This window comes from Streptomyces sp. NPDC035033 (assembly GCF_040636735.1).
GTDB lineage: Bacteria > Actinomycetota > Actinomycetes > Streptomycetales > Streptomycetaceae > Streptomyces.
Map to the genome: position 1 here is coordinate 1 of NZ_JBEZUZ010000073.1, position 41,689 is coordinate 41,689.

The 41,689-nt window shown below is 74.7% G+C and carries 41 protein-coding genes and 1 pseudogene; 14 read left to right on the top strand and 28 right to left on the bottom strand.

What is annotated here, in order from left to right; all coding sequences use genetic code 11:
• Positions 1-250: 250 nt before the first annotated feature.
• On the top strand, positions 251-985 hold the full coding sequence (locus AB0E83_RS25575) for a hypothetical protein (RefSeq protein WP_362116310.1): 735 nt from the start codon (positions 251-253) through the stop codon (positions 983-985).
• Here AB0E83_RS25575 and AB0E83_RS25580 read toward each other — a convergent pair.
• Complete coding sequence (locus AB0E83_RS25580) at positions 933-2,189, bottom strand: cytochrome P450 (RefSeq protein ID WP_362116313.1); 1,257 nt, start codon at positions 2,187-2,189, stop codon at positions 933-935. The genes AB0E83_RS25575 and AB0E83_RS25580 overlap by 53 nt on opposite strands.
• Before the next feature lie 125 nt (positions 2,190-2,314).
• Here AB0E83_RS25580 and AB0E83_RS25585 point away from each other — a divergent pair, with 125 nt between their 5' ends.
• Together AB0E83_RS25585 and AB0E83_RS25590 are read left to right on the top strand one after the other, a co-directional pair.
• On the top strand, positions 2,315-2,908 hold the full coding sequence (locus tag AB0E83_RS25585) for a hypothetical protein (RefSeq protein ID WP_362116316.1): 594 nt from the start codon (positions 2,315-2,317) through the stop codon (positions 2,906-2,908).
• A 91-nt stretch (positions 2,909-2,999) separates the two neighbouring features.
• Positions 3,000-4,553, top strand: coding sequence for a CocE/NonD family hydrolase (locus AB0E83_RS25590; RefSeq protein ID WP_362116319.1), 1,554 nt, complete (start codon positions 3,000-3,002; stop codon positions 4,551-4,553).
• Positions 4,554-4,605: 52 nt separating this feature from the next.
• Here the strand turns inward: AB0E83_RS25590 and AB0E83_RS25595 are convergent, their stop codons facing one another.
• The 9 genes from AB0E83_RS25595 to AB0E83_RS25635 all read right to left on the bottom strand — a co-directional run bounded on the left by AB0E83_RS25595 (position 4,606) and on the right by AB0E83_RS25635 (position 12,790).
• On the bottom strand, positions 4,606-5,472 hold the full coding sequence (locus tag AB0E83_RS25595) for an amino acid ABC transporter permease (protein ID WP_362116322.1): 867 nt from the start codon (positions 5,470-5,472) through the stop codon (positions 4,606-4,608).
• Positions 5,469-6,113, bottom strand: a complete 645-nt coding sequence (locus tag AB0E83_RS25600; RefSeq protein ID WP_362116325.1) for an amino acid ABC transporter permease — start codon at positions 6,111-6,113, stop codon at positions 5,469-5,471. Before AB0E83_RS25600 ends, AB0E83_RS25595 begins: the two co-directional genes overlap by 4 nt.
• Positions 6,114-6,130: 17 nt before the next feature.
• The gene (locus AB0E83_RS25605; protein ID WP_362116328.1) at positions 6,131-7,051 is read right to left on the bottom strand and encodes a glutamate ABC transporter substrate-binding protein; all 921 of its coding nucleotides are present in this window, start codon (positions 7,049-7,051) and stop codon (positions 6,131-6,133) included.
• Between the two features lie 14 nt (positions 7,052-7,065).
• Positions 7,066-7,809, bottom strand: coding sequence for an amino acid ABC transporter ATP-binding protein (locus AB0E83_RS25610; protein ID WP_362116331.1), 744 nt, complete (start codon positions 7,807-7,809; stop codon positions 7,066-7,068).
• A 165-nt stretch (positions 7,810-7,974) separates the two neighbouring features.
• Complete coding sequence (locus AB0E83_RS25615; protein WP_362116334.1) at positions 7,975-8,412, bottom strand: DUF6278 family protein; 438 nt, start codon at positions 8,410-8,412, stop codon at positions 7,975-7,977.
• 83 nt (positions 8,413-8,495) lie between these two features.
• Entirely contained in the window at positions 8,496-9,275 is a 780-nt protein-coding gene (locus tag AB0E83_RS25620) for an exodeoxyribonuclease III (RefSeq protein WP_362116337.1), read from the bottom strand.
• 45 nt (positions 9,276-9,320) lie between these two features.
• Positions 9,321-9,953: an MBL fold metallo-hydrolase gene (locus AB0E83_RS25625; RefSeq protein WP_362116340.1), complete on the bottom strand. Its 633-nt coding sequence runs from the start codon at positions 9,951-9,953 to the stop codon at positions 9,321-9,323.
• 44 nt (positions 9,954-9,997) lie between these two features.
• The gene (locus AB0E83_RS25630; RefSeq protein ID WP_362116343.1) at positions 9,998-11,269 is read right to left on the bottom strand and encodes an alpha/beta fold hydrolase; all 1,272 of its coding nucleotides are present in this window, start codon (positions 11,267-11,269) and stop codon (positions 9,998-10,000) included.
• Between the two features lie 87 nt (positions 11,270-11,356).
• Positions 11,357-12,790, bottom strand: coding sequence for a DEAD/DEAH box helicase (locus tag AB0E83_RS25635; RefSeq protein WP_362116346.1), 1,434 nt, complete (start codon positions 12,788-12,790; stop codon positions 11,357-11,359).
• A 143-nt stretch (positions 12,791-12,933) separates the two neighbouring features.
• On the opposite strand from AB0E83_RS25635, the gene AB0E83_RS25640 reads away from it, so the two are divergent.
• Positions 12,934-14,841, top strand: coding sequence for an SMI1/KNR4 family protein (locus AB0E83_RS25640; RefSeq protein WP_362116349.1), 1,908 nt, complete (start codon positions 12,934-12,936; stop codon positions 14,839-14,841).
• A gap of 9 nt (positions 14,842-14,850) precedes the next feature.
• On the opposite strand, the gene AB0E83_RS25645 is transcribed toward AB0E83_RS25640, so the two are convergent.
• The 5 genes from AB0E83_RS25645 to AB0E83_RS25665 all read right to left on the bottom strand — a co-directional run bounded on the left by AB0E83_RS25645 (position 14,851) and on the right by AB0E83_RS25665 (position 19,549).
• Positions 14,851-15,381 carry a hypothetical protein gene (locus AB0E83_RS25645; RefSeq protein WP_362116424.1) on the bottom strand — a complete coding sequence of 177 codons (531 nt, stop codon included), beginning with the start codon at positions 15,379-15,381 and terminating at the stop codon, positions 14,851-14,853.
• Positions 15,382-15,449: 68 nt separating this feature from the next.
• The gene (locus tag AB0E83_RS25650) at positions 15,450-16,613 is read right to left on the bottom strand and encodes an ROK family glucokinase (RefSeq protein WP_362116352.1); all 1,164 of its coding nucleotides are present in this window, start codon (positions 16,611-16,613) and stop codon (positions 15,450-15,452) included.
• Positions 16,614-16,668: 55 nt separating this feature from the next.
• A complete protein-coding gene (locus AB0E83_RS25655) occupies positions 16,669-17,463 on the bottom strand; it encodes an ATP-binding cassette domain-containing protein (protein ID WP_362116355.1) in 795 nt (264 codons plus the stop codon).
• Positions 17,460-18,521: an ABC transporter permease gene (locus tag AB0E83_RS25660; RefSeq protein ID WP_362116358.1), complete on the bottom strand. Its 1,062-nt coding sequence runs from the start codon at positions 18,519-18,521 to the stop codon at positions 17,460-17,462. The genes AB0E83_RS25655 and AB0E83_RS25660 overlap by 4 nt, the downstream gene beginning before the upstream one ends.
• Positions 18,518-19,549, bottom strand: a complete 1,032-nt coding sequence (locus AB0E83_RS25665) for a sugar ABC transporter substrate-binding protein (RefSeq protein WP_362116361.1) — start codon at positions 19,547-19,549, stop codon at positions 18,518-18,520. The genes AB0E83_RS25660 and AB0E83_RS25665 overlap by 4 nt, the downstream gene beginning before the upstream one ends.
• Before the next feature lie 182 nt (positions 19,550-19,731).
• Between AB0E83_RS25665 and AB0E83_RS25670 the strand changes: the two genes are divergently transcribed.
• Positions 19,732-20,724, top strand: a complete 993-nt coding sequence (locus AB0E83_RS25670) for a Gfo/Idh/MocA family oxidoreductase (protein ID WP_362116364.1) — start codon at positions 19,732-19,734, stop codon at positions 20,722-20,724.
• A 7-nt stretch (positions 20,725-20,731) separates the two neighbouring features.
• Here the strand turns inward: AB0E83_RS25670 and AB0E83_RS25675 are convergent, their stop codons facing one another.
• Genes AB0E83_RS25675 through AB0E83_RS25685 form a run of 3 tightly spaced genes read right to left on the bottom strand, consistent with a single transcriptional unit; the run spans position 20,732 to position 23,056 of the window.
• The gene (locus AB0E83_RS25675; protein ID WP_362116427.1) at positions 20,732-21,124 is read right to left on the bottom strand and encodes a PaaI family thioesterase; all 393 of its coding nucleotides are present in this window, start codon (positions 21,122-21,124) and stop codon (positions 20,732-20,734) included.
• Positions 21,125-21,158: 34 nt separating this feature from the next.
• The gene (locus AB0E83_RS25680) at positions 21,159-21,845 is read right to left on the bottom strand and encodes a response regulator transcription factor (protein WP_362116367.1); all 687 of its coding nucleotides are present in this window, start codon (positions 21,843-21,845) and stop codon (positions 21,159-21,161) included.
• The gene (locus tag AB0E83_RS25685; protein ID WP_362116370.1) at positions 21,842-23,056 is read right to left on the bottom strand and encodes a histidine kinase; all 1,215 of its coding nucleotides are present in this window, start codon (positions 23,054-23,056) and stop codon (positions 21,842-21,844) included. Before AB0E83_RS25685 ends, AB0E83_RS25680 begins: the two co-directional genes overlap by 4 nt.
• 144 nt (positions 23,057-23,200) lie before the next feature.
• On the opposite strand from AB0E83_RS25685, the gene AB0E83_RS25690 reads away from it, so the two are divergent.
• The gene (locus AB0E83_RS25690; protein WP_362116373.1) at positions 23,201-23,422 is read left to right on the top strand and encodes a hypothetical protein; all 222 of its coding nucleotides are present in this window, start codon (positions 23,201-23,203) and stop codon (positions 23,420-23,422) included.
• A 3-nt stretch (positions 23,423-23,425) separates the two neighbouring features.
• Here AB0E83_RS25690 and AB0E83_RS25695 read toward each other — a convergent pair whose 3' ends face one another.
• From AB0E83_RS25695 to AB0E83_RS25705, 3 genes are all read right to left on the bottom strand, one after another.
• The gene (locus AB0E83_RS25695) at positions 23,426-23,644 is read right to left on the bottom strand and encodes a hypothetical protein (RefSeq protein ID WP_362116376.1); all 219 of its coding nucleotides are present in this window, start codon (positions 23,642-23,644) and stop codon (positions 23,426-23,428) included.
• Between the two features lie 9 nt (positions 23,645-23,653).
• A complete protein-coding gene (locus tag AB0E83_RS25700; protein WP_362116430.1) occupies positions 23,654-24,592 on the bottom strand; it encodes a DMT family transporter in 939 nt (312 codons plus the stop codon).
• 104 nt (positions 24,593-24,696) lie between these two features.
• A complete protein-coding gene (locus AB0E83_RS25705; RefSeq protein WP_362116379.1) occupies positions 24,697-25,308 on the bottom strand; it encodes a dihydrofolate reductase family protein in 612 nt (203 codons plus the stop codon).
• A gap of 174 nt (positions 25,309-25,482) precedes the next feature.
• Between AB0E83_RS25705 and AB0E83_RS25710 the strand changes: the two genes are divergently transcribed.
• On the top strand, positions 25,483-26,223 hold the full coding sequence (locus AB0E83_RS25710) for an SDR family oxidoreductase (protein ID WP_362116382.1): 741 nt from the start codon (positions 25,483-25,485) through the stop codon (positions 26,221-26,223).
• Between the two features lie 160 nt (positions 26,224-26,383).
• On the opposite strand, the gene alc is transcribed toward AB0E83_RS25710, so the two are convergent.
• Together alc and allB are read right to left on the bottom strand one after the other, a co-directional pair.
• Positions 26,384-27,499: an allantoicase gene (gene alc / locus AB0E83_RS25715; RefSeq protein ID WP_362116385.1), complete on the bottom strand. Its 1,116-nt coding sequence runs from the start codon at positions 27,497-27,499 to the stop codon at positions 26,384-26,386.
• A gap of 3 nt (positions 27,500-27,502) precedes the next feature.
• Positions 27,503-28,840, bottom strand: a complete 1,338-nt coding sequence (allB, locus tag AB0E83_RS25720) for an allantoinase AllB (RefSeq protein ID WP_362116388.1) — start codon at positions 28,838-28,840, stop codon at positions 27,503-27,505.
• 326 nt (positions 28,841-29,166) lie between these two features.
• Here allB and AB0E83_RS25725 point away from each other — a divergent pair, with 326 nt between their 5' ends.
• A complete protein-coding gene (locus tag AB0E83_RS25725) occupies positions 29,167-29,973 on the top strand; it encodes an IclR family transcriptional regulator (RefSeq protein ID WP_362116391.1) in 807 nt (268 codons plus the stop codon).
• A gap of 407 nt (positions 29,974-30,380) precedes the next feature.
• Here the strand turns inward: AB0E83_RS25725 and AB0E83_RS25730 are convergent, their stop codons facing one another.
• A complete protein-coding gene (locus AB0E83_RS25730; protein ID WP_362116394.1) occupies positions 30,381-31,061 on the bottom strand; it encodes an ABC transporter ATP-binding protein in 681 nt (226 codons plus the stop codon).
• A complete protein-coding gene (locus AB0E83_RS25735) occupies positions 31,058-32,134 on the bottom strand; it encodes an ABC transporter permease (RefSeq protein ID WP_362116397.1) in 1,077 nt (358 codons plus the stop codon). The genes AB0E83_RS25730 and AB0E83_RS25735 overlap by 4 nt, the downstream gene beginning before the upstream one ends.
• A 112-nt stretch (positions 32,135-32,246) precedes the next feature.
• Here AB0E83_RS25735 and AB0E83_RS25740 point away from each other — a divergent pair, with 112 nt between their 5' ends.
• Together AB0E83_RS25740 and AB0E83_RS25745 are read left to right on the top strand one after the other, a co-directional pair.
• Positions 32,247-33,434, top strand: a complete 1,188-nt coding sequence (locus AB0E83_RS25740; protein WP_362116400.1) for a sensor histidine kinase — start codon at positions 32,247-32,249, stop codon at positions 33,432-33,434.
• Complete coding sequence (locus AB0E83_RS25745) at positions 33,431-34,066, top strand: response regulator transcription factor (protein ID WP_362116403.1); 636 nt, start codon at positions 33,431-33,433, stop codon at positions 34,064-34,066. Before AB0E83_RS25740 ends, AB0E83_RS25745 begins: the two co-directional genes overlap by 4 nt.
• Before the next feature lie 18 nt (positions 34,067-34,084).
• On the opposite strand, the gene AB0E83_RS25750 is transcribed toward AB0E83_RS25745, so the two are convergent.
• Positions 34,085-34,408, bottom strand: coding sequence for a DUF5955 family protein (locus AB0E83_RS25750; protein ID WP_362116406.1), 324 nt, complete (start codon positions 34,406-34,408; stop codon positions 34,085-34,087).
• Between the two features lie 157 nt (positions 34,409-34,565).
• On the opposite strand from AB0E83_RS25750, the gene AB0E83_RS25755 reads away from it, so the two are divergent.
• The 3 genes from AB0E83_RS25755 (at position 34,566) to AB0E83_RS25765 (ending at position 38,431) form a co-directional block, all read left to right on the top strand.
• On the top strand, positions 34,566-35,195 hold the full coding sequence (locus AB0E83_RS25755) for a nucleotidyltransferase family protein (protein WP_362116409.1): 630 nt from the start codon (positions 34,566-34,568) through the stop codon (positions 35,193-35,195).
• 255 nt (positions 35,196-35,450) lie between these two features.
• Positions 35,451-37,082 carry a malate synthase A gene (aceB, locus tag AB0E83_RS25760; RefSeq protein ID WP_362116412.1) on the top strand — a complete coding sequence of 544 codons (1,632 nt, stop codon included), beginning with the start codon at positions 35,451-35,453 and terminating at the stop codon, positions 37,080-37,082.
• 203 nt (positions 37,083-37,285) lie between these two features.
• On the top strand, positions 37,286-38,431 hold the full coding sequence (locus AB0E83_RS25765; protein ID WP_362116415.1) for a GDSL-type esterase/lipase family protein: 1,146 nt from the start codon (positions 37,286-37,288) through the stop codon (positions 38,429-38,431).
• On the opposite strand, the gene AB0E83_RS25770 is transcribed toward AB0E83_RS25765, so the two are convergent.
• The gene (locus AB0E83_RS25770) at positions 38,418-40,238 is read right to left on the bottom strand and encodes a hypothetical protein (RefSeq protein WP_362116418.1); all 1,821 of its coding nucleotides are present in this window, start codon (positions 40,236-40,238) and stop codon (positions 38,418-38,420) included. The genes AB0E83_RS25765 and AB0E83_RS25770 overlap by 14 nt on opposite strands.
• A 56-nt stretch (positions 40,239-40,294) precedes the next feature.
• Positions 40,295-41,257 carry a fibronectin type III domain-containing protein gene (locus AB0E83_RS25775; RefSeq protein ID WP_362116421.1) on the bottom strand — a complete coding sequence of 321 codons (963 nt, stop codon included), beginning with the start codon at positions 41,255-41,257 and terminating at the stop codon, positions 40,295-40,297.
• A 166-nt stretch (positions 41,258-41,423) separates the two neighbouring features.
• Between AB0E83_RS25775 and AB0E83_RS25780 the strand changes: the two are divergent.
• Positions 41,424-41,689: pseudogene (locus tag AB0E83_RS25780) on the top strand (hypothetical protein); the annotation flags it as partial.

Here is a 41,689-nt window from a genome sequence, read left to right on the forward strand (position 1 = left end):
CCTCCCTTCTCCCGTTGTCGGGGGGGCCGGGGGGGGGGGGGGGGTCGGGGGGGGGGGGGGGGGGCCCCCCCCCCCCGCGGGGGGGGGGGGGGCCCCCCCCCCCACCACCCCGTACCGCACGGCGGATCGACGCATCCCTGACCTCCCGTCAATGAGCGTCCACGCAGCGTAACTTCCCTCCGGGCCGGTCGTCAGGACCGCCTCCCCGCCCTCTCGAACGGTCACCCGGCCGCCGCTAGCATGCGCCCCTATGGACGAGGACCTGCGCAACATCGTGCTCGGCGTGCTGGCGACCGGCGTCAGCGCGTTCCTGGGATGGGCCGCCCGGACGTACGCGTGGCGCCGGCGGCTCCGCCGCAAGCAGGTGTTCTTCGGCCTGCCCCGCCACGCGGAGTGCCTGCTCGTGGTCAACCGGGAGGCGGGCGGGGACGGGGCGGTGCACCGGCACGACGTCTTCGCCCTCCTGGAGCTGTCGGCGCTGGTCAAGGACTGCGGGGCGCAGGCGCGGATCGTCCAGCACGACCAGGCGCAGCTCGGCTTCGGCGACCGGACCGAGTTCTGCCTCGGCGGCCCGTACTCGAACAGGCGCACGGCGGCCCACCTCGGGAGTCTGCTGCCGGGCCTGACCATGAACACGGAGCTGGACCCCGTCGAGGAGCGCGGCGCCATCGAGGTCGGCGGGGAGCGCTACCTGATGGAGCCGGGGGCGGTCGAGTACGTGGTGCTGGCCCGGGTGGTGGCGGGCGAGGGGGGCCGGCCGGTCTTCCTCTTCTGCGGGCAGCGGGCGATCACCAACCAGGCCGCGGCCCGCTATCTGGCCCGGCACCACGAGGAGCTGGCCCGCAAGCACCGGGGCGGCTCCTTCGTCCTCCTCCTCAAGGTGGTCAACTCGCAGGCGTACGGCCCCGACGTGGTCGAGCCGGTCGCCGACGTCACCCGCGCGGCGTTGCGGGCCCCGGCAGCAGCCGCACCGGCAGCGACTTGATCCCGTTGATGAAGTTGGAGACGAGCCTGCGGGGCGGGCCGGCGGGTTCGACGCCCCCGCAGGCACCGCGCAACTCCTCATAGAAGACGCGGAGTTGCAGCCGGGCGAAGTGGGCGCCGAGGCAGACGTGGGGGCCGTCGCCGAAGGAGACGTGCGGGTTCGGGCGGCGGCCGAGGTCGAGCCGGTGCGGGTCGGGGAAGACGCGTTCGTCGTGGTTGGCGGAGGCGTGGAAGACGACGACCTTGTCGCCGCGGGCGATCGGCACGCCGGCGAGTTCGGTGTCCCGGGCGGCGGTGCGGCGGAAGGAGATCACCGGCGGGTGGACGCGCAGGAGTTCGTCCACGGCGCCGTCCACGGACACCTCGCCCCGCCACAGCCTGCGCTGCTCGCCGGGGTGCGCGCCGAGCGCGAGCACCCCGCCCGGGGCCGCCGACCGCACGGTGTCGTTCCCGGCGACGGTGAGCAGGAAGAAGAACATCTCCAGCTCGGCTTCGGCGAGTTCGGTGGTGGCGAGCGCGGTCATGAGGTCGTCGGCGGGGTGCCGGCGCTTGTGGGCGGCCAGTTCCCGCGCGTACGCGAACATCTCGGCGAGCATGGCGGGCGACCGGGGGTTGACGGGCTTCCCGTCGGCGTCGAGGACGGGCGGCTCGTCGGGGTCCTGGTAGGCGATGACCCGCTCGGTCCAGGCGTGCAGCAGCCCCCGGTCGCCGGCGGGCACGCCGAGCAGGTCGGTGAGGTTGAGGAGCGCGTAGTCGTCGGTCACGGCCCGGACGAGATCGGCCTCGCCGCCCCCGGCCACCGCCGCCGCCAGCAGTTCCCGGGCCCGTGAGCGCGCCGTCGCCTCGAACCGCGCGATCCGCCCCGGCGTGAAGGCCCGGCCGGCGAGCCGCCGCAGCCCGCCGTGTTCCGGGGGGTCCTGATTGAGCATCATGCGGCGGATGAAGGGCAGGTCGGCGGGGTCGGGGTCGCGGATCTGGGTGGCCCCCAGCCACGAGGAGTACGTCCTCGCGTCCTTGAGCACCCGGACGACGTCGGCGTGCCGCGTCACCGCCCAGAACCCCGGGCCGGCGGGCCAGCCGAGCACCGCCCGCTCCTCCTGCCGGGCGACCGGCGCCCGGTCGCGCAGCTCCCGGAAGGCGTCGTGCGGCGGCCCGGCGGCGTGGATCCGGGGGTCGAAGACGTCGGGAAGGTTCGTCCGCTCCACGGGTCCAGCCTGGAGCAGGAGTGAAGACGTGTCCATCATGACAGGTCAGAGCCGTTTTTCGTAGGACGGAAAGCACAGTTCGCGCGCCTTGTCCGGGGTGTCGGCGAACGCCCAGAATCGCCGCCATGACACATCGGGGTGAGACGGGGAAGGCGGGGGCCGTGAACGGGGACGCCGTACTGCGGGCGCGCGTGGCACTGCTGGGGTCGGGGGGACTGAGCCTCCTTCAGGAAGTGGAGGCGTACCGGGTGTTGGCCCCGGTGAGTCCGGACGCGTACGCGCCGAAGCTGGCGCGGTGGCTGGGGGCGGCGCTCCAGCAGATGGGGGCGACGCCGGAGCGGTGGGAGGAGCTGACCGCGGAGGCGGTCGCGGCGGCGCGGCTGGTGCGGCCGGACCACGCGAGGCGGGAGGAGACCCTGTACCGGGCGCTCGACGGGTACCGGTACGCGCTGGAGACGCGGGGGCGGCGGGCCGAGGCCCTGGCCGTGCGGGAGGAGCTGGCGGCGCTGGGCACCCCGGTCGGGGCACCGGACCCCTTCCCCGGCGGGGACGGGCGGCCCTCGCCCCTCGACGCGGACGGATGGCGCCCGCCCCTCGACGGGGGCGCGGGGCACCCGCCCCTCGGCACAGGCGGGGAGCACCCGCCGATCGCCGGAGCCGGGGAGCGCCCGCCCCTCGTCGGGGCCGGGAAGCGCCCGCCAATCGTTACCCGCACGTAACTTACCGACCGGTTACCACGGGTAGCACCGCGCGGTTACCGTCGGGCCACCTCACTGCCCCCAGCAGTGACCCCCCATCGAGGAGTGGCCCGTGCGTACTTCCCTGGCCCTCGCCGTCTCGGCCGCGCTCGTGGCCGGGACGGCGCTGTCCGTCGCCCCCGCCGCCCAGGCCGCCGAGTCCGGCACGACGATCCGGTTCGTGGACATCGCCGGTGACGGCGGCACCGTCCTCAAGGCCAACGTCGTCACCCCGGCCGGCGCCGGCGGCCCGTCCCGCTTCCCGGTCGTCGTGCTGCCCACCAGCTGGGCCATGCCCCAGGTCGAGTACCTGGCGCAGGCCCAGAAGCTCGCCGACTCCGGTTACGTCGTGGTGAGTTACAACTCGCGCGGCTTCTGGCAGTCCGGCGGCGAGATCGAGACCGCCGGTCCCAAGGACGTCGCCGACGCCTCCCGGGTGATCGACTGGGCGCTCGCGAACACCCCGGCCGACCCGGACAAGGTCGGGATGGCCGGGGTGAGTTACGGCGCCGGGATCTCCCTGCTCGCCGCCGCCCACGACCCCCGGGTGAAGGCCGTCGCCGCGCTCAGCGGCTGGGCCGACCTCATCGACTCCATCTACAGCGGCCGGACCCAGCACCTCCAGGCCGCCGCCCTGCTCGGCGGCGCCGGCTACCTCACCGGACGTCCGGGCCCCGAACTGGAGAAGGTCCTCAAGGACTTCCTCTCGTCGAACCTGGACCAGGAGGACGAGATGATCGCCTGGGGGCGGCAGCGCTCGGCCGCCACCCACCTCGACCGGATCAACGCCAACGGCACCGCGGTCATGCTCGGCAACGCCTGGGGCGACACCATCTTCCCGCCCAACCAGTACGCGAGCTTCTACGAGAAGCTGAAGGGGCCGAAGCGGCTGGAGTTCCGTCCCGGCGACCACGCCACCGCCGAGGCCACCGGCCTCCTCGGCCTGCCCAACGACACCTGGACCAGCGCCCACCGCTGGTTCGACCACCACCTGAAGGGCGTCGACAACGGCGTCGACCGCGAGCCGCCGGTCCGGCTCAAGCCCCGCTCCGACGGCGGCTACGAGGGCTACGCCGACTGGGCGTCGGTCGAAGCCCACCGCGAGCGCATCGGCCTGGGCGACTCCGAGCACGTCTGGACCGGCGCGGACTCCGGCGCCAACGGCGGCGTCGTGCTCCTCACCAACCTGCTCGACCAGCTGACGCAGACCCCGCCGGCCGTCTCCGTCCCCCTCCTCCCCCGCTCCTTCGCCGCCGTCTGGCAGTCCGGGCGGTACGACTCCGGGGCGGCGGTGCGCGGCACGCCGGTCCTGCACACCACGGTCACCCCGACCGCGGAGAGCGGCACCTTCGTCGCGTACCTCTACGACGTGGGCCCGCTCGGGGTCGGCAAGCTGGTCTCGCACGCCCCGTACACCTTCCACGACAAGACGCCGGGCCGGCCGTTCGCCGTGGACCTGGAGCTGTTCTCCACCGCCTACGACGTCCCGGCCGGCCACCGCCTCGCGCTCGTGGTCGACACCGTCGACGCGCTGTACATCGAGCACAACCCGGCCGGCGCGCAGCTGACCTTCTCCTCCCCCGCGGCCGACCCCTCGTACCTGTCGGTGCCGTTGCGGGAGGAGTGATCCCGACTGCTGCCGGGCCGGTTTCCAGGCCCTCGCGGGGCCCGTCCAGGGGTCACTCCCGGCCCGGCAGCGTGACCACCGGCGCGGCGGGAGCGACGTCCACCCCCTTCGTCCGGGGGTCGCGGCGCTCCCGTCGCGCGACCCAGGTCGCGCACCAGGAGAGCAGCATGCACATGCCGATGTAGATCGGCGAGATCACCAGGACGACCGGGATGAAGGGCAGGTCGTAGTCGAGGTTGGAGGCGATCAGCTTCCCCGCGTGGAGGAACTCCTCGTAGGTGATGAGGAAGCCGAGCGAGGTGTCCTTCAGGGCGACCACGAGCTGGCTGATGATGGCGGGGAGCATCGCGCGGACCGCCTGCGGGACCAGGACCCAGGTCATGACCTGGGTCTTGCGCATGCCGAGCGCGTACGCCGCCTCCCCCTGCCCGCGCGGCACGGCGTGGACGCCGGTGCGGAAGACCTCGGCGAGCACCGAGCCGTTGTAGAGGGTGAGTCCGGCGACCAGCGCGGGCAGCGGCTGGACCTTGAGCGCCACGAAGATGAAGAAGATCATCACGAGCACGGGCATGGCGCGGAAGAACTCCACGAACAGGGTGGCGATCCAGCGCACCGGCCGGTGGTCGGAGAGCCGCCCGGTGGCGAGGACCGCGCCGAGCGCCAGGGAGAACACGGCGGCGAGCGCGAAGGCCTTGAGGGTGTTGCCGAGCCCCTTGAGCAGCAGTTCCTGGATGCCCTCGTAGAGGAAGGGCCGCCACTTCACCGCGGTGAACTGTCCGGTGTCGAAGAGGAGGTAGAGGATCCAGGCGGCGAGGCCGAGGATCACGGCGGTGGACGCCAGGCCGTAGAGCAGGTGCCGGCGGCGGGCGTGCGGGCCGGGGAGGTCGTAGAGGGCGCTGGCGTGCGGCGTGCGGCTCATCGGGCCACCCCCCAGCGCTTCTCCAGGACGTTGAAGACCGCGCTGATGGCCAGGGTGATGATCAGGTAGCCGACGGCGATCCAGACGAAGGTCCAGACGATGTTGTAGCCGAGTTCGCTCAAGGTCTTGTAGGTGCCCAGGAGTTCGGTGACGCTGAAGGCGCCGGCGATGGCGGAGTTCTTGGCGAGGGCGATCAGGGTGGAGCCGATCGGCGGGATCACCGAGCGGAAGGCCTGCGGCAGGACGACGGCGCCCAGCGTCTGGGTGAAGCTCATGCCGAGGCTGCGGGCGGCCTCGCCCTGCCCGACGGGCACGGTGTTGATGCCGGAGCGCAGCGCCTCGCAGATGAACGCCGAGGTGTAGCAGCCCAGCGCGAGGACCGCGAACAGCTGGAAGGGCAGCACGAGTCCGAAGCGGGGCAGGCCCAGCATCACCGCGAAGAAGAGCAGGGTGAGCGGGGTGTTGCGCAGGACCGTGACCCAGACCGTGCCGAAGACCCGGAAGGAGCCGACGGGCGCGACCCGGAAGGCCGCCATCACGAAGCCCAGGGCGAGGGCGAGCGCCGAGGCGTAGACGGTGAGTTCGAGGGTGCCGAGGAAACCCTCGCCGTAGAGCGAGAAGTTCTCTGTCAGTACGTCCATGTCAGCGGTGGGGGTCCTCAGTCGGACGGGTAGCGGTCGATGGGCGGCGGCTTCGGGGCGGGGACGCCGGAGAGGCCGAGGGTCGCGTCGTACGCCTTCTTCCAGTCGCCGTTCTTCTCGTGCGCGGCGATGGCGTCGTCGAGGGCGAGGCGGAGCGCGGTGTCGCCGCGCGGCACGCCGATCCCGTACGGCTCCTTCGAGAACGGCTTCCCGGCGAGTTCGAGTTCGTCGGGGACCTTGGCGGCGTAGCCCATGAGGATGGTGTCGTCGGTGGTGACGGCGTCGACCTGGTAGGTGAGGAGGTTGTCGACGCAGATGGAGTAGGTGTCGTAGGCGACGAGTTCGGCCTTCGGGTACTCCTTCTGGATCCGCTGGTAGGGGGTGGAGCCGGCGGCGGAGCAGACGCGCTTGCCGTCGAGGTCCCGCGGGCCGTGGATGTCGTCCTCGTCGGTGCGGATCAGGAGCGACTGGCCGGCCTGGTAGTAGGGGCCGGCGAAGCCGACGAGCTTCTTCCGGTTGTCGTTGATGGTGTAGGTGCCGACGTAGTAGTCGATCTGCCCGTTCTGCAGGGCGGTCTCGCGGTTGGCGGAGGCGATGGTGCGGAACTCGACGCCGGTCGCCGGGTCGAAGCCGAGGGAGGCGGCCATCATCTTGGCGATCTCGATGTCGAAGCCGGAGTAGCGGCCGGTGGCGGGGTCCTTCTCGCCGAGGTACGGCTGGTCCTCCTTGGCCCCGACGATCAGCCGGCCGCGCTTCTTCGCCCGGTTCCAGGTGGCGGAGTCCGGCAGGCTGAAGCCGGACTCCACCCGGTAGACGGGGAGTTGGTCGGGCTGCGGGCCCTTGACGGGCGGGCTGCCGGGCCGGCCGCAGCCGGCCAGCGGGCCCGCGAGGGCGAGCAGCAGGGCGAGCGCGCCCAGGCGTCGGTGCGTGCGCTGCATGGTTCCCACCCCGGTCAGTGCGAGAGGATCTTGGAGAGGAAGTCCTTGGCGCGCTCGGTGCGCGGGGCGGTGAAGAACTCCTCGGGGGTGCGGTCCTCCAGGATCCGGCCGTCGGCCATGAAGACGACGCGGTGGGCGGCGGAGCGGGCGAAGCCCATCTCGTGGGTGACGACGACCATGGTCATGCCGTCCTCGGCGAGCTGCCGCATGACCTCCAGGACCTCGTTGATCATCTCGGGGTCGAGGGCGGAGGTCGGTTCGTCGAAGAGGAGCGCCTTGGGGTCCATGGCGAGGGCGCGGGCGATGGCGACGCGCTGCTGCTGGCCGCCGGAGAGCTGGGCGGGGTACTTGTCGGCGTGGGCGGCGAGGCCGACCCGGTCGAGGAGTTCGCGGGAGCGCCGGTCCGCCTCCTCCCTCCTCCGTCCGCGGACCTTGATCTGCGCCAGGGAGACGTTGGCGAGGACGGTCTTGTGGGCGAAGAGGTTGAAGGACTGGAAGACCATGCCGACCTCGGCGCGGAGCCGGGCGAGTTCCCTGCCCTCCTCGGGGAGGGGCCGGCCGTCGATGCGGATCTCGCCGGACTCGATGGTCTCCAGCCGGTTCACGGCCCGGCAGAGGGTGGACTTCCCGGAGCCGGAGGGGCCGATGACGACCACGACCTCGCCGCGGCCGACGGTGAGGTCGATGCCCTGGAGGACGTGCAGCGTGCCGTAGTGCTTGTTCACGCCACGCAGTTCGATCAGCGGATCGACGGTCATGCGCTGCCCTGCCCCCTTCGCCGGCGCGTGCCGGTGCGGTGTGTCGAGACAGCGCAAACTATCCGTCGAAAAAAGGGACTTCACGCCCGACACGCATAAAGGGGACAAGCCGGTATTAGCCGTATTTACGGCAGGCGGAGGGCGGGAGGCGCGACGGCCGGCGGGTCACTGCTCGGCGGCCTCCGCGTACACCTGGGACAGCTCGGGCGCCCCGGTCATCGCCCACTCGACGCCGTACTCGACGACCGGGACCTCGCGGCCGGACTCCAGGACGACGACCGGACCGCCGTTCGGCCAGACCTGCCAGTGGGCGCCCGGCACGTTCCGCACGATGACGGTGCCGAGGTAGAGCCCCGCGTCGTTCCCGAACCAGGGCAGCTCCTCGGCGTCGTCGCGCCAGCGCGGCGGCAGCTGGTCCAGCTCCTGGAGCGAGCGCGGGGTGTCGTCGAGCGCGACGCCCGCCGCCTCGACCCGGTCACGGAGCAGCTCGCACTCGGCGAGCAGCTCCGCCACGCCGTCGGGGTCGCGGTCGAAGGCCGCGGACAGCGGCCCCTGTTCCGGCTCGCGCCGCTTGCGCCAGTGGTCGAGAAACGGGATGTTCATCGGAACAGCGTCGCACCGTCACCCTCCGGTCCACCACCCGGCACGCTGAGATCGTTATGGACCGCCCGCGCAGGTCACCGCGGTCAGAGGTCGAGGTCGACGACGACCGGGGCGTGGTCCGACGCGCCCTTGCCCTTGCGCTCCTCGCGGTCCACGTAACTGTCCTTCACGGCCTCCGCGAAGGGCTTGTTGCCGTACACCAGGTCGATGCGCATGCCCTTGTTCTTGGGGAAGGCGAGCTGACGGTAGTCCCAGTACGTGTACGGGTGGTCGTACTTGAGGGGCCGCGGGACGACGTCGGCGAGGCCGGCCTCGCGCAGGCCGGCGAGGGCCGCCCGCTCGGGCTCGGTGACGTGGGTGGCGCCCTCGAAGAGGGAGACGTCCCAGACGTCGGCGTCGGTCGGGGCGATGTTGTAGTCGCCGAGCACGGCGAACGGGCGCCCGCCGGCCGCGTCCTCGCCGACGGCCGCCTTCAGCGCCTCCAGCCAGCGGAGCTTGTACGCGTAGTGCTCGTGGGCGACCTCCCGGCCGTTCGGCACGTAGACCGACCAGAGGCGGACCGGGCCGCAGGTCGCGGAGACCGCGCGGGGCTCCTGCACGCCGTCGTACTCGGGGCCGCCGGGCAGACCGCTGACGACGTCCTCCAGGCCGACGCGGGAGAGCAGCGCCACGCCGTTCCACCTGCCGGTGGCGTTGACCGCCGACTCGTACCCCAGCTCGCGCAGCGCCTCGGCGGGGAACTGCGCGGCGGAGCACTTGGTCTCCTGGACGCACAGCACGTCGGTGCCGCTGCTCTCCAGCCAGGCCAGCAGCCGGGGCAGCCGGGCGGTGATCGAATTGACGTTCCAGGTGGCGATGCGCATGGCGCCCAGCCTACTGGCGGGCACCGACAGCCGCCCGGACCGCGCTCACAGCTCGGCGGAGGCGCCGGACGCGAGCCGCCGGTGGTCGGTGCCGCCGAGCCCGCCGATCTGCCGGTCGTAGATCGGCCGGGCCAGGTCGGTCAGGAGGGCGTCGTGGATGTCGTACGCCCGGCGCGGCCTCACCTCGCGGACGTAGTCGATCACCTCGGAGATCTTGTTCCACGGGGCCATGACCGGCAGCAGCAGGGTGTCCACCGGGCGGCCGGGGACGGTGAGGGCGTCGCCGGGGTGGAAGACGGCGCCGTCGACGAGGAAGCCGACGTTGGTGACGCGCGGGATGTCCGGGTGGATCACGGCGTGCAGCTCGCCGTGGACCTCGACGTCGAAGCCGGCGGCGGTGAAGGCGTCGCCGTCCCCGACCGTGTGCACCCGGCCCGGGAAGGCGGCGGCGAGCCGGCCGGCGACGCTGCGCAGGGTCCAGATCTCCGCGGCCGGGTTGGCGTCGAGGGCGGCGCGGAGCCGGCCCTCGTCGAAGTGGTCCGGGTGCTCGTGGGTGACGAGGAGGGCGTCGGCGCCGAGCACCGCGTCCTCCTCGGTGAACGCCCCCGGGTCGAGGACGAGCGTCCGCCCGTCCTTCTCCAGCCGGACGCAGGCGTGGGACTTCTTCGTCAGCTTCACGGCCTCACCCTACGCCGGGCGTGCGGGCCCGGCGCGGGTGCCGGCTACGCCGGGGGCGTGGTCTCCTCGGCGATGACGCGGCCGACCGTGCCGAGGGCGGTCTCGGCGGCCGGCAGGCCGCAGTAGACGGCGGTGTGCAGCACGATCTCGCGGATCTCGGCGGGCGACAGGCCGTTGCGCAGGGCGGCACGGGTGTGGTCGGCGAGCGCCTCCCGGTGCCCGCCGGCGACGAGGGCCGTCAGGGTGACGACGCTGCGGGTGCGCCGGTCGAGGCCGTCGCGGGCCCAGACCTCGCCCCAGGCGTAGCGGGTGACCAGCTCCTGGAAGTCGGCCGCGTCCTCGTCGGCGAGCGCCCGGTCGACGTGGGCGTCGCCGAGGATCTCGCGCCGGAGCCCGATCCCCTTCTCGTACGGGTCGGGGCGGCCGGCCGGCGCCTCCTCGCCCTCCTCGGGCGCGGCCGGGGCGGCCGGGGCCGCCTCGGCGGGGACCGGGGCCGACGCGGGGACGGGCGGGACGGCGAGGAGGCCGCCGGTGTCGTGGCCGATCGCCGAGAAGTGCTCCAGGAGCAGGTCGGTGACGGCGGCGGGCTGCTCGACGGGGGCGAGGTGGGAGGCGCCCGGGACGACGGCCAGCTTGGCGTCGGCGATGCCGGCGACGAGGGTGCGGGCCTCGGCGGGGCCGGTGACCCGGTCCTCGGAACCGACCAGGACGAGGGCGGGCACGCCGATGGAGCCGAGGGCGGCCCGGACGTCGAAGACCGCGAGGGCCTCGCAGGCGGCGACATAACAGGCGGCGTCGGTGGTCCGCACCATCTGGACGGCCCAGTCGACGATGGCGGGCTGGTTGGCGGCGAAGTGCGGGGTGAACCACTGCTCGGGCGCGGTGCGGGCCATCGGCTCCAGGCCGTTGGTGCGGACCACGACCCCGCGCTGGCGGAACTCGTCGGCGGTGCCGAAGCGCGGCGCGGTGGCGACCAGGGCCAGCGAGGCGACCCGGTGCGGGGCGCGCAGGGCCAGGTCGAGGCCGACGGCGCCGCCGAGGGAGCAGCCGGCGTAGCCGAAGCGCTGGACGCCGAGGGCGTCCAGGGTGGCGAGGAGGCGGTCGCCGAGCTCGGCGACCGAGGTGAAGGGCTGGGCGGGCGCCCCGCCGTGCCCGGGCAGGTCGAAGCGGACCACCCGCCGGTCCCGGGTCAGCTCCGGGATCTGGCGGTCCCACATGTGGAAGGTGGTGCCCAACGAGGGGCCCAGGACCAGGACGGGCGCGTCGTCGGGCCCGTCGACTCGGTATTGGAGGGTGTTCGTCGGTGTCTCACTCACTCGCCCGAGCCTCTCATCTCTCCGGATCCCGCGTGGCGCCGGGTCGGAATTCGCCTTCCCGGGCGCCGGCGCCGGGGCCCGGCGGCCTCAGCGGCCCCGGCGGACGCGGGCGGCCCGGCGGGCCTCGGCCAGCCTCCGCTCCTCGGCGGACCGGCGGGACTCGTTCCTGGCGCGGCCGGGCTTGCCGGGGACGGTCCCGATGCCGCGGAACTGCGCGCCGCCGCGCCGGGGGCGCTCGGCGCTGGGCGCGCTGCCGTCGACGGGGACGCCGGAGGGGGCCTTGGCGCCGGTGAGGCGGCGGAGCTCCGCCCCGCCGGAGCGGACCTGGGTGACCCGGGGCCGCAGCCCGGCGTCCGCCATGAGCCGCAGGACGTCCTTCCGCTGGTCGGGCAGGACCAGGGTGACCACGGTGCCGGACTCCCCGGCGCGGGCGGTGCGGCCGCCGCGGTGGAGGTAGTCCTTGTGGTCGGCCGGCGGATCGACGTTCACGACGAGGTCGATCTCGTCGACGTGGATGCCGCGCGCGGCGACATTCGTGGCCACCAGGACGGTGACGTCACCGGTGCGGAACCGCTCCAGGACGCGGGTGCGGACCGGCTGGGGCTTGTCGCCGTGGAGGGCGGCGGCCCGGACGCCGCTGCCGAGCAGGTGGGCGGTGAACCGGTCGACGGACGCCTTGGTGGCCAGGAACATGATCACGCGCCCGTCGCGGGCGGCGATCTCCGTGGCGGTGGCGAACTTGTCGGCGCCGTGCACCTGGAGGACGTGGTGGTCCATGGTGGCGACGGCGGCGGCCGCGGGGTCGACCGAGTGGACGGCCGGGTCGTGGAGGTGGCGCTCGACCAGGAGGTCCACGTTCCGGTCGAGGGTGGCGGAGAACAGCATCCGCTGGCCGCCCTCGCGGACGAGGTCGAGCAGGGCGCTGACCTGGTCCAGGAACCCCATGTCGCACATCTGGTCGGCCTCGTCGAGGACGGTGGTCTCCACCCGGTCGAGCCGGACGTCCTTGCGCTCGACGAGGTCCGTGAGGCGGCCGGGGGTGGCGATCACGACCTCGGCCCCCTCGCGCAGCGCGGCGGCCTGCCGGTTGAGCGGCAGACCGCCGACGGCGGTGGCGATCCGCAGCCCCAGCCCCCGCGCGTACGGGGCGAGGGCGTCGGCGACCTGCTGGGCGAGCTCGCGGGTGGGCACCAGGACGAGCGCCCGCGGCCTGCGGGCCTCGGCGCGGCGGCCGGCGGTGCGCGTCAGGAGCGGCAGCCCGAAGGCGAGCGTCTTGCCGGACCCGGTCCGCCCCCGCCCCAGGACGTCCCGGCCGGCGAGGGCGTCCGGCAGGGTGGCCGCCTGGATCGGGAAGGGCGTGGTGACGCCCTGCGCGGTGAGCAGCTCCCGTACCTCCCGGGGCAGGCCGAACCCGTCGAAGGAGGCGACGGCGGGCGGCGCGGGGGCGGGGCCGGCCGGCCGCGCGGCGTCGTCCGCGGGGGCGGGGCGGGGGCTGCGGTCCGGGCGGGCTGAACTGTTCATGGCTCCCATTGTGGGTTCTTCGCGGCCCGGCGCGTGCCCCCGGCCCGGTCCGGGGCGCGCGGACCGGCCTCCCGCACCGGCGGCCCGCGCCGGGGGCCCGCGCGGGGACCGGGCTGTCGGTGCCGGGTGACAGCATCGGGGCCATGACGGAGATCACAGCGGTCGACTGGCGGTCCTTCCTGCTCCGGTGGAGCGGGGAGTGGGCGGACTCCCTGGGGGACGGCGGGACGCGGAGCGAGGCCGACGAGGCCGCCCGGCGGGCCCGGTGGCTGGGCTTCCCGGGCGCGTCCGAGGAGCGGATCGCCGCTCTGGAGGAGCGGCTGGGGCGCCGGCTGCCGCCGTCGTACCGGGAGTTCCTGGAGGTCACCGACGGGTGGCGGCACGCGGGCGGGTTCGTCTGGCGGCTCGCCGGGACCGGGGAGGCCCACTGGCACGAGGACGCGGCGGGGCTCGCCGAGATGTTCGAGGAGTTCCTGGACGAGGACGCCGGCCCGGAGGAGCGGCGCGCGGCCGGCGTCTGGCGGCGCGGGCTCCGGCTGGACGTGGAGTCGGACGGCGTCTTCGTCGTGCTGGACCCCGAGGACGTGGACGAGGACGGCGAGTGGGCCGTCTACTCCTGGGCGGGCTGGCGGGCGGCGCCGCCCGAGCGGCACGCGGGCTTCCGCGCGTTCATGGAGGAGACGTACCGGGAGTTCCACTCCTTGCGCGCCCGCCCGCGCGAGGGCGAGCCGGAGTTCGTCAACGACACGACGCGGGCCCTGGACGCCCGGGTGGCCGAGGCCCGGCGGGAGGCGCTGCGCGGCGGCTGGGAGCGGGCCCTCGCGGAGCTCGACGAGGCGAAGGGGTACGGCAGGCCCCGGGCCGCCGGCCTCGGCGACCAGCTGCGGCGGCTGCTCGGGCGGACGTACATGGTGTATTTCGAGGACCTGGTGATCGACCCCCGGTACGCGCCCGACCTGCTGCCGCCCCTGGTCGCCGCGTACGCCGGGGGCTCGCACGGGGACGACTCCGCGCTGGGGTTCCACCTGAGGGGCGCCGGCGAGGACGTGGTGGCCCTGGCGTACGCGACGCTGGAGCAGGTGCGGGCCCGCGCGTACCGGTACGCGCCGGGCGGACCGTTCGGGGAGGCGGTGGCGCGGGCGCGGGAGCTGGCCCGCTGGGGGGACACCGACGGGGCGTGGCGGGCGCTGGGGGACGCCCTGCCCGTCTGGGAGCCGCTGGGTCCCGACCACCTGGCGCCGCTGGGGTGGGTGGCCGACCCGCTGCTCGGTCCGCTGCTGACGCCGGAGCGGGGCCGCGAGCTGCTGGCCGCTCCGAGGGGCGGGGCGGCGGGAGGGGCGCCGGCGCCGGCGGCCGGGCTCGACCCCGGCGGGCTGGCCTGGCTCGCGGAGCCCGGTCCGGGCGGCCGGCGCTCGCCGTACCGGTTCGTCCTGGTGGAGGGGGTGGCACCGGAGGAGCTGCCCGGCCGCCTCGCGGACGAGGCGGTGGTGCACCTGCCCATGACCCCCGACGAGGCGCGCCGGACCCGCGTGCGGCATCCCGGCGAGTTCTCCTCGTACGGCGACGGTCCCCTCCTGGCGTTCGGCCGGGCCGGCGCCGGCTGGAGCTTCGCCTACGACACCGATGCCCGCCGCCTCGATCCGGACCGGTTCCTCTCCCCCGCCGCGGACGCCAGTGCGGGCACCCGCGCGGTGGTGGTGTGCGGCGGTCCGGGGACGGAGCACGGCGAGCCGTTCTTCCACCTCTCGGTGGCCCGGGACGGGGCCGAGGAGTACGCGTTCACGTACCGGGCGGGCGAGGTGCGGCGGAGCGGGGAGATCCCGCCGGCGCTGGACCCGGACCGCTTCTCCGTCGGCCCGGCGGACCCCGCCGGCGCGGAGCGGGGGCTGCTGGAGGCGGTGGCCGACGGGTTCGGCGTCGGCCTGCCGCGCCACGCGCTGCTGCACGGGCGGCTGCACGCGTTCACCGCCCGCTCCTGGAGCCGTCCGCCCCGGCAGGGGGAGACGGTCCTGACGGGCCGGTGGGTGCCGTTCGACGGCGACCCGGCGTGACGGGCGCGGTCAGGGGCTGGTGGTGGAGACCGCGAAGACGCGCGGGAAGGCCGGGTCCGTGAGGTCGACGGTGATGTCGGTGGACGGGCGGGGGTCCTCGCGGTCGACGGTCGTGCCCGACCAGGACGGGCCCTCGGGGAAGGTCCAGCCGACGATGTCCGCGTCCCGGCCGGAGACGGTGATCCGGCCGGGGGTGAGCGCGGACCGGCCGGTGCCCGACTCGGCGAGGAAGGTGTCGAGGCCGGTCGCCGTGGTGGTGAACTGGACGTAGAGCCGACTGGTCTTCCAGTTGCTCGTCTCGTAGTAGGCGACGCCGGAGGAGCCCGCCGGCACGGGGACCTCGAAGACCCGGCGCTTCATCAGCGAGGGCCAGTTGTCCTGGAGGCCGACGACGGAGGACTCGCGCTCCTTGTCGATGCCGCTCGCCCGGCTCTGTCCGGCGGAGATCACCAGGTAGCCGGCGGGGATGCCGACGAGCAGGACGATGATGACCGCCGTCAGCCAGCGGCGGAGGATCCTGCGGCGCGGGTCCTCCGGCATCCGCTGCCCGGGCAGGCGCGGCTCCGGCAGGCGCTCCTCGGGCGGGCTCGCGGGCGGGGGGTGGACGCTCATGCCCCGGGGTCCTCCGTGGTGCGGGAGGCGCGCCCGTGCGCCCCGGCGCGGAAGGCCTGCGCGTACCGCTCGTACCGCTCGAACCGCTCCACCCGGCGCCGGTTGGCGCGGCGGAAGCGGCGGGCGACGAGCCGGGCGAGGTCGGCGGCGCCGACCATGCCTGCCTCGGGGCCGAGCTGGGCGCGGGTGATGCGGGCCTCGGGGCGGTAGCCGCGGCCGGTGAGGTGGCGGCGGAACGCGTCCCGGGCGGGGCCGATGAGCAGGTCGTCGGCGGCCGAGACGCCGCCGCCGATGACGAAGCAGGAGGGGTCGAGGGCGGCGGCGAGGTTGGCGATGCCGACGCCGAGCCACTGGCCGATGTCCTGGAGGAGCTCGACGCACATGGCGTCGCCCTCGCGGGCCAGCTCGGTGATGAGCGGGCCGGTGATCTCGGGGACGTTCCCCTTCACCCGGTCGATGATGTTGTACGCCACCGGAGAGTCGGCGGCGGCCAGCTCGCGGGCCTCGCGGACCAGGGCGTTGCCGGAGCTGTACTGCTCCCAGCAGCCGCGGTTGCCGCACGGGCAGCGGTGGCCGCCGGGCACGACCTGCATGTGGCCGAACTCGCCGGCGACGCCGTACTTGCCCCGCTTGACCCGGCCGTCCTCCAGGATGGCGCCGCCGATCCCGGTACCGAGGGTGATCATGACGAGGTGGTCCTCGCCGCGGCCGGCGCCGAAGCGCCACTCGGCCCAGGCGGCGGTGTTGGCGTCGTTGTCCACCATGACGGGAACGGCGAGGCGGTCCTGGAGGGCGTCCCTGAGGGGTTCGTTGCGCCAGGCGAGGTGGGGGGCGAAGAGGACGCGGGCCCGGTCGGCGTCGACCCAGCCGGCCGCGCCGATGCCGACGGCGTGCACGTCGTGCCGGTCGGAGAGGTCCAGGACCAGTTCGACGATGGTGTCCTCGACGACCTTGGGGCTCTTGGACTTGTCGGGGGTCTCGGTGCGGATCTTCTCCAGGATGGTGCCGTCGGCGTCGACGACGCCCGCCATCACCTTGGTCCCGCCGATGTCGATGCCGACCGTCGGCACCCGGGGCGCCGAGAGGTGGGAGCGCCGCTCGCGGGTGCCGACGGTCCGCAGGACACCGCCCCGGGCGGCGGGGTCACGGTAGGTGTTCATCGGGTCGATTCTGCCAGGAGGGGTGTCGGGTCCGCGTGATGATGCGGAGGGCGGGTCACGGGGCGGCGGGGCGCTCCAGCTCGTGGCGGAGGTCGTCCAGCTCGCTGCCGCCCGCCATCTGGCGGGTCAACTCGTCGAGCGTCACCGACCCCTTGGTGTGGCTCGCGGCCATCACGCCGCGCTTGAGCAGGACGAAGCGGTCGCCGACGAGGTAGGCGTGGTGCGGGTTGTGGGTGATGAGGACCACGCCGAGGCCCTGGTCGCGGGCGGCGGCGACGTACTTGAGGACGACGCCGGACTGCTTGACGCCGAGGGCGGCGGTCGGCTCGTCGAGGACGAGGACCTTGGCGCCGAAGTGGACCGCGCGGGCGATGGCCACGCACTGGCGTTCGCCGCCGGAGAGGGTGCCGATGGGCTGGTCGACGTCGCGCAGGTCGATGCCCATGCGGAGCAGCGCCTCGCGGGTGGTGGTCCGCATCCGTTCGACGTCGAGCCGCCGGAAGGGGCCCCGGCCCTTCGTGGGCTCGGAGCCGAGGAAGAAGTTCCGCCAGACCGGCATCAGGGGGACGACGGCGAGGTCCTGGTAGACGGTGGCGATGCCCCGGTCGAGGGCGTCGCGCGGGTTGGCGAGGGCGACCTCCTCGCCCTCGACGCGGAAGGTGCCGGCGTCGTGCCGGTGGAGGCCGGCGACGATCTTGATGAGGGTGGACTTGCCGGCGCCGTTGTCGCCGAGGACGCAGGTGATCTCGCCGGCCCGGACCTCCAGGGAGACCCCTTCGAGGGCGCGGATGTTGCCGTAGTACTTGGAGACGTCGTCCAGTTCCACCAGCGGGGTCGTCGGTGCCGTCACTTGGTCGCCTCCACGCGCTTGCGGATCCAGGCGTTCAGGAGGGTCGCGAGCAGCAGCATCGCGCCCAGGAAGAACTTGAACCAGTCGGGGTTCCACTCGGCGTAGACGATGCCCTTGCTGGTCATGCCGAAGATGAGGGCGCCGACGGCGGAGCCGATGGCCGAGCCGTAGCCGCCGGTGATCAGGCAGCCGCCGATGACGGCCGCGATGATGTAGATCAGCTCGTTGCCGACGCCTTCGCCGGACTGCACGACGTCGAAGGAGAAGAGCAGGTGCTGGCCGGAGATCCAGGCGCAGAGGGCGACGCCCGTGTAGAGGCCGATCCGGGTGCGGTGGACGGGGACGCCGACCGCGCGGGCCGCGTCGGCGCCGCCGCCGACGGCGAAGATCCAGTTGCCGAAGCGGGTGCGGAGCAGGATCCAGGTGGCGAGGGCGACCAGGCCGAACCACCACAGGACGGTGACCTTCAGCTCGACGCCCCCGACGGTCAGCGTGGAGGCGAAGACGGCGTGGGCGGAGGGGAAGCCCTCCATGTCGGCGATCGACTTGGTGGAGACGGTGCCGGTGATCAGCTTGGTGAGGCCCAGGTTCAGGCCGGTCAGCATGAGGAAGGTGCCGAGCGTGATGATGAAGCTGGGCAGTTTCGTCCGGGTCAGCATGAAGCCGTTGAAGGCGCCGACGGCCAGCGTGACGAGGAGCGAGACGCCGACGCCGACCCAGACGTTCGCGGTCATCTGGTAGCTGAACATCGAGGAGACCAGCGCGGAGCTGGTGACCAGGACGCCGGCGGAGAGGTCGAACTCGCCGCCGATCATCAGCAGCGCGACGGGGACGGCCATGATGCCGAGGGTGGAGGCCGCGTAGAGGACGGTGCCGAGGCTGGAGGGGCGCAGGAAGCTGTCGGCGACCACCGCGAAGAAGACGAAGACGGCGATCGCGCCGACGACCGAGCCCAGCTCGGGGCGGGCGAGGAGCTTCTTCAGCGGGGTGGTGCGCAGCAGCCGTTCGTCGACGTGGTCGAGGCCGTCGCCTCCCGCGGGGGGTGCGGTGGCGCTCATCGGGTCCCCCGCTCCGCGTACCGCTTCAGGGCCTCGGCCTGGTCCTCGGTGATGATCTGCGGTCCGGTGAGGACGGGCTTGCCGCCGCCGAGGACGTCGGCGTTGTAGCGGTGGAGCCAGAGCAGGTCGACGGCCTCGTAGCCCTGGAGGTAGGGCTGCTGGTCGACGGCGAAGCCGAGGGTGCCGTCGGCGAGGCCGGCGGCGACCTTGGCGTTGAGGTCGAAGGTGTCGATCTCCGCCTCGCTGCCGGCGCTCTTCGCGGCCTGGGCGGCGGCGTCGGCGAAGGGGGCGCCGAGGGTGACGACGGCGTCGACGTCCTTGTCGGACTGGAGCTTGGCCTCGATGGACGCCTTCACGTCGGGCATGTTGGTGCCGTCGACGTAGAGGTTGACCAGCTCGCCGCCGAAGGTCTCCTTCGTGCCGGCGCAGCGCTGCTCGTGGCCGACGTTGCCCTGCTCGTGCAGGACGCAGAGGGCCTTCTTCCGCCCGCGCTTCGTCAGCTCCTCGCCGACGGCCTGGCCGGCGACGGTCTCGTCCTGGCCGATGTGGGTGAGGGCGCCGAACGCCTTGGACTGCTCGGCGCCGGAGTTCACGGTGATCACCGGGATGCCGGCCTCGACGGCCTTGCGCACGGACGCCTTCATCGCGTCGGGCTTGGCGAGGGTGACGATCAGCCCGTCGACGCCCTTGGCGACGTACGAGTCGATCAGCTGCGCCTGCTGCTGTGCCTCGTCGCTGTGGGCGTAGAGGAAGTTGATGTTGTCCTTGGCGGCGGCCTGCTCGGCGCCGTTCTGGACGATGTCCCAGAAGGTGTCGCCGTCGCCGGAGTGGGTCACCATCGCGAAGGTCCAGCGGGGGGTGTCCACGGCCGCCCGGCCCTGGGCGGCGGCCGCCTTGCGGGCGTCCTCCGCGCGCTTGCCGCCGGTGCTGCTGCACCCGGCGAGCGTCCCTGTGAGCGCGAGGGCGAGCACGGCGCCGACGGCGGCGCGTACCCCTCCTGCCCGAAGCCCTGTCCGAAGCCTGGTCACGAGGCCGTGCCCTCCTTTGTGTCCTTCTGCGTGCATTGCAGTATCGGTCATGCGGCTCTCGGCGCTCGTCACGGGGGTTGTGCCGGACCGGTCGGCACCCCCCGCGCCTCCTCTCGCGGTGTACCCGTCCGGCGGTCCGGGCGCACCTTGACACCGTCCCGCGGGCGCCCCACGGTGGGGCCATGCGCATCGGACTCATCGGTACGGGCCGGATCGGGAGTTTCCACGCGGGGGTGCTCGCCCGGCATCCGGGGGTCGGCTCGCTGGTGGTGGCCGACGCCGATCCGGCGCGGGCGGACGCGGTGGCGGCGGCGCTGGGCGCCGAGGCCGCGCCGGACGTGACGGCGCTGCTCGGCCGGGACCTGGACGCGGTGGTGATCGCCTCGGCGACGGCCGCGCACGCGGAGCTGATCGGCCGGGCCGCGCGGGCGGGCCTGCCGGCCTTCTGCGAGAAGCCGATCGCCCTGGACGTGCCGGGCACGCTGGCCGCCCTGGCGGCGGTGGCGGAGGCGGGCACCGAGCTCCAGCTGGGCTTCATGCGCCGCTTCGACGCCGGCTACCGGGCCGCCCGGGAGGCCGTCCGCGAGGGGCGGCTGGGGAGGCTGCACACGGTGCGGACGGTGACCTCGGACCCGGAGCCGCCGCCCGCCGCGTACCTGCCGCTGTCCGGCGGCCTCTTCCGGGACTGCATGGTCCACGACGTCGACGCGGTGCGCTGGGTGACCGGCCGCGAGGTCGTGGAGGTGTACGCGCGCGGCGCGGACGCGGGGCCCGCGATGTTCCGCGAGGCCGGGGACGTGGACACGGCGGCGGCCCTGCTCACCCTGGACGACGGCACGCTGGTGACGGCGACGGCGACCCGCTGCAACGGCGCCGGCTACGACGTGCGGATGGAGCTGGCCGGGGACCGCGACCAGCTCGTGGTGGGCCTGGACGACCGCGCCCCCCTGACCTCGCTGGAGCCGTCCTCCCCCGCCCCGCCGGCCAAGCCCTGGCCGGGCTTCCTGGAGCGCTTCGCCCCCGCGTACGAGGCGGAGCTGGACGGCTTCGTCCGGCTGGTGCGCGGCGAGGCCCCGAACCCGTGCGACGGCGGCGAGGCGCTGGCCGCGCTGCGGGTCGCGGAGGCGTGCGAGCGGTCCCGGCGGGAGGGGCGGCCGGTGCGGGTGGCGGGCTGACCCGGGGTCAGCCGACCGCGCGGACGGTGCCCTGGGCGAGGGCGCAGAGGGTCTCGCCTCCCTCCTCGTCGACGGTGAGGAGTTCGCAGCGGACGACGGCCTGGCGGCGGCCGGCGTGCAGGACCTCGGCGCGGGCGCGGAGGGTGACGCCGGTGGCGGGGCGGACGTAGTCGATGGAGTAGCCGGCGGTGAGGACGGCCGGGCCGAGGACGGTGCCGGCGGCGAAGGTGATCGCGTTGTCGGCGGCGTACGAGAGGACTCCGCCGTGCACGAAGCCGTTCTGCTGGCGCAGGTCCTCGCGGATCGGCAGTTCCAGGGTGGCGCCGCCGTCGCCGAAGGCGCGGACGTCGGCGCCGACGAGGCGGCTGAAGGGCTGGGCCCGCAGGATGTCGCGGGCCATGGCGAGGGTCGCGGTGTCGGTCACCCGCGCCACCCTACTCGCCGGTACCCCCCTGGGGGTCCTGGTCGAGGAGACCGGCGTCGTGGACGAGGAGGGCGATCTGGACCCGGTTGTCGAGGCCGAGCCGGGCGAGCAGCCGGGAGACGTACGTCTTCACCGTCGGCACGCTCATGTACAGCGCGGCGGCGATCTCCGCGTTGGAGGCGCCGCGGCCGACGGCGACGGCCACCTCCCGCTCGCGGTCGGCGAGCCCGGCGAGGCGTTCGGCGGCGGCGGCCCGGCGGGGGCGGGCCTCGGGCCGGCCGGCGACGTGGCGCATCAGCTGGCGGGTGACGGCCGGGGAGAGGACGGGTTCGCCGGCGGCGACCCGGTGGACGGCGGCGACGATCTCGGCGGGCGGGGTGTCCTTGAGGACGAAGCCGGCGGCGCCGGCGCGCAGGGCGCGCAGCACCTGTTCGTCGGCGTGGAAGGTGGTGAGGACGATGACCTCGGGGGCGCCGGGGCGGGCGCGCAGCCGTTCGGTGGCGGTGAGCCCGTCGACGTGCGGCATGCGGATGTCCATGAGGACGACGTCGGGGGCGAGCCGGGCGACGAGGTCGGGGACCTCGGCGCCGTCGGCGCCCTCGCCGACGATCTCCAGGGTCCCGTCGCCGCCGAGCATCAGGGCGAGGCCCGCGCGGACCAGGGGGTCGTCGTCGACGACGAGGAGCCGGATGGTCATGGGGGCCACGGTAGCCAGGCGGTGAGGGCGAAGCCGCCGCCGGGGGCCGGTCCGTGGTCGAGGCGCCCGCCGGCGAGGGCGGCCCGCTCGGAGAGTCCGATGAGGCCCTGGCCGGAGCCGGGGACGTGCGGCACCGGCCCGTCGGGGGCCGGGTTGCGGACCTCGACGGTGAGGCCGTCGCCGGGCCGGCCGCGCAGGGTGACGGTGACCTCGGCGCCGGGGGCGTGCTTGCGGGCGTTGGTCAGGCCCTCCTGCGCGATGCGGTAGACGGTGCGGCCGGTGGCGGCGGGGACGGTGCCGGGGTCGTCGACGGTGGAGTCGAGGACGACCGTCATGCCGGCGGCGCGGGACTCGTCGACGAGCGCGCCGAGGGTGGCGAGGGTGGGCTGGGGCCGGTCGCCGCCGCCCTGCTCGTCCCCGGGGGCGCGCAGCACGCCGATGATCTCGCGCAGGTCCTGGAGGGCGTCGTGGGCGCTGTCGCGGATGACGCCGGCGGCGCGGGCGATCTGTTCGGGCGGGGCGTCGGGGCGGAACTCCAGGGCGCCGGCGTGGACGCTGAGGAGGGTGAGCCGGTGGGCGAGGACGTCGTGCATCTCGCGGGCGATGGCCTCGCGGGCGAGCCGCTGGGCCTGCGCGGCGCGCAGCCCGGCCTCCGCCTCGGCCCGCTCGGCGCGCTCGCGCAGTGCTTCGACGAGCTGGCGGCGGGCCCGGACGAGCATGCCCCAGGCGGTGACGAGGAGGCAGAGGGCGACGCCGAGGACGATCCCGAGGACGGCGCCGGTCTCGGGGTCGGGGCGGACGAAGACGGTGGCGACGGACCCGGCGAGGGCGAGGGCGAGGACCCAGGCGATGTCCCGGAAGGGGCGGCGGACGGCGACGCTGAAGAGGCCCGCGAGCATGGCGCCCGCGGCGGCCGGGACGAGCGCGCCGGCGACCGCGAGGACGGCGGCGAGCCCGACGGGCCACCGGCGGCGCAGCCAGAGCGCGCAGCAGGCGAGGGCGCCGCCGATCTGGTCGATCAGGTTGACGGGGTCGCTGTGGTAGCGGGTGCTGGTGTCGAGGGCGACGAGTCCGAAGAGGGCGGCGAGCAGGAAGACGAGGGCGTCGACGACCCAGTCGCGGACGGTGCGGCGCGGCCGGGCGGCTCCGGTCCCGCCCGGTGCGACCAGGTGGGAGGGGAGCAGCCAGCGCTGCCGGTCCGTACGGGTCATGTTCGCAATGTACGCAGCCGGGGGCCGCCGCACCGGTCCGCGGCGTCCGTCCGCGACCGAAGTCGCGGAGGTCGGTACTTCGGTCGCGCGGCGGTGGACCGGCGGCCGACGCGGCGGGCCGGGCGGCGTGCGCATGATCGCCGCATGAGGAGATTTCTTGAGGTGTCCGGCTTCCTGCTCACGGTCTTCGGCGTCTGCGGCGTGGTCCGCGAGTTGACGGACGGCTGGTTCTCGTTCATGGGCGCGACGCGCTTCCTGACCGAGCACGTGGGGTTCCTCGAAGGCCGGGAGGTCTTCGCGAACATCGTCCTCGCCGTCCTCGGCCTGGTCCTGATGATCGTCTCGGACCGGGTGGAGAAGCGCTGAGGCTCAGGCTCCGGCCGTGCCGTCGAGGTGCTCGGCCGGCCGGCGCCGGGCGCCGCCGCTCGCGCAGAGCGCGGAGCCGAGGGCCGCGCACGGCACGGAGCCGCCGAGCAGGGCCGGCAGGAGGCCGGCCGCGGCGAGGAGGCCGAGGCCCCAGCCCTGGGTGCGGCGGGCGCGGGCGAGCGGCGGGGACTCGCCGCGGGCGGCGGCGGGGTTGCTTGGCATGGACAGAACCTATCGGGCGTCCGGGTCCGCGCCGCGGCGGCCCCAGGCGGTGCCGGCGAGGACCAGGACGGCGCCGGCGAGGCCGAGGGCGCCGGGGCGGTCGCCGGCCAGGGCGATGCCGGCGAGGGCGGCCCACAGCGGCTCGGTGCCGAGCAGCAGGCTGACCCGGGAGGCGGAGGTGCGGCGGACCGCCCACATCTGCACGAAGAAGGCGAAGAGCGTGCAGAAGACGGAGAGGAAGACCAGTCCGGCCCACTCGCGGGGTCCGAAGTCCAGCGCGGTCGCCCACGGCGTGGCGCCGCCGCCCGCGGCGGCGAGCACGGCGAAGACGAGGACGGCGGTGCCGAGCTGGACGGTGGTGAGGGAGAGCGAGTCGGCCGACCGGACGGCCTCGATCCGGGCCATGGCGAGGACGTGCGCGGTCCGGGCCAGCGCCGCCAGGAGGATCAGCAGGTCGCCGAGGGAGGGGGCGGTGAAGCCGGCGCCCTGGGTGAGCAGGACGACGCCGGCGACGGAGAGCGCGGCGGCGCCGAGGAAGCCCCGGGAGGGCCGCTTCCCGGTGACGGCGGCCTCGGCGAGCGGGGTGAAGATCATGGTGAGGCTGATGATCAGGCCCGCGTTGGTGGCGGAGGTGTGGACGACGCCGTACGTCTCCAGGAGGAAGATCCCGGCGAGGATCGAGCCGAGCAGGGCGGCCCCCCGCCACTGGGCGCCGGTCAGCGCCCGCAGCCCCTTCCATCCGGCGGCGACCAGCACCGGCACCACGAGCGCGAAGCGCAGCACGAGGACGGCGACGACGGTGTGGCTCGTGGTGATGCCCTTGGCCGCGAGGTAGCTGCCGCCCCAGAAGACGGCGACGAGCAGCAGCGGCAGGTCGGTGAGCCAGGCGCGGCGCCGGGCGGCGAAGGGGGCGGGGGCGGCGTACGGCGAGGCGGACGGGGCGGCCATGGCGGGGCGGGTCTCCCACTCTGCTGACGGGGTGGAGACGTCGGCGGCTCGCACTCGGAGCGATCACCGTACCGGGCGGTTCCGGTGGTGGCTACACCTTTCCCTCAGGCGTAACTGCCGTACGTGGGGCGGCCGGCGCGCTCGTACGTGTGGAGGGCGACGCCCGCGCCGGTGACGGTGGTCTCCGTGAGCCGGAAGGCGGTCGGCCGGGCGCCCTCGGCGAAGAGGCGGAAGCCGGTGCCGAGGACGACCGGGAAGACGTGCAGGTACAGGGTGTCGATGAGGTCGTGGGCGAAGAGGGTGCGGGCGAGGCCGCCGCTGCCGTGCATCTGGATCTCGCCGTCGAGGCTCTCCTTGAGCCGCGTCACCTCCTGGACGATGTCCCCGCGCAGCAGGGTCGTGCCGGCCCAGTCGGCGGAGCCGAGGGTGGTGGTGGCGACGTACTTGGGGAGGGAGTTGAGCTTGCTCGCGACGGGGTCGGCGGGGTCGGTCTGCTTCGGCCAGTAGCCCGCGAAGATGTCGTAGGTGCGGCGGCCGAGGAGGAAGGCGGCGGGCCGGGCGAAGATGGCGTCGATGCGGCGGCCGAAGTCCTCGTCGCCGAAGGGCACGGACCAGCCGCCGTGCTCGAAGCCGCCGCTGCGGTCCTCGTCGGGGCCGCCGGGCGCCTGGTAGACGCCGTCGAGGGTGAGGAACTGGGTGAGGCTCAGGGTGGCCATGGGGCTGCCTTTCGTCCGTGGTGCCGTCGTGCTTCACCGGTGTCGACCGCCCCCGGCGCCGGAACTCATCGGTCCGTGCCGAACTCGGTGTCCGATGACCGCCAGCGGCGGTTCCCCGCTCCGGGTTTCCTTGAATCCGCAATCAGTTGTGCGATCCGAAGGAGTCGGGAAGCGATGTCCACGATGAACGGGACGGCGGTACTGGTGACGGGCGGCAGCCGGGGCATCGGCGCGGCCACGGCGGTCCGGCTGGCGCGCGAGGGCGCCGACGTGGCCTTCACCTACGTGCGTGACGAGACGGCGGCCAAGGAGGTGGCGGCCCGCATCGAGGCGGCCGGCCGGCGGGCCCTGCCGCTGCGCGCCGACGCGGCCGACGCGGGGGACGCGGCGGGGGCGGTGCACCGGGCGGCGGACGACCTGGGGCGGCTCGACGTCCTCGTCAACAACGTGGGCGTCGGCGTCCTCGGTCCGCTGGCCTCGCTGGGCCTCGCCGATGTGGACCGGGTGCTCGCGGTGAACGTCCGGGCGGCCTTCCTCGCCTCCCAGGCGGCGGCGGAGCGGCTGCCGGACGGGGGCAGGATCGTCACGATCGGCACCTGCATGACCCAGCGGGTGCCGGGCCCCGGCGGCACGCTCTACACGCTGAGCAAGTCCGCCCTGGTGGGCCTGACGAAGGCGCTGGCACGGGAGCTGGGCGGGCGGCGGATCACCGCGAACATCGTCCACCCGGGCCCGGTCGACACGGACCTCAACCCGGCGGACGGGCCGTACGCGGAGGGGCAGGCGGCCATGACGGCGCTGGGCCGCTTCGCCACCCCGGACGAGGTGGCGGCGGCGGTCGCCTATCTGGCGGGCCCGGAGGGCCGGTACGTGACGGGCGCCGAACTGTCGGTGGACGGCGGGCACGCGGCCTAGGCCGGAAGCGGCCGCCCGGCGGGGGCGCCGGGCGGGGGCGCGAGGGCGCACCGGTGCTGTCGGGCCGGTGCGCCCTCGCGGGGCCGGGCGGGGTGTCGTACCCGCCCAGTCAGGGGCCGGTCGGTGTCGGCCGGCCGGGCCCCCGAGTCGTACGGGCTCCTCAGCCGCCGAGCTCCTGGTGGCGGGCGGTGAGGCGGGCGGCGCCCGCCTCGGTGAGGGAGCCGAAGAGACGGAGGCGGGAGATGCCGCCGTCCGGGTAGATGTCGATCCGCACCCGGGAGCCGACCGCCGGCGCGTCGAGCACGAAGCGGTGGTTGGTGTCGGGCTGGAGGCGGGTCCGGGGCAGGATCTCGGTCCAGTCGTCGGAGCCCTCGGCGGCGACGGAGAGCGCGGCCCAGCCGGCGCTGTTGCCCTTGAGGTACGCGGTGTCGATCTCGACGGCGCGGATCTCGGACTCGGCGGCGAGGCTGTAGCGGATCCAGTCGTTGCCCTTGTCGCGGCGGCGGCGGGTCTCCCAGCCGTCGTCCATCTTGCGGGAGCGGCCCGGCTGGATGGTGTTGGTGGCCGGCGAGTAGAAGCGGTCGGAGGCGTCCTCGACCTGGCCGCCGTTCTCCAGGGCGGCCAGGTCGAAGGTGCCGAGGACCTCGAGCCACCGCGGGTCGGGGGCGACCTCGCCGTACACGCGGAGGCGGGCGATGCCGCCGTCCGGGTGCTGGTTGACCCGGAGGTGGGTGAAGCGCTGCTCGACGTCGACGGCGAAGCCGTTGGCGGCGTGGCCGCCGACGGCGGTGCGCGGGACGAGGGTCGTCCACTTCACGTCGTCGGCGAGGAGGTCCTCGGGCGAGGGCGAGCCGGGTACGGAGGTGGCCTCGACGGAGACGGCCTGCGGGTAGTTGCCGCGGAAGTGGGCGGTGTCGACGACGATGCCGCGGATCACGCCGGGGGCGCCGAGCCGGACGAGGGCCCAGTCGTGGTCCTCCTCGGTCGGGTGCGGCTCGGCGGCGGAGACGCCGCGCCGGCGGCGGGTCTCCCAGCCGTCCATGATCTTGCCCTTGTGACCGAAGTGCTCGGGGTCGAACTCGGCGGCCTCGGGCTTGAGCAGGTTCTCGCGCTCGGCGAAGAACTCGTCGTTGGCGGCGATGACGCCGGCGCCGAGGCGGCGGTCGGCGAGGTCCGCGTACTGGGTGAAGGGGAACTCGGCCGTGCGGTAGTCGGCGTACGGGTCGCCACCGCCGTACGGGCTGGCGTCGCCGGTGAAGGAGGGTATGCCGGTCACGGGTCAGTTGTTCCTTTCGAGGAGGCGGCCGGAGGGCTCGGTCAGGGTGCCGCCGTCGTTGATCTTGCGGCCGTGGAGCCAGGTGGACTTGACGACGCCCTGGAGGGTCTTGCCCGCGTAGGCGGTGATGCGGTTGCGGTGCTGGAGCTCGGCCGGGTCGACGGTGAAGGCGGCGTCGGGGTCGATCACGGCGAAGTCGGCGTCCTTGCCCTCGGCGATGGCGCCCTTCTTCTCCAGCCCCGCCAGGCGGGCCGGGCCCTCGGACATCCAGCGGACCACGTCCTCCAGCGAGTGGCCGCGGCGGCGGGCCTCGGTCCAGATCGCGGGCAGGCCGAGCTGGAGGGAGGAGATGCCGCCCCAGGCCGAGGCGAAGTCCGGCGTCTTCAGGTCCGCCGTCGAGGGCGAGTGGTCGGAGACGATGCAGTCGATCACCCCGTCCGCCAGTCCCTGCCACAGCGCGTCCTGGTTGGCCGCCTCCCGGATCGGCGGGCAGCACTTGAACTCCGTCGCCCCGTCCGGGATCTCCTCCGCGGTCAGGGTCAGGAAGTGCGGGCACGACTCGACGGTGACCTTCACGCCCTCGGCCCGGGCGGCGGCGATCAGCGGCAGCGCGTCGGAGGAGGACAGGTGCAGCACGTGGACCCGGGCGCCGAGCCGGCGGGCCTGGCCGATGAGGTTGGCGATCGCGGTGTTCTCCGCGTCCCGGGGCCGCGAGGCCAGGAAGTCGGCGTACTGGGCGGAGGACTTCTGCGGGGCGGCGGCCAGGTGGTGGGGGTCCTCGGCGTGCACGATCATCAGCCCGCCGAACCCGGCGATCTCGGCCAGCGACCGGGCCAGCTGCTCCTGGTCCAGCTCCGGGAACTCCTCCACCCCCGACGGCGACAGGAAGCACTTGAAGCCGTAGACGCCCGCCTCGTGCAGGGGCCGCAGGTCCTTGACGTTGTCCGGCAGCGCACCGCCCCAGAAGCCCACGTCCACGTGCGCCTTGGCCCGCGCCACCTCCTGCTTGACCCGCAGGTTCTCCACCGTCGTCGTCGGCGGCAGCGAGTTCAGCGGCATGTCCACGATCGTCGTGATCCCGCCGGCCGCCGCCGCCCGGGTGGCGGTCCAGAAACCCTCCCACTCGGTACGGCCCGGATCGTTCACGTGCACGTGCGAGTCGACCAGACCCGGCAGCACGACGTCGTCGCCGACGTCCTCCAGGACCGCTCCCGCCGGCACCTCGGCCCCGTGGGGCAGGACCGCCGCGATCGTCCCGTCCGAGACGGCGATGGCCGCCGGCCGCGTGCCCTCCGGGGTGACCACCCGAGTCGAACGCAGTACCAGGTTGACGTCCACCATGCCCCTTCCCGTTCCACTTCCGCGAAGCAGAATTTCAACGAACTGTTGAAGGAGTCTGCGGCCGGGACGACGGGCCGTCAAGGGCACACTCGTTCCGGCGACACCGAGGAAAGTCGACTTAGAGGTTTCCACAAAGTGGAATGCGAATTTCGTACAGTAGAAGGTAGCTCCGCACATGCGGGACGGACCCGACCCCCGACGAGCAGCCGCCGACAACGGACAAACACCCCGCTGACCGGCCCGGACGCCGAGCCCCGCACTCCGTGCCCGGCCCGGCGGCCCGGTAGGCTGCTGCCTTGCCCGCCTGCCCCGAAAGGACCGTTGACGTGCCGACGTCCAGCGCCAGCACCACCGACGCCGCCAAGCCCGCCGCGAGCGGTGGCGTCCAGTCCCTTGAGCGCGCCTTCGACCTCCTGGAACGGATGGCCGACGCGGGGGGCGAGGTCGGGCTGAGCGAGCTCTCCGCCAGCAGCGGGCTGCCGCTGCCCACCATCCACCGGCTGATGCGCACGCTGGTCGCCTGCGGCTACGTCCGCCAGCAGCCCAACCGGCGGTACGCGCTCGGCCCCCGCCTCATCCGCCTCGGCGAGTCCGCCTCCCGCCTCCTCGGCACCTGGGCCCGCCCCTACCTGGCGCGGCTCGTCGAGGAGACCGGCGAGACGGCGAACATGGCGCTGCTCGACGGCGACGAGATCGTGTACGTCGCGCAGGTGCCGTCCAAGCACTCCATGCGCATGTTCACCGAGGTCGGCCGCCGGGTGCTGCCGCACTCCACGGGCGTCGGCAAGGCGCTGCTCGCGCACACCCCGGACGACGAGGTGCGCGCCCTGCTCGCCCGCACCGGCATGCCGGCCGCCACGGAGAAGACCATCACCACGGCGGACGGCTTCCTCGCGGCGCTGGCGGCGGTGCGGGAGGCGGGGTACGCCGTCGACGACAACGAGCAGGAGATAGGAGTCCGCTGCCTCGCGGTCTCGGTCCCCGACTCGCCGACCGCGGCGGCCATCTCCATCTCGGGGCCGGCGGGGCGGGTCACGGAGGCGGCCACGGAGAAGATCGTGCCCATCCTCCAGCAGGTGGCCCGCGAACTCTCCACGGCCCTCACCACCACCACCCTCAACGGCCAGACCTGACCCCACGAACCGCGCCCCGTCCCGTGTGGGCATACGTCCCGCGGGGCCGCGCCCCGGCGCCCCGTGCGGGCTGCGCCCGCCGTCCCTGGCTGGGCCGCGCCCGCCGTCCCTGTGGGCAATCGTCCCGCAGGGCTGGGGGTCCCCCCTGGACGAAGTCCTTGGGGGAGGGTGGGCACAGGGACGGCGCCCCCTGCCGGGCCAAGGCTTTCCGGGCCTGGGCCCGCACCCCTTGTGCGGCTCCGTACGGGTGCGGGTTCAGGCCCGGTCGCGGAGGCACCGCTAAGGGTGCCGTTCCGTTGTGCCCACCCGTTCCGCCCCAGCGGAACGATTGCCCACAACGAAACGGCGCGGCGGCATCGCAACCAGCCCCACCGGGCGTGGCCCAACGGAACGGCGCGGCGGGGGCGTCAGGCCGGGGGCGGGGGCGTCAGGTGGCCGTCGTGGACGGTGACCGTCTCGTCGGCGGCGGACAGGTGCGTACGGTCATGGGTGACGAGGACCGTCGCCGTCCCCCGCGCCCGGGTGAGGTCCGACAGGAGCGCGACGACCGCCGCCCCCCGCTCGTGGTCGAGCGCGCTCGTCGGCTCGTCGACCAGGAGGACGGACGGCTCGTTCATCAGCGCCCGCGCGATGTTGACGCGCTGGCGCTGGCCGCCGGAGAGCTGGTGCGGCCGGCGCCCGGCCCGGTCCGCGAGGCCGACCGCGTCGAGCAGCTCCATGGCCCGGCCCCGTACCGCCTTCGGCGGACGGCCCGACAGGTGCGCCATGACCTGGAGCTGTTCGACCGCCGTCAGCGAGGGCAGCAGGTTCGGCTGCTGGAAGACGATCCCGACCGACGTCCGCCGCAGCGCCGCCCGCCCCGCCGCGTCGAGCCCCGCCGTGTCCGTGCCGGCGACGACGACCCGCCCCCGGTCGGGGGTCACCAGGGTCGCGGCGACGGCGAGCAGGCTGGACTTGCCGGAGCCGGAGGGGCCGACGACGGCCGTCAGGCGGCCCGGCGGGACCGTCAGGGAGACCGCGTCGAGGGCCGTGAGCCGCCCCTCGCCGTCCGGGTAGGTCAGGGTCACGGCATCGAGTTCGAGGCTCATCGGACGCTCCCGAGCGCGGTGAGGGGGTCGACGGCGGTGATCCGCCGGATGGACAGCGCGGAGCCGACGGCGCCGAGCGCGATGATCACGGCGGCGGGGCCGAGGAGGGTGAGCGGCGAGAGGACGAAGGGCACGTCGCCGCCGCTGACGAGCGCGCCGATGCCGAGGGCGAGGCCGGTGCCCAGCAGCGTCCCGGCCACGAGCATGAGCACGGCCTGCCCGAGGGCGTCGCGCAGCAGGTACGGCGTGGAGGCGCCGAGCGCCTTGAGGACGGCGACGTCGCCGCTGCGCTGGACGGTCCAGACGGTGAAGAAGGCCCCTATGACCAGCGCGGAGATGACGAAGAGGAAGCCGCGCATCAGCTGGAGGGAGCCGTTCTCGGCCTGGTAGGACCCCAGGGCGGTGAGGGCCGCGTCCACGGTCCGCGCCTCCGTGCCGGCGGCCGCGTCGCCGGCCGCCCAGTCGGCGCCGGCGCCGCGCAGCGCGATCACCGTCGCCTGCTCCCCGGTGGCCGTACCGCCGTGCCCGAGCCGCTGCCAGTCGTCGAGCGAGGTCCAGACGACGGGCGTGTGGCTGTACGAGGCGTCCCCGGCGACCGCCGCGACGGTGACCTCCAGCGGGCCGAGCCGGACCGCGTCCCCGGCGCCCGCGCCCAGCTCCTCGGCCGCCGACTCCGACAGGACGGCCCGCCCGGGGGCCACGGCGCCGGGCGCGAGCCCGTCGCCCGGCTCGGTGCCGAAGGCGGAGACGGCGGCCGTCCGCTCGCCCGCGGCCGCGTTGAGGGTGCGGATGCCGAGCGGCGCCGCCCCGGTCACCCCGGGCCGCTCCGCCCAGGCGTTCCACTGCTCCTCCGTCACCGTGGAGTCGGTGAACGAGACCGACCGCCCGGCCGGCGGGGCGGCGAAGGCGATCCGGTCGGCGGGCAGGCCGGTGATCGCGGAGACGTTCTCCCGCGCGAGCCCGGCCGTCAGCCCGGAAAGGAGCCCCACGAGCAGGGTGATCAGCACGATCACCGTGCCCATGAGGGCGAATCGCCCCTTGGCGGATCTCAGGTCTCTCCATGCCACGAACATGGGGCCGAGCCTGCCGTCCCCGGCCCCCGGCGGGCATCGCGCCACGGATGGCTCCGCGATCAAACTTTTGGTTGAGCCCGGACCGCCGCCGTCCGCCTACGCTGGTGACGTCATGGAACCCCCCTCCGCCCTCCCGCCCGCCCCGCGCCCGCTGACCCCCGCCCTGCCCGCCCTGCGCCTCTGTCTCCACCTCCTCATGGCGGGGCTGCTGGTGCTGGCCGCGGTCCGCGCGCACTCCCCGGCGGGCACGGCGCTCGCCGTCGTGACGGGCGCCGTCTACGCGGCGGGCTCGCCGCTGCCGGCCGTACGGGAGTCGCGGCGGGCCGCGGCGGGCTGGCTGACGGTCCTGGCGCTCGCCTGGCTGGCCCTGCTGGGGGCGACGCCGGAGGCGCTGTGGCTGGCCTTCCCGCTGTACTTCCTCCAGCTGCACCTGCTGCCGGCCCGCTGGTCGCTGCCGGCCGTCGCGCTGACGGCGGGCGCGGCGATCGGCGCGTACGTGGGGCACGGCGCCCCCCTGAACCCGGGGGTCTTCATCGGGCCGCTGCTCGGCGCCGCCGTCGCCGTGGCGACCGTCCTCGGGTACCAGGCGCTGTACCGGGAGAGCGAGCGGCGGCGGCGGATGGTCGAGGAGCTGATCACCACCCGGGCCGAGCTGGCGGCGGCGGAGCGGCACGCGGGGACGCTGGCCGAGCGGGAGCGGCTGGCCCGGGAGATCCACGACACGCTCGCGCAGGGGCTCTCCTCGATCCAGCTGCTGCTGCGGGCGGCCGAGCGGGCGCTGCCGGCCGGTTCCCCGGCGGCGGACCACATCGACCGGGCGCGGCAGGCCGCGCAGGACAACCTGGCGGAGGCGCGGCGGTTCGTGCGGGCGCTGACGCCCCCGGACCTGGAGCACGGTTCGCTGGCGGCGGCGCTCGAACGGCTGTGTGAGCCGGGGGCGGGGCCGCGGATGCGGTTCTCGGCGAGCGGGACGCCGGTGGAGCTGCCGACCCCGTACGAGGTGGCGCTGCTGCGGATCGCGCAGTCGGCGGTGGGGAACACGGTGCGGCACGCGGCGGCGGACCGGGCGGAGATCACGTTGTCGTTCATGGAGGACTCGGTGGCACTGGACGTGGTGGACGACGGGAAGGGCTTCGACCCGGAGGCGGTGCGCCCCTCCGGGGACGGCGGCGGGTTCGGGCTGCCGGCGATGCGCTCGCGGGCCGAGTCGCTGGGCGGCACGTTCACCGTCGAGTCCGCGCCGGGGCAGGGCACGGCCGTCGCGGTCACCCTCCCGCTGCCCGGCGGGGGGCGGGCGTGACGGGGGCGGCGGTCCGGCTGCTGCTCGCCGACGACCACCCGGTGGTGCGGGCCGGGCTGCGCGCGGTGCTGGACACCGAGCCCGGCTTCACCGTGGTCGGCGAGGCGGCGACGGCGGAGCGCGCGGTGGAGCTGGCGGCCGCCGGGGGCGTCGACGTGGTCTTGATGGACCTCCAGTTCGGCGCGGGGATGCACGGCGCGGAGGCGACGGCGGCGATCACGGCGGTGCCGGGCGGGCCGAAGGTGCTGGTCCTGACGACGTACGACACGGACGCGGACATCCTGGCGGCGGTGGAGGCCGGCGCGTCGGGCTATCTGCTGAAGGACGCGCCGCCGGAGGAGCTGGCGGCGGCGGTGCGGACGGCGGCGGCCGGCCAGTCGGCGCTGGCGCCGGCGGTGGCGCACCGGCTGATGGACCGGATGCGGACCCCGGCGGAGGCGCTGACCAAGCGGGAGCTGGAGGTGCTCCGACTGGTCGGGGAGGGCCTGTCGAACCAGCAGATCAGCAAGGTGCTCTTCCTCAGCCAGGCGACGGTGAAGTCCCACCTCGTGCACGTCTTCGCCAAGCTGGGCGTCGACTCGCGGACGGCGGCGGTGGCGGCCGCCCGCGCCCGGCGGCTGATCCGGCTCTGACCGTCCGGCCGGCCCGGTTCAGCGCTGGGCGGGCGGCGGGGGCGGGCCGAAGAGCTCGACCGCGTTGCGGACGGCCGCGAGGCCCCCCGCGAGGGCGCTGACGGAGCCGAGCGAGCCGGCCACCAGGAGCAGGCTGCGGCGCAGCCGCCACACCTCGGGGGCCCCGCTCACCGCCATCGCGTCGAGCGCGGCCAGTTCGTCCTCGGCGATCTCCCGGTCGGCGAACTCCACGCGGTGTCCGGCCAGTTCGCGCCGGAGCCGGGAGACGGCGGACCGCAGTCCGGCCACCCTCGGGTCCACTGTCTCGCCGGTCACTCGCCTCTGCCCCACGCTCCGCAACACGGCCCCCCACTCCGAGACGTCCGTTCCCGATGCCTCCGGGCGGCGGTCGGGCGCCCTGAGTGGGGGTCAGTTAACCCCCCGGCCGCCCGGCGGGGAAGAGCCCGTGCCGCGCATTCATGCGACCGTGTCATTCCGCCTCGTGCGGTATGCAGTCTCCATGACGAAGACAGCCTCCCCCTCCCCTTCCACCCCTCCCCTCGTCGCCGGGCTGCTGCTCGCCGCGGGCGGCGGACGCCGGCTCGGCGGGCGCCCGAAGGCGCTCCTCCCCTACCGGGGCCGGCCGCTGGTCGAGCACGCGGTGCGGGTGCTGCGCGAGGGCGGCTGCGCGGTGGTGCACGTGGTGCTCGGCGCCTCGGCGGAGCTCGTACGGGAGCGGGCGGAGCTGACCGGGTGCGTCCTGGTGGAGAACCCGGGGTGGGCGGACGGGATGGGGTCCTCGCTGCGGGTGGGGCTCGCCTCGCTGGCGGCGGATCCGCGCGGGGTGGACGCGGCGCTGGTGTCGCTGGTGGACCAGCCGGGGATCGGCGCGGCGGCGGTGGCCCGGGTGCGGGGGGCGTACGGGGCGCGGGACGCGCTGGCGGCGGCCTCGTACGACGGGAAGCGGGGGCATCCGGTGCTGTTCGGGGCGGACCGGTGGGCGGGGATCGCGGCGGGCGCGGAGGGCGACCGGGGGGCGCGGGACTACCTGGCGGCGCACCGGGAGGCGGTCGCGCTGGTGGACTGCTCGGACGTGGCCGAGCCCTTCGACATCGACACGGAGGCGGACCTGTACCGGCTGGAGGGGTGAACGGGGCCGGGGGCGGGCACCTGGAGTGAGGGGGCTGGCACCCGGAGCCACGTTCTGTCGACTCGAAGAATCTCGACATCAACAATCCATTGAACTTCCACTATGAGGAAACTAATATCCACTGCGTAGAAGCGCCTGATCCCCTGTGACGGCGCTCGCGGCCGTATCTCGGCACCCGCGGCACTCCGTGCCGTCCGTGACGCCCGGCGGCCGCCAGGCACCGCACGCGTAGTCCGCTGAAGGAAGTGACAGTTCATGTCCGCACCAGCGCCGTCCACCCTGGTCGTCGTCGACGCCGAGCCCCTGCCGCGCCAGGAGAAGGTGCTGACGGAGGCGGCCCTCGCCTTCGTCGCCGAGCTCCACCGCCGCTTCACCCCGCGCCGGGACGAGCTCCTCGCCCGCCGCGCCGAGCGCCGCGCCGAGATCGCCCGCACCTCGACCCTCGACTTCCTGCCGGAGACCGCCGCGATCCGCGCCGACGACTCCTGGAAGGTCGCGCCGGCCCCGGCGGCCCTGAACGACCGCCGCGTCGAGATCACCGGTCCCACCGACCGCAAGATGACGATCAACGCGCTCAACTCGGGCGCCAAGGTGTGGCTCGCGGACTTCGAGGACGCCTCGGCGCCCACCTGGGAGAACGTGGTCCTCGGCCAGGTCAACCTGATCGACGCCTACACCCGGAACATCGACTTCACCGACGCGCGCACCGGCAAGTCGTACGCCCTCAAGCCCGCCGAGGAGCTCGCCACGGTCGTCATGCGCCCGCGCGGCTGGCACCTGGAGGAGCGCCACCTCACCTTCGAGGGCCGCCCGGTCCCCGGCGCGCTGGTCGACTTCGGCCTGTACTTCTTCCACAACGCGCAGCGCCTGATCGACCTCGGCAAGGGCCCGTACTTCTACCTGCCGAAGACCGAGTCGCACCTGGAGGCCCGCCTCTGGAACGACATCTTCGTCTTCGCCCAGGACTACGTCGGCATCCCGCAGGGCACCGTCCGCGCCACGGTCCTCATCGAGACCATCACGGCCGCGTACGAGATGGAGGAGATCCTCTACGAGCTCCGCGACCACGCCGCCGGCCTCAACGCGGGCCGCTGGGACTACCTCTTCTCCATCGTCAAGAACTTCCGTGACGGCGGCGCCAAGTTCGTCCTCCCGGACCGCAACGCGGTCACGATGACGGCCCCGTTCATGCGCGCGTACACCGAACTCCTCGTCCGCACCTGCCACAAGCGCGGCGCGCACGCGATCGGCGGCATGGCCGCCTTCATCCCGTCCCGCAAGGACGCCGAGGTCAACAAGGTCGCCTTCGAGAAGGTCAAGGCCGACAAGGACCGCGAGGCCGGCGACGGCTTCGACGGCTCCTGGGTCGCCCACCCCGACCTGGTCCCGATCGCCATGGCCTCCTTCGACGCCGTCCTCGGCGACAAGCCGAACCAGAAGGACCGGCTGCGCGAGGACGTCTCCGTGGCGCCCGGCGACCTCATCGCCATCGACTCGCTCGACGCCAAGCCCACCTACGAGGGCCTGCGCAACGCCGTCCAGGTCGGCATCCGCTACATCGAGGCGTGGCTGCGCGGCCTCGGCGCCGTCGCCATCTTCAACCTGATGGAGGACGCGGCCACCGCCGAGATCTCCCGCTCCCAGATCTGGCAGTGGATCAACGCGGGCGTGGAGTTCGAGCACGACGGAAAGACCGTGACGGCCACCCCCGAGCTGGCCCGCCAGGTCGCCGCCGAGGAGCTCGCCGCCCTCCGCGCCGAGATCGGCGACGAGGCCTTCGCGGCCGGCAAGTGGCAGCAGGCCCACGACCTCCTCCTCCACGTCTCCCTCGACGCGGACTACGCGGACTTCCTCACCCTCCCCGCGTACGAGCAGCTGGTCGGCTGATCCCGCACCACCCACGACGGGGCCCGTCCCTCCCGGCGAACGCACAGCTCCGGGGAGACGGGCCCTGTTCCGTCACAGAGGACGTGACGGAACCGAGATATGCAGCTACCTAGCGGTAATAAGACGCGGCGTGCGAGATTCCGCCATGCCACCGGCCGGCGGTCGTCCCCCACGTCACTGCGCACCCGCAGGAGAGCACAGCCATGCCCTCGACCCCCCACCGCGCGCTGCGCGCGTTCCTGGCCCTGTGTACCGCCGCCGGACTCGCCTCGCTGACCGCTCCGCCCGCCCAGGCCTCCCCCGGCGGCGGCCCCACCGCCGTCGTCGCCATGGGCGACAGCTACATCTCCGGCGAGGCCGGCCGCTGGCTCGGCAACAGCCTCACGAACTCCGGCGCCCGCGACGGCACCGACCGCGCCTGGACCGGCGGCGGCCACGACCCCGCGCGGGTGTACGGCACCACCGCCGGCGGCTGCCACCGCTCGGACGTCTCCGAGGTCAGGAGCGCCGGACCGATCGCGAGCTCCCTGATCAACCTGGCCTGCTCCGGGGCGACCACGCAGAACGTCTTCCGCGCCTCGCAGGGCGGCCTGCCGTACAAGGGCGAGGCCCCGCAGGCCGACCGGCTGGCCGCCGTCGCCGCCTCCCACGACGTGGAGCTGATCGCCCTGTCGATCGGCGGCAACGACCTCGGCTTCGCCGACATCATCACCGCCTGCGCCACCGACTACATCGTCTGGTACTCCTACTGCCACGACGACCAGCAGGCCGAGGTGGACGCCCGGATCGACGCCGCGATGGCCTCCGTCGGCAAGGCCGTCGACGAGGTCCGGGCCGTGATGACCGGCGCGGGCTACGCGGCCTCCGACTACCGGATCGTGCTCCAGTCCTACCCGTCCCCGCTCCCCCGCGCCGCCGAGAACCGCTACTCCGAGAGCGGCTGGGCCCGGACGAACACCGGCGGCTGCCCCTTCTGGAACAAGGACTCCGACTGGGCGCGGGACTCCCTCGTCCCCCAGCTCGCGAACCGGCTGCGGCAGGTGGCGGTGGCGAAGGGCGCGCAGTTCCTCGACCTGCGGGACGCGCTCCAGGGGCGTGAGGTGTGCGCGAGGGCGAGCCGTCAGGTGACGGCCTCGCTGCCGCCGTCGGGGGCGTCGAGCGAGTGGGCGCGGTGGATCGACAGCCAGTCCACCCAGGGGCTCGTCCAGGAGTCCATGCACCCCAACGCGTACGGTCAGCAGGCGCTCGGACGGTGCCTCGCGCTGATCCACGCCGTGCCGTCGGGCCACCGCGCCTGCCGGAACACGGCGGGCGCGGGCCCGTCGGGGATGTACCTCACGGCAGGCTGATGCCGAGCGGGCCGAGGACGCGTGCGGCGCCGTGCCGGTCGGCCTCGGCCATCGCCCGGACCAGGGCGGCCGAGCCGCCCGGCCACTCGGCGGCGGCCGCGTCGAAGGCGGCCCGGCGCGACTCCAGCGGGCCCTTCTTGGCGGGCAGCCGGTCCAGGACGTGCAGGGCGCGGGCCGCGACCGGCACCTGGATCGCGTCGGCCTCCTCGCCGCGCGCCCGGAGCGCGTGCAGGGCGTAGGCGCCGACGACCGGGGAGCGCAGCGCCCCGCGCAGGGCGCCGGGCGGGGCGGCGGCCGTGTCGAGGAGCTCGAACAGGCCGCGTACGGAGGCGCCTTCGGCGACGTGGGCGTGCACCGTGCCGAACGCGTCGAGCAGCTCCGACCAGGCGTCGGAGGTGTCCCGGCGGGCGTGCAGCCAGTCGGCGAGCGCCCGGGCGGCGGCCGCCCGCGGCCACTGCCCGGCGGCGGCGACCAGCTCCCGGGCCGGCCAGGCGGCGGCCTCGGCGGCGGTGGGCGCGGCGACCCGGCGCACCCGCAGGAGGTAGCGGACGGTGGCGGCGCCGCGCGGGGTCAGCCCGAAGGCGTCGCCGGCGCGGAAGACGAGGCCGGTGGCGGCGAGCCGGTCGACGACGGCGGCGAGTTCGCCGGCCGGGCCCTCCAGGCGGGCCCGGTCGTCCTCGCCGAGGCCGGTGGAACCGGTGAGCCGGACGAGTTCGGGCACGGGAGGGGTGACGTACGCGCCGGCCGCGCCCTCCGGCACGGGGACGGGCACGTCCTCCAGGGCCGGGTCGACGGTCCAGTCCTCGTACTCGGCGGCCCGGCGGGCGACCGAGTCGGCGGCGCAGCCCCGCTGGTAGAGCGCGTACAGCAGGTGCGGTGCCTCGCCGCCGTACGGCTCGTACTCCTCCTCGGCCAGTTCCTCGACGGCGGCGAGCAGCGTGTCGGCGTCCCGCTCGACGTCCTGCCGGCCGTTCCCCCCGGGGGTCCGCCCGTCGCTCCCGGCGGGCGGCGGGACGGGGACGCCGGTGTCGCCGAGGTAGTCCATGTGCTCGTCGAGGAGGGCGTCGGCGAGGACGAGGTGGGGGAAGTCGTCGGGGCCGGGCGCGAAGTGGGCGTAGGCGCCGGCGAGCTGCTCGGCGAGCCCGGCGGCGGTCCAGCGGTCGAGGAGGGCGGCGGTGACCCGCCCGATGCCGGCGGCGACGGCGTGGTCGGTGAGGAGCGGTCCGACGACGGGCGGCCGCTCGGCGTCCCGTACGTAGGCGCGGGCGACGGCCTCGGCGAGGACGGTGTCGGCGAGCGCGGTCCGTCCCATCAGGTCGGCCCGCAGCACCCCGTCGGGCAGCGGCGCCCCGTCGAGGGCCGCGATCCGCCGCCGTACGTCCTCGGCGTCGGCGAGGTCGGCGCCGACGGTCCGCAGCAGCGAGGCGTACCAGCGGTGCCAGGTGAGGTTGCCGGGGTCGGCCATGGCCCGCTCGAAGTCCCCGGCGCTCTCGTCGACGACGGCCGCGACCCGCTCGCGCAGCCCGCCGTCGAAGCAGCCGGCGAGCGCCCCGAGGACGGCCGGGTAGGCGGCGAGCTCCCCCGGCGGCACGTACACGAACGCCGGCAGGTCCTCCACGAGCAGCCGGCGCACCAGCTCCGGCCCCGGTTCCGGCAGTCCGCTCGCCCGGTCCGCGCCGCGCAGCGCGAGCAGCCCGAGGACGACCTCGGCGGCCCGCAGGAACGCGGGGTCGCGCGTCTCCGCCCCGCCGTCGAGGCGCTCGACGAACCTGTCCAGCCCGGTATTGGTGAGAACGGTCTCGGCCACGGTTCCAGGGTAGGTCGGGGGCGGCGGGAACGGCCTGAGGGACACCCCCGGCGGGGTCAGCGGACGATGACGGTCCGGGGGGCGGAGAAGTCGCCCCAGGTGCCGTCGGGGAGGCGGGCGCGGAGGGTGAGGGTGAGGGTGGTGCCGGGTTCCGCCTGGGCCGGGAAGGTGTAGGTCGCGCGGCCGGGGGGCGGGGTGGTGCCCCAGGCGATGGTGGTGGCGAAGCGGCCGTCGATGTGGAGTTCGTGGTGGGTGACGGGGGCTCCGGTGTCGGGCGGGGTCCAGGTGAGGGTGATCTCGCCGCGGTCGGAGGCGGCGGCGAGGGCGAGCGGGGAGGTGTTGGGGGGCGCGCCGGGGGCGGGGGCGGTGGTGAGGTCGGCGGGGGCGCTGTCCGGGGAGGAGTTCTCGGCGGCGTCGCGGGCGCGGAGGGTGAAGGAGTAGGCGGTGCCGGGGCGCAGGCCGGTGAGGCGGGCGGTGGTGGCGGTGCCGGGGGCGGTGTGGACGCGGACGCCGCCCTGGTGGACGTCGTAGGCGGTGACGCGGGTGTCGTCGCGGGAGGCGGTCCAGGTGAGGAGGGCGGCGCCGGGGCCTTCGGGGGTGACGCGCAGGGCGCGGGGGGCGGTGGGGGGTTCGCGGTCCTCGGCGGTGGCGCGCGGCGTGGTGGCGGGGACGGCGGGGGTGGCGGGCGAGAGGTTGCCGGCGGCGTCGCGGGCGCGGACGGCGAAGGCGTGGCGGGTGCCGGGGGCGAGGCCGGTGACGTCGGCCATGAGGGTGGTGGCGGGGAGTTCCCTGACCGGGCGGCCGTCCTGGAGGACCTGGTAGCCGGTGACGGCCCGGTCGTCGGTGGCGGCCTCCCACATGACGTGGACGGTGGTGGCGCTGCCGGCGGTGGCGGTGAGGCCGGTGGGGGCGGCGGGCGGGGCGGTGTCCCTCGGTTCCGCGGCCCCGGCGCCGGAGCAGGCGGTGAGGGCGAGGAGCGTTCCAGTGATCAACAGGCGTGCGGCGAGCGGGTGTTGCACGGCCGGCCTCCGTCCGTCTCCGTCCGTCGGAAAGGTCTGGACCTATATCGCACGGGCGGGCGGCGGCCGCAAGGGGGCGGTCGCGGGGACGTGGTCACGGGGGCGTTGTCAGTGGGGTGCGCTTCACTGGTTCCATCACTCTCCGTAGTCGATTCTTGGGGGGATCATGACGGACCGTTGTCTGTACGTGTCGTCGGACGGGGTGCGGCGGCGCGGCTGGAGCGACGCGATGGTGCGGGAGCTGCTGGGGCTGCCGGACGTGCGGGGGCGCGATCCGCGCCGGTGCGCGCCGGTGCGGCTGTACCTGCTGGCGCGGGTGGAGGCGGTGGAGCGGACGCCGGAGTTCGCGGCGGCGTCCGCGGCCCTCGCGGGGGCGTGGCGGAGCGCCGCCGTCGGGGTGCTCGCCGGGCGGCGGCGGGCCGCCGTGCTCGC

Excerpts from the sequence above, each read along its gene's own strand:
- AB0E83_RS25575 (WP_362116310.1), top strand. The coding sequence starts at position 251 with ATGGACGAGGACCTGCGCAACATCGTGCTCGGCGTGCTGGCGACCGGC.
- AB0E83_RS25585 (WP_362116316.1), top strand. The coding sequence starts at position 2,315 with ATGACACATCGGGGTGAGACGGGGAAGGCGGGGGCCGTGAACGGGGAC.
- AB0E83_RS25595 (WP_362116322.1), bottom strand. The coding sequence starts at position 5,472 with ATGAGCCGCACGCCGCACGCCAGCGCCCTCTACGACCTCCCCGGCCCG.
- AB0E83_RS25600 (WP_362116325.1), bottom strand. The coding sequence starts at position 6,113 with ATGGACGTACTGACAGAGAACTTCTCGCTCTACGGCGAGGGTTTCCTC.
- AB0E83_RS25605 (WP_362116328.1), bottom strand. The coding sequence starts at position 7,051 with ATGCAGCGCACGCACCGACGCCTGGGCGCGCTCGCCCTGCTGCTCGCC.
- AB0E83_RS25610 (WP_362116331.1), bottom strand. The coding sequence starts at position 7,809 with ATGACCGTCGATCCGCTGATCGAACTGCGTGGCGTGAACAAGCACTAC.
- AB0E83_RS25615 (WP_362116334.1), bottom strand. The coding sequence starts at position 8,412 with ATGAACATCCCGTTTCTCGACCACTGGCGCAAGCGGCGCGAGCCGGAA.
- AB0E83_RS25620 (WP_362116337.1), bottom strand. The coding sequence starts at position 9,275 with ATGCGCATCGCCACCTGGAACGTCAATTCGATCACCGCCCGGCTGCCC.
- AB0E83_RS25635 (WP_362116346.1), bottom strand. The coding sequence starts at position 12,790 with ATGAACAGTTCAGCCCGCCCGGACCGCAGCCCCCGCCCCGCCCCCGCG.
- AB0E83_RS25640 (WP_362116349.1), top strand. The coding sequence starts at position 12,934 with ATGACGGAGATCACAGCGGTCGACTGGCGGTCCTTCCTGCTCCGGTGG.
- AB0E83_RS25645 (WP_362116424.1), bottom strand. The coding sequence starts at position 15,381 with ATGCCGGAGGACCCGCGCCGCAGGATCCTCCGCCGCTGGCTGACGGCG.
- AB0E83_RS25650 (WP_362116352.1), bottom strand. The coding sequence starts at position 16,613 with ATGAACACCTACCGTGACCCCGCCGCCCGGGGCGGTGTCCTGCGGACC.
- AB0E83_RS25660 (WP_362116358.1), bottom strand. The coding sequence starts at position 18,521 with ATGAGCGCCACCGCACCCCCCGCGGGAGGCGACGGCCTCGACCACGTC.
- AB0E83_RS25670 (WP_362116364.1), top strand. The coding sequence starts at position 19,732 with ATGCGCATCGGACTCATCGGTACGGGCCGGATCGGGAGTTTCCACGCG.
- AB0E83_RS25675 (WP_362116427.1), bottom strand. The coding sequence starts at position 21,124 with ATGGCCCGCGACATCCTGCGGGCCCAGCCCTTCAGCCGCCTCGTCGGC.
- AB0E83_RS25680 (WP_362116367.1), bottom strand. The coding sequence starts at position 21,845 with ATGACCATCCGGCTCCTCGTCGTCGACGACGACCCCCTGGTCCGCGCG.
- AB0E83_RS25685 (WP_362116370.1), bottom strand. The coding sequence starts at position 23,056 with ATGACCCGTACGGACCGGCAGCGCTGGCTGCTCCCCTCCCACCTGGTC.
- AB0E83_RS25690 (WP_362116373.1), top strand. The coding sequence starts at position 23,201 with ATGAGGAGATTTCTTGAGGTGTCCGGCTTCCTGCTCACGGTCTTCGGC.
- AB0E83_RS25695 (WP_362116376.1), bottom strand. The coding sequence starts at position 23,644 with ATGCCAAGCAACCCCGCCGCCGCCCGCGGCGAGTCCCCGCCGCTCGCC.
- AB0E83_RS25700 (WP_362116430.1), bottom strand. The coding sequence starts at position 24,592 with ATGGCCGCCCCGTCCGCCTCGCCGTACGCCGCCCCCGCCCCCTTCGCC.
- AB0E83_RS25705 (WP_362116379.1), bottom strand. The coding sequence starts at position 25,308 with ATGGCCACCCTGAGCCTCACCCAGTTCCTCACCCTCGACGGCGTCTAC.
- AB0E83_RS25710 (WP_362116382.1), top strand. The coding sequence starts at position 25,483 with ATGTCCACGATGAACGGGACGGCGGTACTGGTGACGGGCGGCAGCCGG.
- allB (WP_362116388.1), bottom strand. The coding sequence starts at position 28,840 with ATGGTGGACGTCAACCTGGTACTGCGTTCGACTCGGGTGGTCACCCCG.
- AB0E83_RS25730 (WP_362116394.1), bottom strand. The coding sequence starts at position 31,061 with ATGAGCCTCGAACTCGATGCCGTGACCCTGACCTACCCGGACGGCGAG.
- AB0E83_RS25735 (WP_362116397.1), bottom strand. The coding sequence starts at position 32,134 with ATGTTCGTGGCATGGAGAGACCTGAGATCCGCCAAGGGGCGATTCGCC.
- AB0E83_RS25740 (WP_362116400.1), top strand. The coding sequence starts at position 32,247 with ATGGAACCCCCCTCCGCCCTCCCGCCCGCCCCGCGCCCGCTGACCCCC.
- AB0E83_RS25755 (WP_362116409.1), top strand. The coding sequence starts at position 34,566 with ATGACGAAGACAGCCTCCCCCTCCCCTTCCACCCCTCCCCTCGTCGCC.
- aceB (WP_362116412.1), top strand. The coding sequence starts at position 35,451 with ATGTCCGCACCAGCGCCGTCCACCCTGGTCGTCGTCGACGCCGAGCCC.
- AB0E83_RS25765 (WP_362116415.1), top strand. The coding sequence starts at position 37,286 with ATGCCCTCGACCCCCCACCGCGCGCTGCGCGCGTTCCTGGCCCTGTGT.